Here is a 55,260-nt window from a genome sequence, read left to right as displayed (position 1 = left end):
CTTACGGAGCATCTGAAAAGTTGTTTCATCACCGGGGGACCCGCGTTTTCCGGGCGCTGATCCGTAACCCCATCCGGAGGTGTGTGCGTTGCGAATGCCTCGAATGAGGGGACAGGCCCGGTGCGGCCTCGGAGAGGGGGACCGAGTGGAGGCGGACGAACTGCTGCTGCTCGTGGCGAGCGGGGACCAGAGGGCGTTCGAGGATTTGTACGGACTGGTGTCCGGCCCGGTGTTCGGGCTCGTACGGCGTGTGGTGCGCGACCCCGCCCAGTCGGAGGAGGTGGCTCAGGAGGTGCTGCTCGAACTGTGGCGGTCCGCCGCGAAGTTCGACCCGGGGCGCGGCAGCGCCATGTCCTGGATCCTCACCCTCGCCCACCGCCGGGCCGTCGACCGGGTGCGCAGCGCCCGGGCGGCCGGGGAGCGCGAGCAGCGCGAGGCACTGCGCGCCAACCAGCCGGCCTTCGACCACGTCACCGAGGAGGTCGAGGCCGGTCTGGAACGCGAGCTGGTGCGCCGCTGCCTGGACCGGCTCACGGTCCTGCAGCGCCAGTCCGTCACGCTCGCCTACTACGAGGGCTACACGTACCGTGAGGTGGCCGAGCGGCTCTCCCTGCCGCTGGGCACCGTCAAGACGCGGATGCGCGACGGGCTGACCCGGATGCGCGAGTGCCTGGGAGGCGTGGCATGAGCCTCTTCCGCCGCGAGGACCTGCACTCGCTCGCCGCGCCCTACGCGCTGGACGCCCTCGACCCCCTGGAACGGGTCCGCTTCGAGAAGCACCTGAAGGGCTGCGACCGCTGCGCCGCCGAGGTGCGCGCCCTGTCCGAGGACGCCGTCCGGCTCGCCTGGTCGGCCGCCGCCCCGGCCCCGGCCGCCCTGCGCGACCGGGTCATGACCGCCGTACGGACGACCCCGCAGGACCCCGCGCCCCGGGACGCCGCCCGGGCACCGGCACGCGCGCGTGCGACGCAGTTGCCGCCGCACGTGTGGGGCACCCAGCCGCCGCCGCGACAGCGGGAGCGGCGCCGGATCCCGCTGTTCGTGCCCTTCGCCACGGCCACCGCCGCCGCGGCCCTCGTGGTCGCCTCGCTCTTCGCCGTGCAGGCGAACCGCACCCAGGACGAACTGGCCGCCGAACGCGACCGGTCACGTGAGATCGCCCACGTTCTGGCAGCTCCGGACGCCCGCGCGAGCAGCGGACGGGACGGCCGGGGCCGCACGATCGGAGTGATCGCTTCCGCCACGGAGGGGAGCGCGGTCGTCACCCTCGGCGGATACGGCGCCCCGCCGGGCGGTCGCGTGCACCAGCTGTGGCTCATGCGCCCGGGCGCGCAACCACGCTCCCTGGGCCTCTTCGAGGGCGACACGCCGCTGGTCGCGACCGGTCTCGGCACCTCCGCGTCGTCACTGGCCGTGACCGTCGAGCCGGCCGGTGGATCGCCCCAGCCCACTACGCAGCCGATCGTCCAACTCGCCCTGAAATCTGTTGGATTCGGAGAGTGATCGGAGATACATCGTCAACCCCCTTATGGGGAAGGTGAATCCTGTGACCGCGATACACGTGTGCTCGGACGGGGCGATAGGGTTAACCTGCCCGGGCCGGGTGGACTCGTACGGGTGGGGAGTGACATGGAACAGATAACAGTGCGCAGCAGGGCCAGGGTCCCTGCGATCACCTGCGGGAGCAGCGCGACCAGTTCGCGCCTCGACCGCCACCTCTCGGTGCTGGCGGGCCCTGCCGTCCCGCAGCGGGAGACGGTCGAGGCGACCTCGCTGATGCGCGAACTGACCGCGCGCCAGCCGCACGACCGCAGCGGCAGGGGCGCGCGCGTACGCCGCGTCTCGCTCTTCGCACCGCTGCGCCGCCTGCGCCGTTCGCTGTTCGGCGGCAAGTAGGGGCCCGCGCTCGGGCGGTCGCACCGCCCCCGGCGCACGCTGCGCACTCGTCGTCCGTCATCCCCGCGGCACGCAGCGGCGCCAGGTGTGTTCCCGAGCGCGGTACGCCCCCTGTCGGTGTCTCATCCCCGCCCGGCAGTGACCGGGGGCCCCGCGCGGCCTCGACGCCCGAACCGCCCGCTCACCGCTCCCCCTGCGCGTACTGGCGCACGGCCAGCGGCACGAACACCCCGAGCAGCACGGCGCACCACAGCAGCGACCCCGCGACGGGGTGGGCCACCGGCCAGGCCGCCCCGTCCGGCACCGGCGCGTTGCCGAACAGGTCCCGCAGGGCCGTCGTCACCGCGCTGATCGGATTCCACTCGGCGACCGTCCGCAGCCACCCCGGCAGCCCGCTCGTCGGGATGTACGCGCTGGACAGCAGCGGCAGCAGGAACGTCGCCCCGCCGAGCTGACCGGACGCCTCCTCGCTGCGGGTGAGCAGCCCGAGGTAGATCCCGGCCCAGGTGCACGCGAAGCGGAACAGCAGCAACAGCCCGAAGGCCGCGACCGCTTCGAGCGGGCCGCCCTCGACCCGCCAGCCCACCGCGAGCCCCACCAGCAGGAACGGCACCGTCCCGGCCGCCGTGACGACGACGTCCGCGGCGGCCTGCCCGAGCGGTACGGCCGCCCGGCTCATCGGCAGCGTACGGAAGCGGTTCGCCACGCCCCGGTGCGTGTCGTGGGCGGCCTGGAACATGCCGGTCATGATCCCGCCCGCGGCGGTCGCCACCAGCAGGCCCGGCACGAGGAACGACCGGTAGGCCTCACCCGGCATGGCCAGCGCGCTGCCGAAGACGTAGCCGAAGAACAGCAGCATGCTGATCGGCATCGTCTGGGTGAGGATCAGCAGGCCCGGGTTGTTCCGCACCCGCCGCAACTGCCGTCCCAGCATCGCTGTTCCGTCGTACGCCAGCATGCTCATGCGGCACGCTCCTTCACTTCGTAGGTGGTTCCGGTCAGGCGCAGGAAGACGTCGTCGAGCGTCGGAGGCCGCAGGCTGGCGTCGAGCAGCGGCACGCCCGCCGTGTCCAGGGCGCGCACCAGCAGCGGCAGGGTGAGCGTCGGGTCCTTGCTGACCACGCCGACGGCGTTGCGCGCGTGGTCGAACGACGGCTGACCGCCCGTGAGCCGGTCGAGCACGGCCGCCGCCTTCGTGAGTACGTCGGCGTCCGGCACCACGACCTCGGCGTGGGCGCCGACCAGCGCCTTGAGCTGGGCCGGCGACCCGGTGTGCGCGACCCGGCCCCGGTCCACCAGGGCGATGTCGTCGGCGAGCCGGTCGGCCTCCTCCAGGTACTGCGTGGTGAGCAGCACGGTCGTGCCCTCGGCGGTCAGGCCGCGCACCACGTCCCAGACGAGATTGCGGCTGACCGGGTCGAGTCCGGTCGTCGGCTCGTCCAGGAACAGCACGTCGGGGCGGCGGATCAGGCTCGCCGCGAGGTCCAGGCGGCGGCGCATGCCGCCGGAGTAGGTGGAGGCGGGCCGGTCGGCGGCCTCCGTCAGCCCGAAGCGGTCGAGGAGCTCGGCGGTCCGGCCGGCCGGTCCGCGCACTCGGTGCAGCCGGCCGAACAACTGGAGGTTCTGACGGCCGGTGAGGTCGCCGTCGATCGAGGTGTCCTGCCCCGTGACGCCGATCCGGCTGCGCACGGCGGCGGCCTCGCGGACGAGGTCGTGCCCGGCGACCCGGGCCGAGCCCGCGTCCGGCCGCAGCAGCGTGGTCAGCAGCCGCACGGCCGTGGTCTTGCCCGCCCCGTTCGGCCCGAGGACCCCGCACACCGTCCCCTCGGCGACCGCCAGGTCCAGCCCGCGCAGGGCGTGGACCTCCCCGAACCGCTTCTCCAGACCCTCACTAAGTACAGCGTACGTAGAAGTCATGGCATGACCATAGCGCACTACGTACGCTGTACGTAACTAGGATGGTGGCCGAGGTGATGACCGATGGCGGGCCGAGCGGCCGTACCCGAAGTGATCTGGGCGCGCCCCGAGCGCACCGGCCGTGGGCCGAAGCCGGCGTTCACGCGCGCCGACATCGCGGCGGCGGCGGTGCGGATCGCGGACGAGCGGGGCCTGGACGCGGTGTCCATGCGGCACATCGCCGCCGAACTGGGCTGCGGCACGATGTCGCTCTACAACCACGTCCCCCGCAAGGAGGACCTGTACGAGCTGATGATCGACGCCGTCGGCGCCGAGCACGAGCTGTTCGAGCCCACCGGTGACTGGCGCGCCGACATGCTCCGCAACGCGGAGGAGACGCGAGCCGTCATGCGCCGCCACACCTGGGTGCCGCGGCTGATGGCCGGCGTCCACGGCTTCGGCCCCAACACCCTGCGCTACCTGGAGCACTGTCTGGCCTGCCTCGAACCGCTGGACGTCCCGGGCGGGACGAAGACGGAACTGGTCGCGCTGCTCAACGGCGTGGTGACGACGTACACCGCGAACGACATCGCGACCGTGGAGCGCACCCGTTCCGTGCCGTGGTCGGTGGAGGAGGAGAACGCGGTCCGCATGGCGTACCTGGGCAGCCAGGTGGCCACCGGCGCGTATCCGCGGCTGGCCGCTGCCTTCACGGAGCAGAGCGGCCCGGTCGATCTGGAGGCGGTGTTCCGCCGGGCGCTCGAACGGGTCCTGGACGCCTTCGACCCGGACCTGCGCTAGAGCAGCGCGAGCTGCCCCTCCGGCCCCTCCTCGGGGCCGTCCAGGACCGAGGCCGGGCGGCGGGCCGTCGCCGGTACGGGGAGGACGCCCGCCTCGGTCAGCTCGGCGGTGGTGACCGGGTCGGGGAGCGTCAGGTCCTCCAGGGGGCGCAGCTCGGCCAGGAGTGCCAGGACTGTGATCAGCTCCAGCAGCTCCGACGTCCAGGTCTGCGGCCAGCCGGTCGGGCGGATCGCCGCCAGGGTGCCCGGCTCGGCATCGGTGACGCGTGCCGCGAACCACTGCTCCAGGACGCGGACGCCGCCCACCTCGAAGTCCCAGGCCTCGGGCGGCACCGGGGAGATGCGGCCCTCGTCCAGCAGCAGGGCCTCCTCGTCCCGGTCGTAGCGCAGGGCCGGCGGCCGGGAGGGCAGCGGGGCGCGGACGTAGGGGCGGCGGCCGCCGGGGAGCTTCGGGCGTTCGCCGTCGCGGCGCATCAGCCACAGCATCCGGTGCCCCAGCTCCACACCCCGCTCCCACTCGTCGGCGTCGCCGGTGAGCGGGACGGTGAGGTCCGGCCGGGCCGTCGCCGTGATCCAGGCCAGGACGTCCAGCGGGGCGGGCGTGCCGCCCAGACGGCGGCCCAAGTGCTCCAGCAGGCCGGGCGCCAGGTTCGGTTCACGGCCGCCCGGGCGCCGGAAGAGGGGGCGGACCCGGCCGGGGCGGACCAGGGGCAGCAGCGAGGTGACGAGGAGGGTCTCGGGTGCTTCCACCAGGAAGGCCTGCCGCTCGTCCGCCACGCGCCACAGCTCCGGGCGGGCCGCGTCGATGAGCCGCTGGTCGGGAATGAGCCACTGCTCGTCGAAGGGCGCGAGCAGCACGCGCACCGGCTCCGGACACGGGCCCGAGGCCCGCACCAGCTTCTCCGTACCGCTGTCGGCCCGGCCGGGCAACTGGCCGACCGCCGTGTGCAGCGTGCGGGAGCGGCTCGGCTCGAACAGCGCCTCGCGGTCGGGCCCCTCGGCCTTCACCAAGGCGTCCCAGCGGGCTTTCAGGGACGCCGCGTCGGGGGCCGCCGGCCAGCCCCGGCCGAGCCGCGGCGGTGCGACGGACCACGGCATGAGGTCCGCCAGCAGCGGAGCGTCGTCGTGCGTCACGCCCCGCATCGTACGACGCCCCGACGGGGTGCGGGGCCGTGCCCTGCGCGGCTCCGCGCGGGCGCGGGCGGCCCCCACCGGCCGGCGGGCCGATCCCTACGCATCCAGTGTCACCGTGAAGGAGAAGCGATCCCCCCGGTACTGGATGACGGCCACGTCCAGCGGCCGCCCCTCACTGTCGTACGTCACGCCCGTGTAGTGCAGGATCGGGCTGAGCAGCGGGACTTGGAGCAGCTTCGCGGTCTCCGGGTCGGCCAGCCGGGCCTGCACGGTGTCCGTGATGCGACTGATGTCCGCCCCGACGACGTCCCGCAGCACCTTGGTCATGGGCCACCGGACGAGGTCGTCCAGGTCGATCCGCGGGGCCAGTTCGGGACGGACGTAGTTCCGGGCGTGGTTGGTCGGCTCGCCGGTCTTCTCGTCGCTGCGCAGCCGGTGGTACGTCGCGACCTCCGCCACGTCCGGGAAGAACTCGGCGAGTTCACCCGGCACGGGCGTGCTGCCGTGGGCCAGCAGCTCCGTCGTCATCCCCGACTGCTGGGCCACGATCGCGTCCACCGAGCCCAGCAGCCGCACCGGCGAACCCCGGCGCGCGTCCGGCTCGATGAACGTGCCCCGCCGGCGGTGCCGCGAGATGAGCCCCTCGTCCTCCAGTTCCTTCAGCGCCTGCCGCATGGTCAGCACGCTCACCCCGTAGTGCCCGGCCAGCTGCTCCTCGGTGGGCAGGCGCAGCGGGTCCCGCGGCGAGCGGCCGAGGATGGAGGCGCGCAGCGACTGCGACACCTGGTACCAGAGCGGCAGCTTGCGGTTCAGGACGATCGAGTCCGGGGCGAAGGAGGTCACGGGCCATCCGTACCGGTAGGGAAATGATCAGTGCAAGGGGTTGAAGTGCCGCTCCAGGCCCTGCCAGACGTCGTCGTAGCGCTGCTGGAGGTGTTCCGCCCGGGCCGCGTGCGGGGTGAGGGTGACCGGCCAGCGCGTCTCGAACATGAACGCCAGGCCGTCGTCGATCTTCTGCGGCCTCAGCTCGGCGGCGCTCGCCCGGTCGAACGTCTCCCGGTCCGGGCCGTGCGCCGACATCATGTTGTGCAGCGAGCCGCCGCCCGGCACGAATCCCCCCTTCCCGGCGGTCTTGGCGTCGTACGCGCCCTCGATGAGGCCCATGTACTCGGTCATCACGTTCCGGTGGAAGTACGGCGGCCGGAAGGTGTCCTCGCCCACCAGCCAGCGCGGCGCGAACACCACGAAGTCGACTCCGGCCAGGCCCGGGGTGTCCGACGGGGACGTCAGCACCGTGAAGATCGACGGGTCGGGGTGGTCGTAGGTGATGGTGCCTAGCACATTGAAGCGGCGCAGGTCGTAGGCGTACGGCACATGGTTGCCGTGCCAGGCGACGACGTCGAGCGGGGAGTGGTCGTAGGTGGCGGTCCACAGGTTGCCGCAGAACTTGTTCACCACCTCCACCGGGCCCTCGACGTCCTCGTACGCGGCGACCGGGGCGCGGAAGTCGCGGGGGTTGGCGAGGCCGTTGGCGCCGATCGGGCCCAGGTCGGGGAGGCGGAACGGCGCCCCATAGTTCTCGCACACGTAGCCGCGGGCGGAATCGTCGAGCAGTTCCACACGGAAGCGGACACCACGCGGAATCAGCGCGATATGGCCCGGCTCCACATGGAGCAGACCGAACTCCGTACGCAGCAGCAGGCCGCCGCGCTCCGGGACGATCAGCAGCTCGCCGTCCGCGTCGCTGAACACCCGCTCCATGGAGGCGTTGGCGGTGTAGAGGTGCACGGCGATGCCCGTGCGCTGCGTGGCGTCGCCGTTCCCGCCGAGGGTCCACAGGCCGGCCAGGAAGTCGGTCTCCGGTGCCGGGTCGGGCAGGGGGTCCCAGCGCAGCCGGTTGGGGTCGGGCACGGTCTGGGTGAAGGGGGCGGTGCGGATCGAGCCGTTGTGGGTCCGGGTGAACGCCGGGTGCGCGGCCGAGGGGCGGATCCGGTACAGCCACGAGCGGCGGTTGTGGGCCCGCGGCTCGGTGAAGGCCGTGCCGCTCAGCTGTTCCGCGTACAGCCCGAGCGGGGCCCGCTGGGGCGAGTTGCGGCCCTCGGGCAGGGCGCCCGGGACGGCCTCGGAGCTGTGCTCGTTGCCGAAGCCGGAGAGGTAGGTCAGCCCTTCGGCGGTCTTCCGCGCGTCCGCGCCCATGATCGCTGCTCCCTTGCGGTCCGATTCCTATGGGACACCGTAGGATTGCGATTTCCGTCGCGCAAGAGGGGCGCGGGCCCTCCTCTTCACGGATGACCCGAACCCGACCTGAGGACGATCCGGCCGTCCGGACAGGTGTTCTACGCTCCCGGATATGTCGTGGACACGCAGACCTCTCACCGTGCTCGCGGTCTGTGTCCTCCTGGCCGGAGCCGTGGGCTGCGGCTCCGGTGACGCCCCGGAGGGCGGGGCGTCGCCCACCCCGGTGGGCAGGCTCCTGGAGGACCGGGACAAGGAGGGGCGGCCCTACCGCGAGGTGGAGGGGGAGGGCGCCCCCGACGTCGGCGTCCAGGTGCAGCCCGACCGGGCCGGCGGCTGGGACGTACGGCTGACCCTGCGGAACTTCCGCTTCTCGCCGGCCGGCGCGGCGGCCCGGGCGGTGCCCGGACGGGGCCTCGCGCACCTCTACGTGGACGGCCGCCTCGTCGCCCGGCTGCGCACGCCCGGGCACCGGCTGGCCGCCGGCCTCGTCCCGCGCGGCACGCACCACGTCACGGCCCGCCTCTACGCCGACGACGGCACGGTGTGGGCGGTGGACGGCAGGCCGGTGGAGAGCACCGCCGACATCACCGCGTCGAAGCCCGGCCCGAACGCGACACCGAGCACGACTGTCCGGCCCGGGGCGGGGGCGTCCGCTTCGCCGAGCGCGGCTGTCCGGCCCGGGGCGGGGACGTCCGCTTCGCCGAGCGTGACTGTCCGGCCCGGGGCGGGGACGTCTGTTTCGCCGAGCACGGCTGGCCGGGCGGGGGTGGGGACGCCCGCAGCGCCGAGCGCGACCGGTCCGGCGGGGGTGAAGGCGCGGGGGTTGTTGAGTGGGATCGCCTGGCCGGGGGTGGAGGCGCTGGGGTTGTCGAGCGGGACTGTCCGGTCCGGGGCAAGGGCGTTTGCGGCGCCGAGCGCGGCCGGTCCGGCGGGGGTGGAGGCGCGGGGGTTGTTGAGTGGGATCGCCTGGCCGGGGGTGGAGGCGCTGGGGTTGTCGAGTGGGATCGCCCGGCCGGGGGTGGAGGCGCTGGGGTTGTCGAGCGGGACTGTCCGGTCCGGGGCAAGGGCGTTTGCGGCGCCGTGCGCGGCCGGTCCGGCGGGGGTGGGGGTGCGGGGGTTGTCGAGTGGGATCGCCCGGCCGGGGGTGGAGGCGCTGGGGCTGTCGAGCGGGACTGTCCGGTCCGGGGCAAGGGCGTTTGCGGCGCCGTGCGCGACCGGTCCGGCGGGGGTGAGGGCGCGGGGGTTGCCGAGTGGGATCGCCCGGCCGGGGGTGGAGGCGCTGGGGCTGTCGAGTGGGTCTGCCCGGTCCGGGGCAAGGGCGTTTGCGGCGCCGTGCGCGGCCGGTCCGGCGGGGGTGGGGGCGCTGGGGTTGTCGAGCGGGACTGTCCGGTCCGGGGCAAGGGCGTTTGCGGCGCCGTGCGCGACCGGTCCGGCGGGGGTGGGGGCGCTGGGGTTGTCGAGCGGGGCTGCCCGGTCGGGGGCAAGGGCGCATGCGGCGCCGTGCGCGACCGCCCAGCCGGGGGCGGGGGCTTCCGGCCCGGACGCCGGGGCGCAGTCCGGGGGGCGAGGTTCACCGGGCCGTGCCGGACAGGCATCATGAAGTCCGTGCCCCACGCGACATCGCTCCGTCGTGCGCCCGTGCAGCGGCGCAGTGCCGAACGCCTGGCCAGGATCCTCGACGCCTGTGCCGACCTTCTCGACGAGGTCGGCTACGACGCCCTGAGCACCCGTGCCGTCGCCCAGCGCGCCGGCGTCCCCATCGGCTCGGTCTACCGCTTCTTCGGCAACAAGCGCCAGATGGTCGACGCGCTGGCCCAGCGCAACCTGGAGCGGTACACGGCCCGCGTCACCGAACGCCTGCGGGAGGCGGGCGACGGCGGCTGGCGCGACGCCATGGACGCCGTGCTCGACGAGTACCTGGACATGAAGCGCACCGCGCCCGGCTTCTCCCTGGTCGACTTCGGCAACCAGATCCCCGTCGGCGCCCGGGACTCCGAACCCAACCACCGCGTCGCCGACCGCCTCACGGAACTCCTCGCCGGCCACCTCGACCGCGAGCCCGACGAGGACCTGCGCCGGGTGTTCCTGATCGCCGTGGAGACCGCCGACACCCTCGTACACCTGGCGTTCCGGCTCGCGCCGGAGGGCGACGAGAAGATCATCAGCGAGGCCAGGGAGATGCTGCGGGGGTACCTGGCCCGGGTGCTCGACTGACGCCGACGCTGCCGGGGTGGCCGGCCCGGACTGCCACCCCGGGGCGCTCGTCCGATCTCGGGGCCGGCGAGGGCTCCCCTCCGTGCATACCGGTCGGTATGCTCGGCCGCGTCCGTGCGTCACCGTAGCCGCCGCCCCGGGAGGACCCGTGTCCCGCACCGCCCTGCGAATCTGTCCCCTCTGTGAGGCCACCTGCGGTCTGACCCTCACCATCGAGGGGACGCGCGTCACGCACGCCCGCGGGGACCGCGACGACGTGTTCAGCAGGGGCTTCATCTGCCCCAAGGGCGCCTCCTTCGGGGCCCTCGACTCCGATCCCGACCGGCTGCGCACGCCCCTGGTGCGCAAGGACGGCGAACTGCGCGAGGCCACCTGGGAGGAGGCCTTCGACGCGGTCGCCGCCGGCATCCGGCCGGTCGTCGAGCGGTACGGCCCGCACGCGGTCGGTGTCGTCCTCGGCAACCCCAACGTGCACACCCTGGCCGGCGCCCTCTACCCGCCCGTGCTGCTCGCCGGGCTCGGCACGCGCAGCGTCTTCACCGCCTCCACCGTCGACCAGATGCCCAAACACGTCTCCAGCGGCCTGCTCTACGGCGACGCCCTCGCGATCCCCGTGCCCGACCTGGACCGCACGGACCACCTGCTCCTCATCGGCGCCAACCCGCTGGAGTCCAACGGCAGCCTCTGCACCGCCCCGGACTTCCCCGGCAAACTCAAGGCCCTCAAGGCCCGCGGCGGCACCCTCGTCGTGATCGACCCGCGGCGCACCCGCACCGCCAGGCTCGCCGACCGGCACATCGCGGTGCGGCCCGGCACCGACGCGCTGCTGCTGGCGGCGATGGCCCGGGTGCTCCTCGACGAGGGCCTCGTCGACCCGACCCCGCACGTCCAGGGCGTCGAGGAACTGTCCGACGCCCTGCGGGAGTTCACCCCCGAAGCCGTCGCCGAGGCCTGTGACGTGGAGGCCGGCCTCATACGCGCCCTGGCCCGCGACCTCGCCGCCGCCCCCGCGGCCGCCGTGTACGGCCGCATCGGCAGCTGCACCGTCCCGCACGGCACCCTCGCCAGCTGGCTCGTCGACGTGCTGAACATCCTCACCGGCAACCTCGACCGGCCCGGCGGCGCGCTCTTCCCGCAGGCCGCCACCGACAAGACCCCACGCCCCGCCGGGCCCGGCCGGGGCTTCGCCCTCGGGCGCTGGCACTCCCGGGTGAGCCGGCACCCCGAGGCGAAGGGCGAGCTGCCCCTGTCGGCCCTCGCCGAGGAGATCGACACCGCCACCGAGGAGGGCGAGCCAATCCGCGCGCTCATCGCCGTCGCCGCCAACCCCGTGCTGTCCGCACCCGACGGCGACCGGCTCGACAAGGCGCTCGACTCGCTCGACTTCATGGTCAGCGTCGACCCGTACCTCAACGAGACCTCGCGCCACGCCCACGTGCTGCTGCCCCCGCCCCCGCCCTCCCGCAGCCCGCACCACGACTTCGCCCTCAACACCCTCGCCGTACGCAACCAGGTCCGCTACACCCGCCCCGCGATCCCGCTGGAGCCGGACCGCATGGCGGAGACGGAGATCCTGGCGCGTCTGATCCTCGCCGTGACGGGCATGCACGGGGCCGATCCTGCCGCCGTCGACCGGATGGTCGTCGACCAGACCCTCGGCAAGGCCGTCGCGGAACCGCACTCGCCCGTGCACGGCCGCGACCCCGGCGAGCTCGCCGCCCGGCTCACCGGCGACGACGGCCCCGAGCGACGGCTCGACATGATGCTCCGCCTCGGCCCCTACGGCGACGGCTTCGGCGCCCGGCCGGACGGACTGACCCTGGAGAAACTGCTCGCGCACCCGCACGGCATCGACCTCGGCCCACTGCGGCCCCGCCTGCCGCAGCCGCTGAAGACCCGCAGCGGCGAGGTGGAGCTGCTGCCCGGCCCGATCGCCGACGATCTGCCCCGGCTGCGCGCGGCCCTGGCGGAACGCCCCGCGGGGCTCGTCCTGGTCGGACGCCGTCACCTCCGCTCGAACAACAGCTGGATGCACAACGTGCCCGCCCTGACCGGCGGCTCCAACCGCTGCACCCTGCACATCCACCCCGAGGACGCCGCACGGCTGGGCGTCGAGGACGGGGCGCCCGTGCGCGTGAAGGGCGCCGGGGGAGAGGTGACCGCCCCGGCCGAGGTCACCGACACGGTCCGCCGCGGTGTGGTGAGCCTGCCGCACGGCTGGGGCCACGACCGCCCCGGCACCCGCCTCGCCCACGCCGCCACCGACCCGGGCGTCAACGTCAACCAGCTCCTCGACGGCAGTCTCCTCGACCCGCTGTCGGGCAACGCGGTCCTCAACGGCGTACCCGTCGACGTCGCCCCCGCGACCCCATCCCTGACCGAAAAGCTCACGCCTCTGACCTGAGCAAAGCTGTGACCAGCAGTTTTGCGCTTATTGCTCGCACGTCAACGTCTTGTTAACGCTGCTTGACGGGACCTAACGTCGCGGACACCGCCGGCCCTGGTGGGATGTTCAAGGGCGAACGTTAGGTATCCACTCATGCTGACCATCCTCGGCTTCGCCATGATCGCGACCTTCCTGGTCCTGATCATGATGAAGAAGATGTCGCCGATCGCGGCGCTCGTGCTGATTCCCGCGCTGTTCTGCGTGTTCGTCGGCAAGGGCGCCAACCTCGGCGACTACGTCCTCGACGGCGTGACCGACCTCGCCCCCACCGCGGCGATGCTCATGTTCGCGATCGTCTACTTCGGAGTGATGATCGACGTCGGTCTCTTCGACCCGATCGTGCGAGGCATCCTCAAATTCTGTAAAGCCGACCCCATGCGGATCGTCGTGGGCACCGCCCTGCTCGCGGCGATCGTGTCGCTGGACGGCGACGGCTCCACCACCTTCATGATCACCGTCTCGGCGATGTACCCGCTGTACAAGCGCCTGAAGATGAGCCTGGTCGTGATGACCGGTGTCGCCGCCATGGCCAACGGCGTGATGAACACCCTGCCGTGGGGCGGCCCGACCGCCCGCGCCGCCACCGCGCTCAAGCTCGACGCCAGCGACATCTTCGTCCCGATGATCCCGGCGCTCCTGGTCGGCCTGCTCTTCGTCTTCGTCCTCTCCTACGTCCTCGGTGTGCGCGAGCGCAGGCGGCTGGGCGTGCTGACGCTGGACGAGGTGCTGGACGAGGAGAAGGAGACCGAGACGGTCCTCGTGGGCGCCGGCGGCTCCGGCCGCGGCAAGGTCTCCATGCGCAAGGGCGCCACGGGCGGCGCCGGCTCCGGCACGGACGCCGAGAACAGCGAGAACACCGACGACGCCGGGGACTCCGCGGACGACGACGGCTTCCAGGGCCTCGACCCGAACCGGCCCACCCTGCGCCCCAAGCTCTACTGGTTCAACGCGCTGCTCACGGTCACCCTGCTCACCGCCATGATCATGGAGTGGCTGCCGATCCCGGTGCTGTTCCTGCTCGGCGCCGCGCTCGCCCTGTCCGTGAACTTCCCGCACATCCCCGACCAGAAGGCCCGCCTGGCCGCCCACGCCGACAACGTCCTGAACGTCTCCGGCATGGTGTTCGCCGCCGCCGTCTTCACCGGCGTCCTCCAGGGCACCGGCATGGTCGACAACATGGCCAAGTGGATGGTCGACGTCATCCCCGGCAGCATGGGCCCGCACATGGCCCTCGTCACCGGCATCCTGAGCCTGCCGCTCACCTACTTCATGTCGAACGACGGCTTCTACTTCGGCGTCCTGCCCGTCCTCGCCGAGGCCGGTGCCGCGCACGGCGTCTCCCCGCTGGAGATGGCCCGCGCCTCCCTGGTCGGCCAGCCGCTGCACATGTCCAGCCCGCTCGTCCCGGCCGTCTACGTCCTGGTCGGCATGGCGAAGGTGGAGTTCGGCGACCACACGAAGTTCGTCGTGAAGTGGGCCGCCCTCACCTGCCTGGTCATCCTCGGAGCGGGCATGCTCTTCGGCATCATCTGACCGCTCGACCGACGCTCCCGTGGAGGACATCGTGAGGCCCGGTGGATACCGCGGCTGGCTGCTCCGCCTCGTCATCGCCTTCAGCTTCGCGCAGGGGGCGGTGTCGATGGCCCGGCCCGCCGTCTCCTACCGGGCCCTCGCGCTGGGCGCGGACGAGCGGGCCGTCGGTGTGATCGCCGGTGTGTACGCGCTGCTGCCGCTGTTCGCCGCCGTCCCCCTGGGCCGCCGCACCGACCACGGCCGCTGCGCGCCGCTGCTGCCGGTCGGCGTGGTGCTCATCTCCGGCGGCTGCGCGCTCAGCGGCGTGGCGGGCTCCCTGTGGGCGATGGCCCTGTGGAGCGGGGTGATGGGCCTCGGCCACCTCTGCTTCGTCATCGGCTCCCAGTCCCTCGTCGCCCGGCAGTCCGAGCCGCACGAACAGGACCGCAACTTCGGCCACTTCACCATCGGCGCCGCGCTCGGCCAACTGGTCGGCCCGATCGCCGCGGGCGCGCTGATCGGCGGTGACGACCGGGTGGGCACCAGCGCGCTCGCCCTGATCGTGGCGGGCGGGGTGGCGGCGGTGGCGTTCACCTCGCTGTGGCGCATCGAGCACCGCCGGACGACGGCCGCGTCGCGTCCGGACAAGGGCGACCGCATCCCGGTCCGGGGCATCCTGCGCACCCGGGGCGTGCCCGCGGGCATCTTCATCAGCCTCGCCGTGCTGTCCGCGACCGACATCCTCACCGCCTACCTGCCGGTGGTCGGTGAGCACCGGGGCATCGCGCCGTCCGTCATCGGCGTCCTGCTCAGCCTGCGCGCGGCGGCCACGATCGCCTGCCGCCTCGTGCTGACGCCCCTGCTGCGGCTGCTCGGCCGGACCGTGCTGCTGACCGTGACCTGCCTGCTGGCGGCCGTGCTGTGCGCGGGCATCGCCCTGCCGGTGCCGGTGTGGGCGCTCGCCGCGGTGCTGGTCGCGCTCGGCTTCTGCCTCGGGGTCGGGCAGCCGCTGTCCATGACGACGGTCGTCCAGGCCGCCCCCGACGACGCCCGTTCCACGGCCCTCGCGCTGCGGCTGACCGGCAACCGGCTGGGCCAGGTCGCCGCGCCCGCCGCGGCCGGGCTGATCGCCGGGGTCGCGGGTGTGGCGGCGCCGTTCGTGATGCTGGGGGTGCTGCTGCTGGTGTCCTCCGGGGTCGCGGTGCGGTCGCCGCGGGAGCCGGAAGGGGCGGGGAGCGAGAAGGCCCGGGAGGTGCCGAGGGCGCGTCGGCGCGGGGTGGCGCTGCGCCGGAAGGGCGATATCTGAGGCGTCGTAGGGCGGTGTTGCCGCCGTTCGGCGGTGGCGTGACAGAGAGTCAGATGACGAGGAGTTTGTATGAAAATCATCTGACTTGGAGGCATCTTCATGCCCGTCGTACCCCTCGCGCGCCGTGCCGGCACCCGCACCGCCGTCCTCGCCGCCCTCACCCTCGCAGGGACCACCCTGAGCGGTGTGCCCGCCGTCGCCCAACCCATCCCGGGGGACAACGGAGACGTCAAGATCCACGCCAGCACGACCCGGGCCGACGACCAGCGCAACGACCCGAAGGTCTGCGACTTCTACCTCGCCGCGTTCAACTTCGACCCGGGCGAGAAGGTCAACTGGACCATCCAGACCCAGCCGGAGGTCCCGGGCGGGGCCACCCGCACCGGCACGTTCACCGCCGACCGGGGCGGCAAGGGCCGCACCGAGGCCGTCGACCTGCCCAACGGGCAGTACAAACTCACGTGGCTCACCGACCAGGCCCACGGCGCGGGCAAGTTCAAGGTGTTCAAGGTCGACTGCCCGACCTCCAAGCCGACGACGCCGGTCGGCGGACCGCCGGCGGGCGGCGGCGGCATCGCCCGCGGCGAGGCGTTCACACCGGTCGCCGGCGCGGCCGCCGTCGGCCTGGCCGCCGTCGCCGGGACGGTCTGGTTCCGTCTCCGTCGCCGCCCCGATGGCGCCGCGTAGGCCACGTTCCGCGTATCGCGCCGCTCCGGTGGGGCGGCGCGAGTCCGGTGCGGGCGGTGGTACCGGGGGTGTGGGGCGGGGTGAGTTCCGTGCGGGCGGGGGTGTGGGGCGGCGCGAGTTCCGCGCGGGCGGACGTTCGGAGGGCGTGGGGCGGCGGGCGTCCGGGGTGGGTGGTGCGGAGGTCGTGGGGCGGGGTGCGTCCGGTTCCGGGGCGTCGTCCGGGGCGTTGTCCGGGGGGCGGGGGCAGTCCGGCTGGGCTTCGTCGGTGGGGCGGCGCGGGGTCGGGGCTGGATCTGCTGAGGTGCCGGTGGGGCGGCGGGGGGCTCGGCCCGGGGCCGTTGCCGCTTCGTCCGGTCGGCGGCGGGGGGAGCGTGCCCCGGTGGTTCGGCATGGGGCCGGACCTCGGCACGGGGCGAAGCCGGGTTCCGCCGCGTGGCCCCGGCGGGCCCGCAGGCCCTGGTACCGGACGCGTGCCTACCGTCTGACGCGGACGGTGCTGCTGGCCGTGTCGTTGCTGCTGGTCGGCGTCTGGTGGGACCGGGGCGAGGAGCCCAGCACCACGGTCACGGCCCTCCCGCACGACCCCGCCGAGATCGCCTCGGCCGACGTGCCGGGCGGCTCCGGCACGGGAACGGCTGCTCCGCCGGCCTCCGGCACCGGTGCCGCCGATGCGCTGCGCGGCTCCGGAAGCGGCGCCGTGCGGGGCGGCTCCGGCACCGGCATGGCCGCCCTGCCGCATGGCTCCACCGCCCCGGTCGCCGCGCCCGGCGGTTCCGGTCGGGGTACGGCCACCACCGCCGTGCCGGGCGGCTCCGGTCGAAGTACGGCCTCCGCCGCCGTGCCCGGTGGTTCCGGTCGTGTCCCGGGCGCTCATTCCCGCCCTCCGGCGTCGCCCCGGCCCGGCAAGCGCACCTCCCCAGCCCCCGCACGCTCCACACCCGTGACCCACACCCCCGGGTCCCGGCCCCGCGCCCTCGCGTCCCCCACCCGCAGGCCCGGCGCCCACGGGATCGACGACCGCGCGCCCCGCCGCCCGCACCCGCCGGCCGCCGCTTCCCACCGCCCCCGCGCCGCCACCGCACCCCGCGCCCGCCCCCCGGCCCCCGCCACCCGGAAACCCCGCGCCCTGCCCCCCTCCCGCGCCACCCGCGTGCTCATCCCCTACCTGCGCGTGGACGCCCCGGTCATGGACCTGGGCCTCGACCGCGAGCACCGTCTCACCGCACCGCCGGAGGACGACCCGAAACTGGTCGGCTGGTACAAGCAGGGCGCCTCACCGGGGGAGCAGGGCACCGCCGTGGCCGTCGGGCACCTCGACACCGACAGCGGTCCCGCCGTCTTCGCGGGGCTGACCGAGCTGAAGCGGGGCCGGATCGTCAAGGTCCGCCGCGCGGACGGGCGGATCGCCGTCTACACCGTGGACAGGATCAAGTCGTACGAGAAGGCGCACTTCCCGAGCCAGGAGGTGTACGGCGCCCGGGGCCGCCCCGAGCTGCGCCTGATCACCTGCGGCGGCAGCTACGACCGCAGGAAGGGCTACTCCGGCAACGTCGTGGTCTTCGCCCACCTCACCGGCGTCCGCTGACCGCACCGGCGACCCGCACCGGCGACCCGCACCGGCGACCCGCGCCGACGTCCCGCGCCCGGCCGAATCAGGCCGTCCGCCTTCTCACCAGATGGACCGGAGCACCCGATCCCGCCCGGTCTCTTCCCCCGCACGCGCACATTCCGTTAACTTCCGTGACCCACAGCCCCGTGCGACCCGCAGGGGGTTTCCGACCGCGGAGCACCAGCGCCCTGATGACCCTTCGGGGGCCCCTCATGACACGCGCCATCTCCCTGCACGACGTGAGCAAGTCCTACACGCGAGGCGCCCGCGTGGTGGACCGGCTGTCGCTGGACATCGCACCCGGCGAGTTCCTGGTGCTGCTCGGCCCGTCCGGCTGCGGCAAGTCGACCGTGCTCAGGATGATCGCCGGCCTGGAGGAGATCGACGAGGGCGAGCTGCTGCTCGACGGCGAGTACGCCAACGACCTGCCGCCGTCCGGCCGGGACATGGCGATGGTGTTCCAGAACTTCGCCCTCTACCCGAACATGACCAGCCGGGCCAACATCGGCTTCCCGCTGCGCATCGAAGCCCCGGGCACGGACCCCGCCCCGCGCGTGGACGCCACCGCCCGCATGCTGGGCATCGAGGACCTCCTCGACCGCCTGCCCGGCCAGCTCTCCGGCGGTGAACGCCAGCGGGTCGCCATGGGCCGGGCCATCGCCCGCCACCCCTCCGCCTTCCTCATGGACGAGCCGCTGTCCAACCTGGACGCCAAGCTCCGCACGCACCTGCGCGCTGAGATATCCCAGCTCACCAAGGAACTGGGCGTCACCACCCTCTACGTCACCCACGACCAGGCCGAGGCCATGTCGCTCGGCGACCGGGTCGCCGTACTGCGCGGCGGTGTGCTCCAGCAGGTCGACAGCCCGCGGGTCGTCTACGCGCTGCCCAGCAACGTCTTCGTCGCCGCGTTCATCGGCACCCCGCGGATCAACCTGCTGCGCGGCCTGGTGCGGGCACCCCTGGACGGGGCGATGACCATCAGCCTGGGCAAGCAGTTCCTGCGCCTGCCCGAGCCGCTCTCGCTCGACCACCAGCTGCTGCGCGTCCAGCAGGGCCGCGAGGTCATCGTCGGCCTGCGGTCGGAGGCCGTGCGCATCGCCAAGCACAGCGCGGCCCGCCCCGGGGAGGTGCCGATCACCGGGCTGGTCGAGCACGTGGAGTTCCAGGGGCACGAGATCCTCGTCCACTTCAACACCGGCTCCAGCCCGGCCGTCGTCCCGGAACTGGAGGCCCCGCGCCCCCGCCCCGGCCGTCCCGCCCGGCGCCGCCGCCGGGAGGGCTCGGTCCTCACCCGCCTGCGGGAGCGGACCGGAGCCGGGCGGGCCGGGCCCGTGGTGGCGCTGGAGCACCCCGGGGACGCCGATCCCCGCCCCGCGGCCGCCGAACCCCGCCTGCCCGGTGACCTGATCGTCCGCACCACCCCGGACCTGGCCCTCCGCCACGGTATGCAGGTGCCGCTCCTGGTCGACCTCGCCCACCTCTTCGTCTTCGACCAGCACGGCGACCGCATCTGCCCGCACCCGGCGCGCCTGCCCGACCTGGGGGAGTGAGGAGCCGCACACCCGGCGGGCCCCGGCTCCGTGCTGTGATGATCCGGACCCGGAACGTCTGGCGTGAGAAAACTATCGTCGCTAGTTTATGTGCCGGACGACGACGCCCCGCCCCGGAGGAAGCGCGATGAAGGCACACGACGGCATGTACATCGGGGGTGCCTGGCGCCCCGCCGCCGGCCAGGACGTGATCGAGGTCGTGAACCCCGTCGACGAGCAGGTCATCGGCACGGTACCGGCGGGCACCGCCGAGGACGTCGACGCCGCCGTGCGGGCCGCGCGTGCGGCCCTGCCCGGCTGGGCCGCGACCCCGCCCGCCGAGCGCGCGGCGCGCCTGGCCGCCCTGCGGGACGTGCTGGTGGCCCGCGCGGACGAGATCGCCGAGACCGTCACGGCCGAACTCGGCTCGCCCCTGAAGTTCTCGCAGGCCGTGCACGCCGCCGTGCCGATCGCGGTCGCGGGCTCCTACGCCGAGCTGGCGGCGACGTACTCCTTCGAGGAGAAGACCGGCAACTCGGTGGTGCACCACGAGCCGATCGGTGTCGTGGCCGCGATCACGCCCTGGAACTACCCCCTGCACCAGATCGTCGCCAAGGCCGCCCCGGCCCTCGCGGCCGGCTGCACGATCGTGGTGAAGCCCGCCGAGGACACCCCGCTGGTGGCCCGGCTCTTCGCCGAGGCCGTGCACGCGGCCGGCATCCCCGCGGGCGTCTTCAACCTGGTCACCGGCCTCGGCCCGGTCGCCGGGCAGGCCCTCGCCGAGCACCCCGGTGTCGACCTGGTCTCCTTCACCGGCTCCACCGCCGTCGGCCGCGGGATCGCCGCGATCGCCGCCGGGCAGGTCAAGAAGGTCGCCCTCGAACTCGGCGGCAAGTCCGCCAACGTGATCCTCCCGACCGCCGACCTGGCCAAGGCCGTCAACGTCGGCGTCGCCAACGTGATGTCCAACTCCGGGCAGACGTGCAGCGCCTGGACCCGGATGCTCGTCCACCGCGACCGGTACGACGAGGCGGTGGAGCTCGCCGCCACGGCCGCCGCCAAGTACGGCGAGCGCATCGGCCCGGTCGTCAACGCCAAGCAGCGGGACCGGGTGCGCGGCTACATCGAGAAGGGTGTCGCCGAGGGCGCCCGCCTGGTCGCCGGCGGCCCCGAGGCCCCGCGCGAGACGGGCTTCTTCGTCAGCCCGACCGTCTTCGCCGACGTCACCGAGGACATGACCATCGCGCAGGAGGAGATCTTCGGCCCGGTCCTGTCGATCCTGGAGTACGAGGACGAGGAGGACGCCCTGTGGATCGCCAACGGCACGGTCTACGGCCTGGCCGGCGCCGTCTGGGCCGGGGACGAGGCCGAGGCCGTGGCGTTCGCCCGCCGGATGGAGACCGGCCAGGTCGACATCAACGGCGGCCGCTTCAACCCGCTCGCCCCCTTCGGCGGCTACAAGCAGTCCGGCGTGGGCCGTGAACTCGGCGTGCACGGCCTGGCCGAGTACCTCCAGACCAAGTCCCTCCAGTTCTAGTCAGGGGAGTCCCTTCCGTCATGGCTGTCCGCGCCGCCGTCCTGCCCGCCGTCGGCTCCCCGCTGGAGATCACCGGCATCGAGCTGCCCGACCCCGGACCCGGACAGGTCCACGTCCGGCTCGCCGCCGCCGGGGTCTGCCACTCCGACCTGTCCCTGTCCAACGGCACCATGCGCCTGCCCGTCCCCGCCGTCCTCGGGCACGAGGGCGCCGGCACGGTCGTCGCCGTCGGCGAGGGCGTCACCCACGTCGCGCCCGGCGACGGGGTCGTCCTCAACTGGGCGCCGTCCTGCGGCACCTGCCACGCCTGTTCGCTCGGCGAGGTCTGGCTGTGCGCCAACGCCCTGAACGGCGCCGCCGACGTCCACGCCCGCACCGCCGAGGGCACCGACCTCCACCCTGGGCTGAACGTCGCCGCGTTCGCCGAGGAGACGGTCGTCCCCGCCGGCTGCGTCCTGCCCGTCCCCGACGGCGTCCCGCTCACCGACGCGGCCCTCCTCGGCTGCGCCGTCCTCACCGGGTACGGCGCCGTCCACCACTCGGCCCGGGTCCGGCAGGGCGAGACGGTCGCCGTCTTCGGCGTCGGGGGAGTGGGCCTCGCCGCCCTCCAGGCGGCCCGGATCGCGGGCGCCTCGAAGATCGTCGCGGTGGACGTCTCCCCCGCGAAGGAGGAACTGGCCCGGGCGGCCGGCGCCACCGACTACCTCGTCGCCTCCGACACCACCGCCCGCGAGATCCGCGGCCTGACCGGCAAGCAGGGCGTCGACGTCGCCGTCGAGTGCGCCGGGCGGGCCGTCACCATCCGCACGGCCTGGGACTCCACCCGGCGCGGCGGCCGCACCACGGTCGTCGGCATCGGCGGCAAGGACCAGCAGGTCACCTTCAACGCCCTGGAGATCTTCCACTGGGGCCGCACCCTGACCGGCTGCGTCTACGGCAACTCCGACCCGGCCCGGGACCTCCCGGTCCTGGCCGAACACGTCCGGGCGGGCCGCCTCGACCTCAGCGCCCTGGTGACGGAACGCATCTCCCTGGACGGCATCCCGGCGGCCTTCGAGAACATGCTGGCGGGCAAGGGCGGCCGCGCCCTGGTCGTCTTCTAAGCCGTCTCCGCCCGCACCCCGGCCTCCCCGCGAGACCGGGGCCGCAGGCATGTCCGGACGCTCACCGAATGCCAGGTACAGGCAAAAAGTCCTGGTGCACGACCCGTTGACGAGCATACCGTCCGGTCAGTACGTTCCCGGGACCCGAGCCACCCCCCGTTCCGTCCCCGCACCCACCGGAGCGTGCACCGCATGGACACGGCACCATCCGCTCAGCCCGCCACCACCACGCCCGCCGTGGGCAACCGCCGCCGAGTGGCCACCGCGGCGGCGCTCGCCTCGGCCGTCGAGTGGTACGACTACTTCGTCTTCGGCATCGCCGCCGCCCTCGTCCTCGGCGACCTCTACTTCCCCGCCGGCAGCCCGACCGCCGGCGTCCTTGCATCGTTCGCCACCTTCGCCGTCGGCTTCCTCGCCCGCCCCCTCGGCGGCATCGTCGCCGGCCACCTCGGGGACAAGCGCGGCCGCAAGCCGATGCTGGTCCTCGCCCTCACCCTGATGGGCGTGGCCACCACCGGCATCGGCCTGCTCCCGACCTACGACACCATCGGCGTCGCCGCCCCGATCCTGCTCGTGCTGCTCCGCGTCGCCCAGGGCGTCGCCGTCGGCGCCCAGTGGGGCGGCGCGATGCTCCTGGCCACCGAGTACGCCCCGGAGGGCAAGCGCGGCGTCTACGGCAGCGTCGTCCAGCTCGGCGTCCCCATCGGCGTGGTCACCGCCAACACCGTCTTCCTGCTGGCCGGCGCCCTCACCACCGACTCGGCGTTCGCCGCCTGGGGCTGGCGCGTGCCGTTCCTGGTCGGCCTGCTGGTCCTCGGCCTCGCCTGGTACATCCACACCCGCGTCGAGGAGACCCCGGCGTTCCGCGAGGCCGAGCGGGCGCTCGCCGAGAGGGAGAAGTCCGAGCAGAGCTCCCCGCTGCGCACGATCCTGCGCGGCCACCTCGGCACGGTGCTCCTGGCCGGCGGCTCCTTCGCCGTGAACACCGCGACCTTCTACATCCTCATCACGGGCGTCCTCGACTACACGACCCGTGAGCTGGACATGAAGAAGGGCCCGGTCCTGATGGTCTCGCTCTGCGTCAGCCTGACCCAGCTCGTGCTGATCCCGGCCGCCGCCGCGCTCTCCGACCGCATCGGCCGCATCCGGATCTACGCCCTCGGCGCGGCCGGCATCGCCCTGTGGGCCGTACCGCTCTTCCTGCTGATCGACACCGGCTCGCTGCTGTGGCTCGCGGTCGGCACGTTCGTCGCCAGCTGCTTCCTGAGCATCATGTACGGACCCCAGGCCGCGCTGTTCGCCGAGCTGTTCACACCCGAGATGCGCTACACCGGCGCCTCCCTGGGCTACCAGATCGCCGCCGTCGCGGGCGGCGGGCTGGCGCCCTTCGTCATGGTGCTGCTGCTGGAGGCGACCGGCACCTCGATGGCGGTGTCCGGCTACATCATCGCGCTCTCGGTGATCGCGCTGATCTCCATCAAGGTCCTCGCGGACCGGGCGCGGGCGGCGGAGCCGCAGGCCGCGCCCGAGGCCAAGGCGGAGGCCGAGTCAGCGAGCTGAGTCCGGCGCCCGCTCGGGCCGGGGCTCCGGAACCGCTCCCGGAGTCCGGGCCCGGGCCGCCGCCCGCGACCGCGACACGGCCACACCCGCCAGGCACAGCGCACCGCCGACCAGCGTGAGCAGCCCCGGCACCTCACCCAGGAACAGCCAGGACATCAGGACGACCAGCGCCGGCACCGCGTACGTCGTCGCGCCCATCCGGCTCGCGGTCGTCCGGGACAGCGCGTACGCCCAGGTCGTGAAGGCGAGGGCCGTCGGGAAGACGCCCAGGTACACCATGTTCAGCGTCGCGGAGGCCGGGGCCTGCGCGGCCTCCCGCACGAGCTGCCCCGCGAACGGCAGGCACAGCACCGCGCCGACCAGGCAGCCGAACGTCGTCACCTGCAACGGGCTCGCCGAGCCCAGCGCCGGCTTCTGCGCCACCACGCCACCGGCGTAGGCGACCGCCGCCAGCAGGCACAGCACCACACCGAGCACCGAGGAACCGCCCTCACCCGACATCGACAGACCCACGGTCACCGCACCGGCGAACGACACCGCCATCCCCGCCAGCAGCCGCGGCGGCATCGGGTCGCCGAGCAGCCGGGCCCCCAGCAGCGCGATCAGGATCGGCCCGATGTTCACGACCAGGGCGGCCGTACCCGCGTCGACCTGCTGCTCGCCCCAGTTCAGGGCGACCATGTAGAAGCCGAACCAGAGCAGCCCGGAGATCGCGATGCCGCGCCAGGCCGGGCGCGGCGGCCACGTCTCCCGCCGCAGCAGGCAGATCACGCCCAGGGTCAGCGCCCCGGCGAGCAGCCGCCCGAGCGCCAGCGCACCCGGCGAGTACGCCTCGCCCGCGCTGCGGATCGAGACGAAGGCGGACGCCCACAGCACCACGGTGACCGTGGCCGCGGCGGCGGCCCCCCACTCGGCTCGACGGGTGGGCGCGGGCGGGGAGTCGTTCATCATGCTCCTGAGGTTAGGGGGGTGACAGGGTCGTGAGCTCGCGGTTTTCGGACGGGGCGCCGGACACCTCCAGGCGCAGCGCGGCGGCGTCGACGCCCAGCAGGTCGAAGAGGGCGCGTTCGCCGGCCGCCGTCACCTTCACCGCCCGCGCGGAGCCGACGCGCACGCACCACCCCGCGTCCAGGGCGTGCCGGCACAGGGCCGCGCCCGCGACACCCGCGAGATGCGGACGGCGTTCGGTCCAGTCCAGGCAGGCGCGGGCCAGGGGGCGCCGGCCGCGCCGTTCGAGGCTGATGCCGACCGCCTCGAACCACGCCAGCCCCGCGTCGGTGAGCGCGAACCCGGTCTCCTGCTGCAGCAGCCCGCGCGCCGTCAGCGCGTCCGTGACCGCGATGCCGAGGCGCCCGGCGAGGTGGTCGTAGCAGGTGCGGCCCCGGGCCATCGCCGAGTCGGCGCTCGACTGCCGCAGGTTCCGGGGGCGTGCGGCCCGGTCCGCGGGGGCGACCTGCGCGGCCAGGTCCTCGACCAGGTGCGCGACCCGGGCGTCGGCCAGCCGGACGTACCGGTGCCGGCCCTGCCGCTCCTCGGTGAGCAGCCCGCCCGCGACGAGCCGGCCCAGGTGCTCGCTCAGCGTGGACGCGGCGACACCCGCGTGCCGCGCCAGCTCGCTCGCCGTCCAGGCCCGCCCGTCGAGCAGCGCGAGCAGGCACATCGCCCGCGTCTCGTCCGCGATCAGCCCGGCGAGCCGCGCCAGCGCCATGGCCTGCGGATCCCTCGTCGTCATGACCCCAGCATGGAACACGAACCCTTCGGCCGCCGCCGAAGTGTCCCGCGGTGTCCCTAGGCCGTCCGCCGCACCTGCTCGTACTGCCGCGCCAGCCCGTCCAGCAGGGCCGTCAGCCCCGTCTCGAAGGCCCGCTCGTCGATCTTCTCCTGCTGCTCGGCGAGCAGGTGCGCCTGCTGGAGGTGGGGATAGTCGGCGGGATCGTAGGCGCTCGCGTCGTCCACGAAGCCCCCGGCGAAGGAGCCGAGCGCGGATCCCATGACGAAGTAGCGCATCAGCGCGCCGATCGACGTGGCGTGCGCGGGCGGCCAGCCCGCGGCGACCATCGCGCCGTAGACGGCGTCCGCGAGGCGCAGTCCGGCCGGTCGGCGGCCGGGGCCGCGGGCCAGCACCGGGACGATGTTCGGGTGGTCGCGCAGCGCGGCCCGGTAGGAGACGGCCCAGTCGTGCAGCGCGGTCCGCCAGTCCCGGCCGTCCTGGAACATCGACAGGTCCACCTGGCCGCTCACCGAGTCGGCGACCGCCTCCAGGATCTCGTCCTTGGTGCGGAAGTGGTTGTAGAGCGAGGGCCCGCTGACGCCGAGTTCGGCGGCGAGCCGGCGTGTGGAGACGGCCGCGAGGCCCTCAGCGTCCACGAGCGCGCGGGCCGTCTCGACGATCCGGTCGGTACTGAGCAGGGGCTTGCGCGGTCGGGCCATGGCGCACATAGTAGGGCTGCGGCCAGAAACTAGCAGTGCTAATTTAAATGTACGGTTTTCAAGTGCGGTACGGCGTCCGGATGGGGTGACTCGTGGTGAACCTGGAGCTCAGCGAGGAGCAGAGCGCGGTCAGGCGGCTCGCGCGGGGCTTCGTGGAGCGGGAGATCACCCCGAACGTCATCGCCTGGGACCGCGCCGAGGAGGTCGACCGCGCGATCGTGAAGAAACTCGGCGACGTCGGCTTCCTGGGGCTGACGATCGACGAGGAGTACGGCGGCTCCGGCGGCGACCACCTCGCGTACTGCCTGGTCACGGAGGAACTCGGCCGGGGCGACTCGTCCGTGCGCGGCATCGTCTCCGTCTCCCTCGGCCTCGTCGCCAAGACCGTCGCCGCCTGGGGGAGCGAGGAACAGAAGCGGCGCTGGCTCCCGGGGCTGACCTCCGGCGCGTCGGTCGGCTGCTTCGGCCTGACCGAGCCGGGCACCGGCTCGGACGCGGGCAACCTCACGACGCGGGCAGTGCGGGACGGCGACGACTACGTCATCGACGGCACCAAGATGTTCATCACCAACGGCACCTGGGCCGACGTCGTCCTGCTCTTCGCCCGCTCCACGGACGCCCCCGGCCACAAGGGCGTCACCGCCTTCCTAGTCCCCACCGACACGCCCGGCCTGACCCGCCGCACGATCCACGGCAAACTCGGGCTGCGCGGCCAGGCCACCGCGGAACTCGTCCTTCAGGGCGTGCGCGTGCCGGCCTCCGCGATGCTGGGGGAGGAGGGCAAGGGCTTCTCCGTCGCGATGTCCGCCCTCGCCAAGGGGCGGATGTCCGTCGCGGCCGGGTGCGTCGGCATCGCCCAGGCGGCCCTGGACGCGGCCGTGCGCCACGCCGGCGAGCGCGAGCAGTTCGGGAAGACCATCGCCCATCACCAGCTGGTCCAGGAGCTGATCAGCGACATCGCCGTGGACGTCGACGCCGCCCGGCTGCTGACCTGGCGGGTCGCCGACCTGATCGACCGGGGGCAGCCGTTCGCCGTCGAGTCCTCCAAGGCCAAGCTGTTCGCCTCGGAGGCGGCCGTCCGCGCCGCGAACAACGCGCTTCAGGTCTTCGGCGGATACGGCTACGTCGACGAGTACCCGGCGGGCAAGCTGCTGCGGGACGCCCGGGTGATGACCCTCTACGAGGGCACGAGCCAGATCCAGAAGCTGGTCATCGGGCGGGCCCTGACCGGGGTTTCGGCGTTCTGAGGAAGCGGTCGGGTACCTGGGGAATCCGCTGCGGCATCTGAGTAGCCGAGCGGATGTGGCGCGGGCCACGTTCGCCGATGCTGGCCCCATGAGTGACACACCGGGCAAGCCGCAGAACACGGCCGCCTTCTACGGCCAGGCCGTCGCCTCCTTCGCCGTCGCCATGGCGGCCACCGCGATCGGCATCTACCAGCTGAGCGCCGACGCCTGGGTGCGGGGCTTCCTCGCCATCGCCGTGCTGTACCTCGTCACCTCCTCCTTCACGCTGGCCAAGGTGATCCGGGACCGGCAGGAGGGGGCGGCGCCGGCGTCCCCGTACACCCCCTTCGAGAAGCACTGAGCGGCAGGCCGGGCGGCCTCGCTAAGCGCTCGCTCACCTTCGGCGGTATGGTGGTGCCCCTGTCAGTGGAGAGGGGCGAGTGATGAGTACGGCGGAGGAGACGGCCGGCGGCGAGGCGCAGGCGTGGGGCGAGGTCACGCCCGACGCGGCGCGACGGCTGCTGATCGCCGCGGTGGAGGCCTTCGCCGAGCGCGGCTACCACGCCACGACGACCCGTGACATCGCGGGCCGTGCCGGGATGAGCCCGGCCGCGCTCTACATCCACTACAAGACCAAGGAAGAACTGCTGCACCGCATCAGCAGGATCGGGCACGAGAAGGCCCTGGAGATCCTGCGGACGGCGTCCCGCCGCGAGGGCAGCCCCACCGAGCGGCTCGCCGACGCGGTGAGTTCCTTCGTGCGCTGGCACGCGGGCGGGCGGACCACCGCGCGGGTCGTGCAGTACGAACTCGACTCGCTCGGTCCCGACGCCCGCGCCGAGATCCTCGCGCTGCGCCGCCAGGTCGACGCGGAGGTGCGCGGGATCATCGAGGAGGGCGTGCGGTCGGGCGAGTTCGAGGTCATCGACGTGCACGGGACGACGCTGGCCGTGCTGTCGCTGTGCATCGACGTCGCGCGGTGGTTCAGCCTGGACGGGCCGCGCACGCCGGAGGAGGTCGGCGAGCTGTACGCCGACCTCGTGCTGCGGATGGTGGGGGCGGGGGCCTCGGAGGCCGCGGCTCAGAAGTAGTAGCGCGAGACGGACTCGGCGACGCAGACCGGCTTCTCGCCACCCTCGCGCTCCACGGTGAAGGCGACGGTGACCTGGGCGCCGCCCGGGACGTCGTCGACGCCGGTGATCGTCGCGGTGGCGCGCAGGCGGGAGCCGACGGGGACGGGGGCGGGGAAACGCACCTTGTTCGTGCCGTAGTTGACGCCCATCTTCACGCCCTCGACGGAGATCAGCTGCGGGCCGAAGAGGGGGAGCAGCGACAGGGTCAGATAGCCGTGCGCGATGGTGGTGCCGAAGGGGCCCGCGGCGGCCTTCTCCGGGTCGACGTGGATCCACTGGTGGTCGCCGGTGGCCTCCGCGAACAGGTCGATCCGCTTCTGGTCGATGTCGAGCCAGTCGGTGTGTCCCAGTTGCTCGCCAATCGCCGCCTTCAGGTCGTCGACGGACGTGAAGATCCTCGGCTCTGCCATGTCTTCCAGGCCTCTCGTGCGGGGAGCTTTTCTAAGCGACTGCTTAGCATGGTCGGCCGCCGGGGGTTGTGTCAACGGACTGGGTAGGGTTCGAGGGGTGCCTCAGATTCCAGAGAAGATCCACGAGCTCACGGTCGGGCAGCTGTCGGCGCGCAGTGGGGCGGCGGTGTCCGCCTTGCACTTCTACGAGTCCAAGGGCTTGATCAGCAGTCGGCGTACGTCGGGCAACCAGCGGCGCTACTCCCGGGACACGCTGCGGCGGGTCGCGTTCATCAGGGCCGCGCAGCGGGTCGGGATTCCGCTGGCGACGATTCGCGAGGCGCTGGCGGAGCTGCCGGAGGAGCGGACGCCGACCAGGGAGGACTGGGCGCATCTGTCGGAGGCGTGGCGCTCGGAGCTCGAGGAGCGCATCAACCAGCTGAACCGCCTGCGGGACCACCTCACCGACTGCATCGGCTGCGGCTGCCTGTCCCTCGACACGTGCGTGCTGTCCAACCCGGGGGACGTGTTCGGTGAACGCCGGGCCGGGTCGCGTCTGATGGTGGAACGCAACGGTGGTGGGGGTGCGCGTAGCGCGTGACGCCGGGTGGTGGGTCGGGGCCGCGCCGGGGGGTGTCCGTCCTCGGAACGGCGCGATGGGGTTGCATACCGACTCGCTGTCCGTTGACGCGCCAACCGCTGCGGGCGGACACCCCCCGACACGTCCCCTTCCGTGGTCCGGCGGCTGCGGGCCCGCTCTGGCTGAGCTGCGGGCAATCGTGCCGCTAAGGGCGGCACCCGTCCCAAAGAAGCGGCACCCCGTCGCGCCGAGTTGCGCACCCACCCGGCCTCAGCCACAACCCCGCGTGCCGTACTCCACCAACCCCGCCGTCACCAACTCCGCGTTGGACCCAGCCGGCCGCCCCTCGGGCAGGACCAGCACATCCTCCAGCCCAATGCGCGTCGCCAACCCCAACCGCCCCGCAAGCCGCAGCACCGGCCACGCACCCCCGTCCTCCCCGTGCAGCAGCACGGGACGCCCGTGGGCCGCGCCCAGGTCGGACAGCAGTGCCTGTGCGGAAGCCGCCGCGCTCGAAGGGTCCGGGTCCGTCACCTCCGCAAGCACCCGCAGGACCTTCGGCCCGAGCGGCGACACCGCGAACCGCTCCGCCGCGTCCGTCCCGGACCAGATGCCGGCCTCCACTCCCACCCCGAGACCGAGCAGCTCGGCGGCCACCTGTTCGGCCCCCGGCTCATGCCAGTTGACCGAGGCGTGGTCGGGCAGGACGGTCCAGCTGCGGATCCGGTCGAGCCGGGCGGCGGGGTCCGGCTCGGCCCACGCCCCCGTCGTCACACCCACCGGTACGGACACCCGTGCCCGGATCTCCGCCAGCGTCTCGGCGAGCACCCTCGGCGACAGCGTGTCCCGCCCGCAGGGCGTCTTGGGATGGACATGGACGTCCGTGGCCCCGGCCGCGACGGCGGCCGCCGCGGAGTCGGCCATCGACTCGGGCGTCAGCGGCACCGCCGTACCGTCGGCGGCGGTCCGCGGACCGTTCAGACATACCTGCACCATGCCGGCCATGGTGTCAGCCGGCACCGACAGTGGGGGTGCGGCATCCCCGGCGCACCCCCCGCGCACCCGCATCCGTCAAGCCGACACCAGCAACCTCGCCCGCCTGGCGTCCGCCAGCGCTTCGGGCGTGAGCACGGGACGCGGCACCAGGATTCCGCAGTCCGTGCAGACCGGACCCGCCGAGGGCTCGTGGTCCAGACCGTACTTCCAGGCGAGTTGCTCCCCGCCGCACGCCGGGCACGTCGAGCCCGGCTCGCGCTCCAGCGCGGCGATCAGCCGGCGCAGCACCTCGGCCAGCGGTTCACGGGGATGGACCGCCGGATCGTCGCACCACGCCACGCCGAAACCGCCCCAGGTCAGCCGGTGCCAGTCGTCCACACTGCCCGGCCTGCGCAGTCCGTCGTGCTTCTCCTTCTTGCGGCGCTCGGCGAACTCGACCTCATAGGCCAGCCAGACCGCCCGCGCCTCCTCCAGTTCGTCCAGTGCGGCCACGAGCCGCGCTGGATCGGGGGACCGGTCCTCCGGACCGAACCCGGCCCGGGAGCACAAATGGTCCCAGGTCGCCCTGTGTCCGTAAGGGGCGAACCTCTCAAGGCACTTGCGCAGCGAATAGCGCCGCAAGGCCAGATCGCACCGCGGATCGCGGACCTGTCTCGCCAGACTCCGGAAACCGGCCATCGTCCTGCACCTCCGTCACACCTGCACCTGTAATCCGGTCACTTCGGCGTCGTCGTACGGACGTCGCCGAATAGACGTATCGACAAGCGAATCGGCTCCATCCGATTTCAAATGGCCTCCATAAGCGGTCCGAAGAGGCTCGCCAGTCGACTGCCGTGGTCCGTGTGCCTGTTGTGCTGACTCCCAAAAGTGACGCTTGTTCATCTTCAAACGCGGGGATACCGGCGGTAACATCCCGCCCACCCCCACGGGAGGAGCTCCCATGCCACGGCGTCACCCACGCACCGTTCTCGACAGAATGAGAACTCCCCACGGAATCCCCGGGTTCCTGAAGACCGCATCGGTATGCGCCCTGATCGCAGGTCTTTTGTCGCCGCTGGCCCCGGCGGCGGCCTCGGAGACGGCGACCGTCCAGGCCGCGGCCGCGGCGAACGACCACTGCGGAAACCAGTGTTCGGACATCCTCCCGCCCGGTCAGAACGGCAACGCCACCCTCGCCCAGATCCTCCTCAACCAGGCCTTCGGCACCCAGCCGGAGCACGCCGAGGACCAGCTCGGGCCCTACGCCGACCTGGCCAAGGGGTACACCGGACTCACCAACGACAAGATCAACACGTTCTTCAACGACGCCTCGTTCGGGGTGCCCGCCGATCAAGTCGCCTCCACCGTCAAACCCGCCGGCCGCGGTGACGTGACGATCGTCCGGGACAAGAAGACCGGTGTGCCGCACATCACCGGTACCACTCGATACGGCACGGAGTTCGGAGCCGGCTATGCGGCCGCCCAGGACCGGCTGTGGCTGATGGACGTCTTCCGGCACGTCGGGCGCGGACAGCTGACCTCCTTCGCGGGCGGCGCGCCCTCCAATCAGGGCCTGGAGCAGCAGTTCTGGCGGCACGCGCCCTACACCGAGGCCGATCTGCAGGCGCAGATCGACAACGCCGTCGCCACCAACGGCGAGCGCGGCAAACAGGCCCTCGCCGACGCCCGGGCCTACCTCGACGGCATCAACGCCTACATCGACGCCTCCGACAGCGGCCGGAACTTCCCCGGCGAGTACGTCCTGACGGGCCACAAGGACTCCGTCACCAACGCCGGGAAGATAGAACACTTCAAGATCACCGACCTGGTCGCGCTGGCCTCGGTCATCGGCGCGCTCTTCGGCTCCGGCGGAGGCGGCGAGGTCAACAACGCGATCTCGCTGCTGGCCGCCCAGGAGAAGTACGGCGTCGCCGAGGGCACCAAGGTGTGGGAGTCCTTCCGGATGCGCAACGATCCGGAGGCCGTCCTCACGCAGCACAGCGGCAGCTTCCCGTACGCGACGAAGCCGGACTCCCCGCAGGGCACGGCACTGCCCGACGCCGGCTCGGTGCGGCAGGAGCCGCTCATCTACGACCGCACCGGCAGCGCCGCCGCGCCGAGCGCCACCGGCGCGTCCCGCGACGCGGCGAAGACGGCCCTGTCCTCCGCGAAGCGCGGCATGTCCAACGCCCTGGTGGTCAGCGGAAAGCACACCGCCAGCGGCCACCCCGTCGCCGTGTTCGGCCCGCAGACCGGCTACTTCGCCCCGCAGCTGCTGCTGCTCCAGGAGCTCCAGGGCCCGGGCATCAGCGCCCGCGGCGCCTCCTTCGCCGGCCTGAGCTTCTACGTCGAGCTCGGCCGCGGCCAGGACTACGCGTGGAGCGCCACCACCTCGGGCCAGGACATCATCGACACGTACGCCGTCGAACTGTGCCAGGACGACTACCACTACCTGTACCGCGGCACCTGCACGCCGATGGAGAAGGTCGAGCAGAAGAACGCCTGGAAGCCGACCGTCGCCGACGGCACCGCGGCCGGTTCGTACACGATGCGCGTGTGGCGCACCAAGTACGGGCCGGTGGAGTACCGCGCCACGGTCGGTGGCAAGAAGGTCGCCTACACCACGCTGCGCTCGTCCTTCCTGCACGAGGCCGACTCCATCATCGGCTTCCAGATGCTGAACGACCCCGAGTACGTCAAGGGCCCGGAGGACTTCCAGAAGGCGGTGCAGCACATCAACTACACCTTCAACTGGTTCTACGCCGACTCCGAGCACACCGCGTACTACAACAGCGGCGACAACCCGGTGCGCGCGAGCGGCGTCGACGCCGAGTTCCCGGTGTGGGCGCGGCCGGCGTACGAGTGGCGGGGCTGGGACCCGGCGACGAACACGGCCGACTACACCCCGGCCTCCGCCCACCCCCACTCCGTCGACCAGGACTACTACATCTCCTGGAACAACAAGCAGGCCAAGGACTACACGACCGCGCCCTGGGGCAACGGGTCCGTGCACCGCGGCAACCTCCTGGAGGACCGGGTGAGGAAACTGGTCCAGCAGGGCGGGGTGACCCGGGCCTCGCTGGTGAAGGCCATGGCGGACGCGGGACTCGCCGACCTGCGGGCCGAGGACGTGCTGCCCGACCTGTTGAAGGTCGTCAACAGCTCGCCCGTCACCGACCCGGCGGCGGCCGCCGCCGTCGGCAAGCTCCAGGCGTGGCTCGCCGCGGGCGGGAAGCGCACCGAGACCTCGGCCGGCTCGAAGAAGTACGCCGACGCCGACGCGATCCGCATCCTGGACGCCTGGTGGCCGCTGCTGGTCAAGGCCGAGTTCGAACCGGGCCTGGGCAGTGAGCTCTTCGAGGCCATGACCGCCAACCTGCCCGTGGACGAGTCCCCGTCGGCCGCGCACGGCCCGACCGGCTCGCACGCCGGGAGCTCCTTCCAGTACGGCTGGTGGAGCTACGTCGACAAGGACATCCGGGCCGTCCTCGGCGAGCAGGTCCAAGGGCCGCTGGCCCGCGAGTACTGCGGCGACGGCAGTCTCGCCGCCTGCCGGGACACCCTCGTCAGCACCCTGAAGGAGGCGGCCGGCAAGACCGCCGCCCAGGTCTACCCGGGCGACGACGTGTGCGCGGCGGGCGACCAGTGGTGTGCCGACTCGATCAACCACCGCACCCTCGGCGGCATCAAGCACGGCAAGATCAGCTGGCAGAACCGGCCGACCTACCAACAGGTCGTGGAGTTCACCTCACACCGGTGACGCGAGGGCCGGCGGCGGGTCAGCGGACGCGGCCCGCCGCCAGCACCAGCCGGGCCAGCTCCTCGTGCAGGATGTCGCTGTGCGCCCCGGCCGGCGGCCCGCCCCGTCTCACCACCGCCGCCGCGTCCACGTTCACGCACCCCGAGGCGGGCAGCTTCGCCTTCAGGGCCTGGGCGAGGGTGTACGCGCGCGTGCCCGGCACCGCCTGGACGCCGTCGTAGCCCAGAGCGCCCCACTTGGCGCCCAGGGCCCGGCCCATGTCGAGGCCGGCGACCGACCGGCTGTCGCCCGCCATGCGGGACGCCAGCGGGTACATCGTGCCGAGTGCCGTGTCGTGCCGCGAGTGGCAGCACACCAGGGGACCGTCGACGCGGTTCTGCTGTCCCTGGAGCACTCCTCCGGCCCGGGCGTCGTGCGGCAGCCGGGCCGCGAAGGCGTAGTGCGAGAACGCCCCTTGGAGCAGCGTCACCGACTTCACCGTGCGGACGCCCTCGGGGAGACCGCGCAGCGCGAACGACACCAGCCGCGCGCCGAAGCTGTGCCCGACGAGGTGCACGCGCACATGCGGCGCAGCCGCGGCGAGCTGCCCGACGACCCGGCCGAGTCCGCGCTCGCCGACGGTGCCCGCGCGCCGCTTCATCGCGTAGTACGTCGCCTGCCGCAGCAGCTCGTGGGCACCGTCCCAGGGGTTCGGGATCCTGAAACCCCGTGGGGCACCGGTGACGTCCGGTTCCGCGAGCGCCCGCGCGAACTCCGCGCAGGCCGCCGCCGAGGACCCGGCGAACATCCCCGGCTCGCTCTGCGGCACTCCCTCCGCCTCCGTGTCCGCAGCGAACAGCGCCTGCGGCCCGGGCGCCACCACCTCCACCAGCAGCCGCACCAGCCGTCCGAACTCCTCCAGCTCGGCCTCCTCCGGTGGTTGCTGCTCCAGCAGCCGGGCGATCTGGTCGACCAGGATCGCCCGGCCCGGGAAGGTCTCCAGCAGCGCGTGCCGGGTGTCCTTGTCGAGGGCCGGGCGCCGGGGCGAGTCGGCGGCCACGGCCCGGGGGAAGTCGGGGATCGGCTCGTCCGAGAACCGCATCGCCGGCCACAGCACCCCGGCGTACCCGATCCGGGCGGCCGGGGCCAGCCGGGGGAGCGGCGCGAAGAAACGGTCGTAGAGCCGCGTCGCGCCCGAGCGGTCGTTGTTCCAGCCGTGGGCGAAGACGATCAGGTCGCGCACCTTCCGTTCGCTCACCCCGGCGAGCAGCCGGTCGCGCTGACGGCCCGCCGGGTCCCCGTCCGCGTCGAAGGTCAGCTCCCAGTAGGGAGTCACGCTCATCGCCGGATCCGCCATGACAAGGCCCCCTCGCCCCCGGGTGACGCCACGTGTGGCGCATCGTCCTGCCAACGGGGGAGCTTGGCCATACGTCACGGGCGCATTCGGGCGTGCGGCCGCGCTCAGCGGTAGAGGAGGTACTTCCGCCGCATCCCGCGGAAGGCCGCCAGGTCCTCCTGCCACCCGGCCACCACCTCGTCGGTGTCCGCGCCCGCGTCGATCATCGTGCGCACGCGCGTGGAGCCGGTGAGTTTGTCGATCCAGTGGTCCGGGCGCCAGGCGAAGCCGCTCCAGACCCGCTTGGCCGTCACGAGCAGGGCGATGCCGGTGCGGACGGGGTCGAACGCGGCCCGGTCGTGCACATGGACCTGCACCCCGCCGATCGTCTTCCCCTGGAACTTCGAGAAGGTGGGCGCGAAGTACGCCTCCCTGAACCGCACGCCGGGCAGGGCGAGTTCGTTCGCCGCGGCCGCCCAGCGCCGGTCGATGCCCTCCGCCCCCAGCAGCTCGAACGGCCGGGTCGTGCCGCGCCCCTCCGACAGGTTGGTCCCCTCGAACAGGCATGTCCCCGAGTACACCAGGGCCGTCTCTGGCGTCGGCATGTTCGGGCTCGGCGGCACCCAGGGCAGCCCGGAGGCGTCGTAGAAGTCCGACCGTTTCCAGCCCGACATCGGCACGGTCTCCAGCGGCACGGGCTCGGTCAGGAACTCCTCGTTGAACAGCCGCGCCAGCTCGGCGACGGTCATGCCGTGGGCCTGTGCGATCGGTTGGCGTCCCACGAACGTGGCGAACTCCTTGTGCAGGACGGGCCCGAGGGCCGCCCGGCCGGTCACCGGGTTGGGCCGGTCCAGGACCACGAACCGCTTGCCGGCGAGCTGTGCCGCCTCCATGCAGTCGTACAGGGTCCAGATGTACGTGTAGAAGCGGGCGCCGACGTCCTGGATGTCGAAGACGACCGTGTCCACGCCGGACGCGGTGAAGACGTCGGCGAGCGGCCGGCCGCTCTTGAGGTACGTGTCGTAGACGGGCAGGCCGGTCGCCGGGTCGTCGTAGCGGCCCTCGGAGCCGCCGGCCTGGGCGGTGCCGCGGAAGCCGTGTTCCGGGCCGAAGACGGCCCTCAGCTCCACTCGGGTGTCCGCGTGCATGACGTCGACGATGTGGCGGGCGTCGCGGGTGACGCCGGTCGGGTTGGTGACGACGCCCACCTTCTGGCCCTTGAGCAGGGTGTAGCCGTCGTGGGCGAGTCGTTCGAAGCCGGTGCGGAGTCGGCGGTGGGGCGGGGCTGCGGCGGCGGTGGGCGCTGTCGAGACGGCGGCCGTGGCGGCTGCCGTGAGGACGGCTCGTCTGGAAGGGCGCATGAAGTGGCCTCCGTGATCCGTTTTCTGCCGGTTCGTCGTGGCTGGTCGCGCAGTTCCTCGCGCCCCTAGGGTGCTGCGCCGCCCCCTTCCTTCAAACATACCGACCGGTTAGTCTGGGCCTGCTTGCTGAGCCGCGTCTTAAGGAGACCGATGGTGGGAGCCTTTCAGGGGTCGGGCGTCGTCGTCACGGGGGCCGGGGGCGGGATCGGGGCCGCGCTCGCCCGGCGGTTCGCCGCCGAGGGGGCCCGGGTCGTCGTCAACGACCTGGACGCCGAGCGGGCCAAGCTCGTCGCGGAGGAGATCGGCGGGATCGCCGTGGCCGGCGACGCCTCGGCGATCATCGGGCAGGCCCGCGACGCGCTCGACGGGACCGTCGACGTCTACTGCGCCAACGCCGGAGTCGCCTTCGAGGGCGGCAGCGCCGACGGGCCGCTGGACGAGACGGCCTGGGCCGCCTCCTGGGACGTCAACGTCATGGCCCATGTCCGGGCGGCCCACGCCCTGCTGCCGGACTGGCTGGAGCGGGGCGGCGGCAGGTTCGTGTCCACGGTCTCCGCCGCCGGACTGCTCACCATGATCGGCGCGGCGCCCTACGCCGTCACCAAGCACGGCGCCCTCGCCTTCGCCGAGTGGCTGTCGCTGACGTACCGGCACCGGGGCGTGAAGGTGCACGCCATCTGCCCGCAGGGCGTGCGCACCGACATGCTGGCCGCGACCGGCAGCGCGGGCGACCTGGTGCTCAAGCCGACCGCGATCGAGCCGGAGGCCGTGGCGGACGCCCTGCTCAAGGGCGTCGAGGAGGACCGCTTCCTGATCCTGCCCCACCCCGAGGTCGCCGCCTACTACCAGGCCCGGGCCGGTGACCCCGACCGGTGGCTGACCGGCATGAACCGCATCCAGCAGCAGTGGGAGGAGAACCGGTGACCGAGTCCCGTTACGCGGCCCAGCCCTGGCTCGCACTGCTCAGCGACGACCAGAAGGGCCCGATCAGCCCCGCCGGCTCCCTGGTGCACGCCCTGCGCCGGGCCGCGGCCGAGACGCCGGACGGCGACTTCCTGGCCTACTTCGACGGCCGGCTGACCTACCGCGAGGCCGACGAGTTCAGCGACTCCGTAGCCGGGCACCTGGCGGCCCGTGGTCTGGAGCGCGGCGACCGGGTCGCGGTCCTGCTGCAGAACTCCCCGCACTTCGTGCTCGCCGTGCTGGGCGCGTGGAAGGCGGGCGCGGTGGTCGTGCCCGTCAACCCGATGTACAAGTCCGGCGAGGTGGCCCACGTCCTGCGGGACGGCGAGGTGGCCGCGCTGATCTGCTCGGACCGGGCCTGGGAGTCGTACCTGCGCGAGACGGCGGCGGACTCGCCCGTGCGGATCGTGCTCACCGGCTGCGAGCTGGACTTTCAGACGCGCGACGACGCGCGTGTGCTCACCTTCGAGCGGCTGCCCCAGGCGGCGGACGCCGACGACCTGGCCGCGGTCGCACGGGCCGGGCACAAGGCGCCCGTGGACCGGGACCCCGACCCCGCCGACATCGCGCTGATCAGCTACACCTCGGGCACGAGCGGCACGCCCAAGGGCGCCACCAACACGCACGGCAACATCATGTACAACGCCGAACGGCAGCGGACCGGCCTCGGGCTGCCCGAACGCCCCGTCTACTTCGCGCTGGCGCCGCTGTTCCACATCACCGGCATGGTCTGCCAGCTCGGCGCCTGCCTGAACAGCGCCGGCACGCTCGTGCTGGCCTACCGCTTCGAGGCGGGCGTGGTGCTCGACGCGTTCGCCGAGCACCGGCCGCACTACACCGTCGGCCCGTCCACGGCCTTCATGGCCCTGGCCGCCCACCCCTCCGTCACGCGCGACCACTTCTCCTCCTTCCGGGTGATCTCCTCCGGAGGCGCCCCGCTGCCGCCCGCGCTGGTGGAGAAGTTCCGGGCGGGCTTCGGCCCGTACATTCGCAACGGCTACGGGCTCACCGAGTGCACCGCCCCGTGCGCCTCCGTGCCGCCCGGCCTGGAGGCGCCCGTCGACCCGGTCTCCGGGACCCTCGCCGTGGGCCTGCCCGGCCCCGACACGGTCGTCCGGATCGTCGACGACCACGGCGACGAGGTGCCCTTCGGTGAACAGGGCGAGATCGTCGTCCGCGGCCCGCAGGTGGTGCCCGGCTACTGGCGGCGCCCCGACGCCACCGCCGAGACGTTCCCCGGCGCCGAGCTGCGCACCGGCGACATCGGCTTCATGGACGAGCAGGGCTGGCTGTACGTCGTCGACCGCAAGAAGGACATGATCAACGCGTCCGGCTTCAAGGTGTGGCCGCGAGAGGTGGAGGACGTGCTCTACACCCACCCGGCGGTGCGGGAAGCCGCCGTGGTGGGCGTGCCCGACGGGTACCGCGGGGAGACCGTCAAGGCCTACATCAGCCTGCGTCCGGGCGCCGAGGCGGACCCGGATGCGCTCGCCGCGCACTGCAAGGAGAGACTGGCCGCCTACAAATACCCGCGCCAGGTGGAGATCCTGCCGGACTTGCCGAAGACGGCCAGTGGGAAGATCCTCCGTCGGGAGCTCCGTTCCCGGACGCAAGGCAACTGACAGCAGTACGGAAAGGCAGGTGGCGGCAGTGCCCAGGACCACGGACCCGGACGGCACTCCCGTCCCTCAGCGGCTCCTGGCCGCCGCCACCCGGCTCTTCGCCGAGCAGGGCTACGACCGCACCTCCGTGCAGGAGATCGTCGAGGCGGCCGGTGTCACCAAAGGGGCGCTGTACCACTACTTCGGCTCGAAGGACGACCTGCTGCACGAGGTGTACGCGCGCGTGCTGCGCATCCAGCAGGAGAGACTGGACGCCGTCGCGGGCGCCGACGAGCCGGTCGAGAAGCGGTTGCGGGCCGCGGCGGCGGACGTCGTCGTGACGACCATCGACAACCTCGACGACGCGATGATCTTCTGGCGGTCGATGCACCACCTGAGTCCCGAGAAGAACAAGCAGGTGCGCGCGGAACGCCGCCGCTACCACGAACGCTTCCGCGCGCTGATCGAGGAGGGCCAGCAGTCGGGCGTCTTCTCCAAGGCGACGCCGGCGGACCTGGTCGTCGACTACCACTTCGGCTCGGTCCACCACCTGTCGACGTGGTACCGCCCGGACGGCCCGCTCAGCCCCCAGGAGGTCGCGGACCACCTGGCCGACCTGCTGCTCAGGGCCCTGCGCCCGTAACCACCCGTACGCCGAGGGGGTTCAGGGGGCTCCGCCCCTGAACCCCCTCGCCCTCACAGGTACCGCTTCAACTCCCGCCGGGCCAGCGACCGCTGATGCACCTCGTCCGGCCCGTCCGCGATCATCAGCGTCCGCGCCCCCGCGTAGAGCTCCGCCAGCGGGAGGTCCTGGCTCACCCCGCCCGCCCCGTGCAGCTGGATCGCCCGGTCGAGGATGTCCACCACCGCCCGGGGCGTCGCGATCTTGATCGACTGGATCTCGGTGTGCGCCCCGCGATTGCCCACCGTGTCCATCAGCCACGCCGTCTTCAGCACCAGCAGCCGCAACTGCTCCACCGTCACCCGCGCGTCGGCGATCCAGTTCTGCACCACGCCCTGCTGCGCCAGCGCCTTCCCGAAGGCAGTCCGGGACACCGCCCGCCGGCACATCAGCTCGATCGCCCGCTCCGCCATGCCGATCAGCCGCATGCAGTGGTGGATGCGCCCGGGCCCGAGGCGCGCCTGCGCGATGGCGAAGCCGCCGCCCTCCTCACCGATCAGGTTCGACACCGGCACGCGCGCGTGGTCGAAGACCACCTCGGCGTGCCCGCCGTGGTAGTGGTCCTCGTACCCGAACACCTGCATCGCCCGCTTGATCGTGACGCCCGGGGTGTCACGCGGCACCAGCACCATGGACTGCTGGCGCCGGATGTCCTCCCCGTCCGGGTCGGTCTTGCCCATCACGATGAAGATCCTGCAGTCGGGGTGCATGGCCCCGGAGATGTACCACTTGCGGCCGGTGATGACGTACTCGTCGCCGTCCCGCTCGATGTGGGTCGTGATGTTCGTGGCGTCGGAGGAGGCCACGTCCGGCTCGGTCATCGCGAACGCCGAGCGGATCTCACCGGCCAGCAGCGGCTCCAGCCACTGCTTGCGCTGCTGCTCGTCGCCGAACTGGGTGAGCACCTCCATGTTGCCGGTGTCGGGCGCGGCGCAGTTCGTCACCGTCGGCGCCAGCTGCGGCGAGCGGCCCATGATCTCCGCGAGGGGCGCGTACTGCAGGTTGGTCAGCCCGGCGCCGTACTCGGAGTCCGGCAGGAAGAGGTTCCACAGGCCCTGCCTGCGCGCCTCGGCCTTCAGCTCCTCCACCACCGGCACGGTCTCCCAGGGGGAGTCGAGCCGTGCGCGCTGCTCGTGCGCGACTGCCTCGGCCGGGTAGACGTGCTCGTCCATGAAGGCGAGGAGCCTGGCGCGCAGCTCTTCGGTGCGCGCGTCGAAAGCGAAGTCCATCTGGATCAGCCCTCCTGGAGGCCTTCGTGGAGCGTGGTGAGTCCGTGCCGGACGAAGACGGGCACGAGGTCGCCGATGCGGTCGAAGCCGCGCCCGACCGTCTGGCCGAGCGTGTAGCGGTAGTGGATGCCCTCCAGGATCACGGCGAGCTTGAACCAGGCGAAGGCCGTGTACCAGGAGACGGCGGAGACGTCGCGCCCCGAGCGCGCGGCGTACCGCTCGATGAGTTCGGACGGCGAGGGGTTGCCGGGCGCCTCGGCGGTGGTCGAGACGGGCGACTCGGGCATGCCGAGCGGCATGCTGTACATCACCAGCAGGCCGAGGTCGGTGAGCGGGTCGCCCAGCGTCGACATCTCCCAGTCGAGGACCGCCTTGATCTCGTCGTCCTCGCCGATCAGCACGTTGTCGAGCCGGTAGTCACCGTGCACCACGGCCGGGGCGGGGGAGCGGGGCAGCTCGCGCCCGAGCGCGGCGTGCAGCTCGTCGATGCCGTCCAGGTCGCGGTTGCGGGAGGCGTCCAGCTGCTTGCCCCAGCGCCGCAGCTGCCGGTCCAGGAACCCCTCGGGCCGCCCGAAGTCGGCGAGACCCACCTCGCCCGGGTCGACCGCGTGCAGCTCCACGAGGGTGTCGACCAGGTTCAGCACCGCGCCCCGGGTCCGCTCCGGACCGAGCGGGAGGAGCTGGTCGGCGGTGCGGTAGGGCGTGCCCTCGACGAACTCCATGACGTAGAACGGCGCCCCGAGCACCTCCTCGTCCTCGCACAGCAGCACCGGCCGCGGCACCGGCACGGCGGTCGGGTGCAGCGCGCTGATCACCCGGTGCTCGCGCCGCATGTCGTGCGCGGTGGCCAGGACGTGGCCGAGCGGGGGCCGGCGCACGACCCACCGGGACGTGCCGTCGGAGACCGCGTAGGTGAGGTTCGACCGTCCGCCCTCGATCAGCCGGCCGGACAGCGGGCCGCCCACCAGGCCGGGCCGCTCGCGTCCGAGCAGGCCGCGCAGCCGGTCGAGATCGAGTCCGGGTGGATGATCGGGGCTCATGAATCGCTCCTACGGGCAGGTGAACAGTTCCCGACTCATGATGCCGACCGGTCGGTATGTCGTCCAGAGCGGGGCCGAAACGTGATCGGAGCCACGATAGGCCGACGGCCGCCGCGACGGGACGCCGGGGAGGTTCCGGCCGGTACGTTCAGGCCATCCGGCTTGCGGGCCGCCCTGCGAGCCCGGAAGGTCAGAGCCATGAAGGCCATCAGCTACTCACGGTACGGCGGACCCGAGGTGCTGGCGTTCGGGGAGGTGCGCGACCCCGTGGTCGGCCCGGACGCGGTGCTGGTGAAGGTGCGGGCGGCGGCCGTGAACCCCGTCGACTGGAAGGCGCGCGAGGGCCACCTGGACGGGATCCTCGCCCCCTTCTTCCCCGTGGTGCCCGGCTGGGACGTCTCGGGCGTCGTGGTGCGGCCGGGTGTGGCCGTCTCGGAGTTCGACGTCGGGGACGAGGTCATCGGGTACGTGCGCGAGGACTTCCTCTCCCGCGGCACCTTCGCCGAGTACGTGGCCGCGCCCCTGCGCACCCTCGCGCGCAAGCCGCGCAACCTCTCCTGGGAGGAGGCGGCCGGACTGCCCCTGGTGGGGCTCACCGCCTACCAGGTGCTGGTGAAGGTGCTCCAGGTCAAACGGGGGGAGACCGTCCTGGTGCACGCCGCGGCCGGCGGTGTCGGCTCCGTCGCCGTGCAGCTCGCCGTCCACCTGGGTGCCCGGGTGATCGGTACGGCGAGCGAGCCGAACCACGACTTCGTGCGGGGCCTGGGAGCCGAGCCGGTGACCTACGGGGAGGGCCTGGGCGAGCGGGTGCGGGGGGTGGCGCCGGAGGGCGTGGACGCGGCGTTCGACACGGTCGGCGGGGACGCGCTGAAGGTCTCGGCGAACCTGCTGGCCCCCGAGGGCCGGCTCGCGTCCATCGCCGACAACGAGGTGGTGAACTTCGGCGGCCGCTACTACTTCGTCCGCCCCGACGCCGACGACCTGCGACGGCTGTCCGAACTGGCGGAACAGGGCGTGGTGAGCGTCCACGTCGACGAGACGTTCCCGCTGGAGCGGGCGGCTGACGCGCACCGGCTGAACGAGCAGGGCCGCACGCGCGGCAAGATCGTCGTGACGGTGCCCTGGGAGGGCGACGGCGCCGAGTGACGACCGGGGCGCGCGGAGGGCCGGGGGCCTGGAGGCCGCAGCCGGGGTCCTGGAGGCCGAAGCCGAGGGTCCTGTGCGACGAAGCCGGGAGGCCTGGAGGCCGGGGGTCCTAGAGGCCGGGGTCCTGGAGGCCGGGGTCCTGGAGGCCGGGGTCCTGGAGGCCGGTGCCCTAGAGGACGAGTGCCGCCCCGCACACCGCCATCGCCACCGTGCACAGCGCCGCCGCCGCGGCGTGCCGGGGCGCGAACGACGCGGGGGCGGCGGTGGCCGCGAGCGTGCGGATGCGGCGGTGGGCGACGCCGAGGAAGCCCAGCCACAGGGCGCAGATCAGTGCGCAGGCGAGGATCCCGGGCGTCGACGCCCCGCCGTGCAGCGCGGTCTTCACGGCGAGGACGGCCGTGACCGTGCCCGACAGCGTCGTACGCCGCCACGCCAGGCGGGTCCGCTCGGGCTGCAGCCCGGGATCGCGGTCGGGGTCCTGCCGGGCCGCCGCCGTGCTCACCCTTCCCACCCCACGAGCACCACGACGACCATGGCGACGGCGACGACGGCGACGACCAGGCTCAGCAGCGCCGGGAACCGGGACACCGGCAGGTCCTCGCCCCGGCGCATGGCCCGCTCGCAGCGCACCCAGTGGTTGACCGCCCGCAGCGAGCACAGCACGCCCGCGGCGAGCAGCGCGAGCGCCAGCCCGACCCGCCAGCCCCAGCGCAGGTCGGGCAGGAACTGGTCGACGGCGAAGCCGCCGCCGATCAGCGCGAGCGCGGTGCGCAGCCAGGCCAGGAAGGTGCGTTCGTTCGCCAGCGAGAACCGGTAGTCGGGCGTCTCACCGTCCCGCCGGACCTCCGCGGGCACGAACCACAAGCGGACGTTCCGCACGAACTCGATCATCTGCGCGACCCTACCCAAGCCGATCGCCGGGCGTGGCGCGGAACGCCTTGAGCCGCTCGTACGCCGCCAGCCCGTCGGGCACCCACTCCCAGTCGCCGAGGCGTCGCTCCACCTCGTCCTCGGGCAGGAAGTCGTGCCAGGCCACCTCCTCGGCCTGCGGCCGGACGGGCAGCTCGCAGCGCACCTCGTACACCGCCGACCACCAGGTCCGGCCGGTGCCGTCGTCGTAGAGGAACTTGAAGAGGTACCGCGGGTCCGGCAGGCCGGTCACGCCCAGTTCCTCCTCGGCCTCGCGCAGGGCGGCCGTGTCGTAGGCCTCGCCGGCGCCGACGACTCCGCCGACGAACATGTCGTACAGGGAGGGGAAGACCAGCTTGGTCGGTGTCCGCCGGTGCACGAAGATCCGGCCCTCGGCGTCCCGGGCCTGGATGAACACGCAGCGGTGCCGCAGCCCCCGGGTGTAGGCCTCGCCCCGCGGGGACTGCCCGATGACCTGGTCGTTCTCGTCGACGATGTCGAGGATCTCGTCAGCAGCGCTCATGGCCTCATCCAAGCAGGGGAGGCAACCGGAGCGGGACGGGGGCGGCCGGGGCCGGGCGGCCGGGGGAGGACGCCGTGGCCCGGGTCAGGGCGAAGCGGGGCTCACCGCGGGGGTCGCCACGCGCGTCCGCTCCGGGACCGTCCCCGTCGGCATCGCCGGATGCAGCCCCAGCAGGACGATCCCGGCCACCACGGCCAGGAGCCCGCCGGCCTCCCAGGTCAGCGCCACCGCGTCGGTCCGCAGCCGGTCGCCCAGGAAGCCGACGCCGCAGATGATCCCGGCGAGCGGCTGGGCCGCGGTGAGGGCGGGCAGCGACTTGCGCAGGGACGCGGTCTCGAAGGCGCTCTGCACGAGGACCAGCCCGGTGACGCCGAGCGCGAGAACGGCGTACGGCTGCCAGCCGGTCATCAGCTCGACGAAGCCGCCCTCGGAGAACGTCTGCCCGCTCACCCGCGTCAGCGCGTCCTGCACGCCGTAGAGCAGCCCGGCGGCCAGCGCCAGCAGTACGGGACCGGAACTCAGCCGGGACCGCTTGCCGCGTGCGGTGAGCAGCAGCGCGAGCCCGATCATGACCCCGATGATCAGCCACTGCCGCACCGGATCGGCCGTCGCGGCGCCGCTCTGCGGCTGACCCGCCACGATGAACGCCGTCACACCGCCCGCCAGCAGCAGCAGACCCGCCCAGCCCTGGCGGCCCAGCGGCTGCCGGGTCTGCCTGCGGGACAGCGCGAGCGCGAAGAGCAGGTTCGTCGCCAGCAGCGGTTCCACCAGCGACAGCTCGCCCTGCCCGAGCGCGGCCGCGCCCAGGGCCATGCCGACCACCATCAGCGCGATGCCGCCGAGCCAGCGCGGCACCTTCACCAGGTCGATGAGCAGCCGGAAGGAGAGGAAGTCGCTCAGCGGGGCCCGCTGGGCCGCGTTCTGCTGCAGGACGAATCCGAAGCCCAGACAGCAGGCGGCGCTCAGGGCGAGCACCAGGACCAGTACCGACACGCGGTGTACCTCGATCGTCAGGTCGGGTTCACGATGGCGTAGGGGCCGACTGTACCGGCCGGCTCCGCCCGGCGCGCCCGTACGTCCTTCCATCGTCGGGGGCGGCTCTCGCCCACGCTATGACGTACGTCACAAAGGGCGAAACGGATAAATCGGATGCTGGTTACAGCATCCTCGGGACCCCCTTCGATCACAAAATCCTCACGAGTAACGCCAGTTGACGCGTGTAACACCCGGGCGGCCCTTGACGTTAACCGTTGGCTGGGGGTTGGCTGTGCGTGATCAGTTCATGGCAATGCGCACACCCGCGCCCCCGACCGCCGTGAGCCGAAACACCAGAAGAGCGCGTGAGGAAGTCCCGCGGTGTCCCCACCCCCGCCTCCCCTCGGCCGTGGCCGCAGACGTGCGGTGCAGGCCTTCGACGAGGCCCTCGACGACGCCGACCTCGTGGCCGCCCGCGCCGCGCTGGCGCAGGGCCGCTGGCAGAACGCCCGGTCCCTGCTGGTCCACACCGGGGACGACTGGGACCGCCGCGGCCACCGCGTCACGGTCCTCGCGCGGGAGTCCTACAGCGTCGCCTGGGCCCGCGAGTGGCTGCTCGCCGAACCCGAGTCGGCCGACGCCGCCGTACTGCTCGCCCTCGCCCAGGTCCGGCGCACCCTGCACGGCAAGGGCAAGCCCGCGCAGGCCCGCGAGTCCTGCCGGCGCGCCGCCGAGCGGGTCCCCGCCGACCCCACCCCCTGGCTCGGCCTGCTGCTGCTGGAGTGCGCCGCCGGCTCCGACCAGGACGTGGTCCGGGCCTTCGAGCAGGTCCGCGGCCGGCACCCCGACCACCACCACGCCCACCACCTGATGGTCGCCCGGCTCGCCGGACGCCGCACCGAGGCCGGCCCGGACCCGCTGCACGAGGTCTACGACTTCGCCAACTGGGCCGCCGAACAGGCACCCGCCGACTCCCCGCTCGCGATCCTCCCGGTCATCGCGCACGCCGAGCGCTACCGGGTGCTGGCCGCCGCCGGACACGAACCCGCCGACCCGGCCGCCTCCGGCCACTGGACCGGCCGCCGCGCCCGGCAGGTCATGAAGGCGGCCTTCGACTGGTGGCTGGAGTGGGAGCTGGAGGGCCATCCACGGCGGCTGATCGACCTGAACTTCCTCGCCCACGCCAAGTTCTGCGAGGGGCGGGGGGCCGAGGCCGCCGCCCTCTTCCACCGGATCGGCCGGCACGCCACCCCGGCGCCCTGGTCGTACCCCGACCGCGACCCGCACACCGCCTTCGCCGCCGCCCGCGCCGGCGCGCTCGGCACGGCCTGACACCCCCGGAATCCCACCAGTGAGGACGCACTCCCGATGACCACGGACAGTTCGACACCGAGCACATCCGCCGCAGGCGGCATCAGCACCTTCAAGGGGCAGGAGCGCGCCCTGCGCGCCGACCGGCTCGGCACCGGCGGACTGCTGCTGTCGGTCCTCGCCGCGACCGCCCCGCTCATGGTGGTCGCGGGTGTCATGCCCACAACATTCGCGGTGATGGGCATCGTCGGCCAGCCGCTGCTCTTCGTCGTGCTGGGCGTCGTCCTGGTCCTGTTCAGCATCGGCTACGCCGAGATGAGCCGCCACGTCCACAACGCGGGCGCCTTCTACGCCTACATCTCCCGCGGCCTCGGCGGCACCGCCGGAGCGGGCGCCGCCCTGGTCGCCCTCGTCGCCTACAACGCGCTCCAGATCGGCATCTACGGCATCTTCGGCTTCGAGGTCTCCGGGCTCCTCGCCACCTACGCCGAGGTGGAGGTCGCCTGGTGGATCCCCGCCCTCGTGGCCGCGCTCGCCGTCGGCCTGCTCGGCTGGCTGAAGATCGACGTCAACGCGCGCGTGCTCGGCGTGCTGCTGGTCATCGAGGTGCTCCTCGTCGTCGTCTTCGACGTCGCCGCCCTCGCCGACCCCGGCAAGGAGGGCCTGTCACTGCACGCCTTCAACCCCGACACCCTCACCGGCGCCGGCGTCGGCACCGCGCTCTGCTTCTGCATCGCCGCGTTCCTCGGCTTCGAGCAGGCACCCGTGTACGCCGAGGAGACCAGCCGCCCGCACGTCCTGGTGCCGCGCGTGATGTTCCTCGCCGTCGGCGGGGTCGCCGTGTTCTTCGCGCTGAGCAGCTGGGCCCTCACCGTCGCCACCGGCCCCTCCGCCATCGTCGGCACGTCCCAGAAGCAGAGCGCCGGACTGCTGTTCTTCCTCACCGAGTCCCGCCTCGGCGGCACCTTCACGGACGTCCTGCACGTCCTGTTCGTCACCGGCATGTTCGCGGCCCTGCTCAGCTTCCACAACGTCGTCGCCCGGTACGCCTTCGCCATGGGCCGCGAGGGCCTGCTGCCCGCCGCCTTCGGCCGCACCAGCGGCACCAGCGGCGCGCCCGGCACCGGCTCGCTGCTCCAGAGCGTCGTCGCCGTGGTGGTCGTGGCCGCCTTCGCGATCGCCGACGACAAGCCGGTCGGCGACCCGACCGCCCCGGTCCTGCACCTGTTCACCTGGCTGGGCAACATCGGCGCCCTCGGCGTGATCGTGCTGATGGCGGCGGCCTCCCTGTCGGTGGTCGTCTTCTTCGTCCGCCGCGGCGCCGCCGGCGCCCAGGCCTGGCGTCTCGTCACCTCCGCGCTGGCCGGGATCGCCCTGCTCGTCATCGCCTGCTACACGGTCAAGGACTTCGAGGTGCTGGTCGGCGCCGGCCCGGACTCCTCGCTCAGCTGGGTGCTGCCCGGCATCATCGGCCTCGCCCTGGTCGCGGGCCTGGTCCTCGGCCTGGTGCTGCGGGCCCGCGCCCCCGAGAAGCACGCCCGGATCGGCCTCGGCAACGAGGCGTTCCAGCTGGAGAAGGCGGCCTCGTCCTGACCCCGCCCGCGTAAGAAGTGGTTACGGAACTCTGACGGGCACCCGCGATCCCTGTCCTGACGGGGCCGCGGGTGCTCGAATGAGTACGTGAACGAGGACGTACCTGAGGGTGTGGAAGAAGGACCCCCCGCGGAACGGGGCACTCCGGTCGGCCGCCGTGTCTTCCTCGGCACCCTCGCCCTGGGCGCTCTCGGCGTGGTCGCCGCGCCGCCGCTGCAACGCGGCCTGGAGGGCTTCCTCGGCAGCGCCGCCGACAAGGACCCCACCGGCCTGACCGGCCTGCTCCCGAACGGCGGCGGCTTCCGCTACTACTCGGTCGCCTCCTCCGTCCCGCGCAAGAACGCCGACACCTACCGCCTCACGATCGACGGCCTGGTCGACCGCCCCGCCACCTACACCCTGGCCGACCTCAAGGCCCTCCCGCAGACCCGCCTGGTCCGCGACGTCCAGTGCGTCACCGGCTGGCGCGTCCCCGACACCCCCTTCGAGGGCGTACGCCTGTCCCGGCTGCTGGACGCGGCCGGGGTCCGCCCCACGGCCAGGGCCATCCGCTTCACCTGCTTCGACGGCACGTACACCGAGAGCCTCACCCTCGCCCAGGCCCGCCGCGCCGACGTCATGGTCGCCCTGCGCATGCAGGACAAGGACCTCGGCCACGCCCACGGCGGCCCCGTCCGCCTCTACGTCGCGCCCATGTACTTCTACAAGTCCGCCAAGTGGCTCTCCGGCATCACCCTCACCGACGAGGTCGATCCGGGCTACTGGGAGGAGCGCGGCTACGACGTCGACGCCTGGGTGGGCCGCTCGAACGGACGCGACGATGCGCCTACGAGCTGACACCCCGGTCACCGTCCGGCGCTTCAGCCGGGCCGAGCGCTGGGTGCACCGCACGACGGCCGCGCTCATGGGCGTCTGCGTCCTGACGGCGGCCTGTCTCTACGTCCCCCAGCTCGCCGAACTCGTCGGCCGCCGCGCCCTGGTCGTCACGCTGCACATCTGGGCCGGCCTCGCCCTGCCCGTCCCCGTCCTGGCAGGACTCGCCTCCCGGGCCCTGCGCACCGACCTCGGCCACCTCAACCGCTTCGGCCCGCACGACCGCACCTGGCTGCGCGCCGCCCTGCACCGCGACAAGCGCCCCGCGTCCCGCCCCGCCGGCAAGTTCAACGCGGGCCAGAAGATCTACGCGGCCTGGATCGCCGGCGCCACCCTCGTCATGCTCGGCACCGGCCTGATGATGTGGCTCACCCACCTCACCCCCCTGCTCTGGCGCACCAGCGCGACCTTCGTCCACGACTGGCTGGCCCTCACGATCGGCATCGTCCTGGCCGGCCACATCGGCATGGCCCTCGCGGACCCGGAGTCCCGCAGGGGGATGCGCACCGGCGGGGTGACCAGAGAGTGGGCGGACAGGGAGCACCCCCTGTGGCGCCCGTAGGTGACGCCCCTCAGGGGCGCGGGGAACTGCGCGAAGAACCCCCACACACCCGCAGACGCTCGACGGCCGCTCGGATCACGGCGCCGGGGCGAAATCCAACAACACCTTGCACGCCCGACTCCGATCAGCGGCCAGCACGAACGCCGACTCGGCCTCCCCCACGGGAACCACCGCACTGATCAGCCCTTCGAACACCGGCTCAGCCGCCAACAACTCAAGCGCCTGATCAAACTCCCCGTCGAACCGGAACGCCCCCCGCAGCTCGATCTCCCGGCTCACCACCAGGTTCCCCGCGAACGGACTGTCCCCCGCCGGCAACATCCCCAACTGCACGACGACCCCACCCCGCCGCACCCGCCGCAGACACGCGTCCAGCCCCCCGGCCACCCCGGACGCCTCGATCGCGACATCCACCTCGGACGGCCACCCGGGGTCGTCGGGATCATCGGCCCGTACAAGGGCGTCCGCCCCCGCCGCCGAGGCGTACGCCAGTGCGGCCGGGAGCAGGTCCGTCACGGTGACCCGGGCGGCCCCCGCCGCCTTCGCCGCCGCGACCACCAGGCACCCGATGGGCCCGGCCCCGGTCACCAGCACGTGCCGGCCGGCCACGTCCCCGGCCCGCCGCACCGCGTGCAGCGCGACGGCCAGGGGTTCGGCGAGCGCGGCCCGCCGCAGCCCGAGCCCGTCCGGCAGGGCCCGTACCTGTTCGGCGGGCACGACCACCCGCGCCGCGAACCCGCCCTGCACGTGCGGAAAGCGCGCCGCACTGCCCAGGTACCGCGTGTCCCGGCAGATGTTCCGCCGTCCGCCCGCGCACTCCGGGCACACCCCGCACGGGGTCGCCGGATGCACGGCGACGGCCGTGCCGGGCGCCGGACCCGACGCGCCGGCCCCGTACTCCACGACGGTGCCCACGACCTCGTGCCCGAGCACCATCGGCTCGCGCAGCCGGAAGTCACCGACCCCGCCGTGCCGCCAGTAGTGCAGATCGGATCCGCACACCCCGCCGTACCGGACGGCCACCAGCGCCTGCCCGGGCCCGGGCACCGGCACCGGCAGCTTCGCCACGCGCAGGTCGCCCCGGCCGTGGATCACACAACCCAGCATCACAGTCTCCCGGCAGCCGGTCACAGCACGCTCGTCATACCGCCGTCGACGTACAGCACCTGCCCGCCGACGAAGTCCGCGGCGGGGGAGGCGAGGAACAGCACCCCGCCCACCAGGTCCTGCGTACGCCCCCAGCGCCCGGCCGGCGTGCGCCGCCGCACCCAGGAGCTGAACTCCTCGTCCTCCACCAGCGGCCGGGTCAGCTCGGTCTCGATGTAGCCGGGGCCGAGCCCGTTGACCTGCACCCCGTGCGGTCCCCAGTCGGCGCACATGCCCTTGGTCAGCATCTTCAGCGCGCCCTTGGTGGCGGCGTACGGCGCGATCCCGGGCCGCACCACCTCGCTCTGCAGCGAGCAGATGTTGATGATCTTGCCGTGGCCGCGTTCCGTCATCCGGCGCGCGGCCTCCCGGCCCACCAGGAAGGCACTGGTCAGGTTGGTGTCCAGGATCCGGTGCCAGTCGGCGTCGGCGAACTCCAGCAGCGGCGCGCGCAGTTGCATGCCCGCGTTGTTCACGAGGATGTCGAGCGGGCCCACCCGCTCCTCGACCTCGGCGATCCCCGAGGCCACCGAGGGTCCGTCGGTCACGTCGAACGCGGCCGTGTGCACCCGGTCGCCGGGCAGCTCGCCGGCGGCCTCGGCCAGCCGGTCCTTGTCGCGTCCGTTCAGCACGACCGTGCAGCCGGCCTCCGCCAGACCGCGGGCCAGAGCCAGTCCGATGCCCCGGCTGGAGCCGGTCACCAGCGCCGTCCGGCCGCTGATGTCGAAGAGGGGGTGAGCCGTCATCGCCGCAGCGCTCCTAGATCACGAGGGACAACAGCAGGACCAGACCGCCGGCGACCACCGAGATGATCGTCTCCATGACGGACCAGGTCTTGATGTTCTGGCCGACGCTCAGCCCGAAGTACTCCTTCACCATCCAGAAGCCGGCGTCGTTGACGTGGCTGAAGAACAGCGAGCCGGCGCCGATGGCCAGGACGAGCAGGGCGGCGTGCGTGGTGGACATGTCCGCCGCGAGCGGGGCGACCAGACCGGCGGCCGAGACCGTGGCCACCGTCGCCGAACCGGTCGCGAGCCGGATCACCACGGCGATCAGCCAGGCCAGCAGCAGCGCGGGAATGGCCCAGTCCTCGGAGATGTCCAGGACCATCTGTCCCACACCCGTGTCGATGAGCGTCTGCTTGAAGCCGCCGCCCGCGCCGACGATCAGCAGGATGCCCGCGATCGGCATGAGGCTCTTCTCGACGAGCGGCGAGATCCGCTCCTTGGAGAACCCGGCGGGCCGCAGCAGCGTGAAGATCCCGACCAGCACCGAGGCGAGCAGGGCGATCATCGGGGCGCCGATGACGTCGAAGACGCGCTGCACGGCGTTCTCGGGGTCGTCCACCACGATGCCGACCAGTGCCTTGGCGAGCATGAGGATCACCGGGAGCAGCACGGTGAAGAGCGTGGCGCCGAAGCCGGGACGCTTCTCGAGGTCCTCGGAGGCGCGCTGCGGGATCATCTTCTCGGGGGCCGGGACGTCGACCCAGCGGGCCGCGTACTTCGAGAACAGCGGCCCGGCGATGATCACCGTCGGGATGGCGACGAGGACGCCCAGCGCCAGCGTCACGCCGAGGTCGGCCCCGACGGCGTCGATCGCGACCAGCGGGCCGGGGTGCGGCGGCACCAGGCCGTGCATCACGGACAGGCCCGCGAGCGCCGGGATGCCGATGCGCATCAGCGAGTAGTTGCCGCGCTTGGCGACCATCAGCACCACCGGGATCAGCAGCACGATGCCGACCTCGAAGAACAGCGGCAGTCCGATCACGGAGGCGATGAGCACCATCGCCCACGGCATCGAACGCCCGCCGGCCCTGGCCAGGATGGTGTCGACGATCTGGTCGGCGCCGCCGGAGTCGGCGAGCATCTTGCCGAGGATCGCCCCGAGGGCGATCAGCACGCCGACACCGGCGACCGTGGAGCCGAGGCCGGTGCTGAAGCTGGTGAGGACCTTGTCCAGCGGCGCCCCGGCGATCGCGCCGAGCGTCAGTGACCCGATGGTCAGCGCCAGGAAGGCGTGCAGCTTGAACTTGGTGATGAGCAGGACGATGACGGCGATGCCCGCCAGGACGGCGATGCCCAGCTGAGCGTGGCCGGCCGAGGTGATCGGCTCGGGTGCGTCCGCTGCCAGCATCTCGACGCTGAGTCTGGTCACGGGGGTTGTCCCTTGCGTTGGGGAGTCGGGGAGAGGGGAGGGAGACCGGGAGGGGTTACCGGATCGGCTCGGGGAGCGAGCTGAGGGCGTGCACCGCCCGCTCGGTGATCTCCGCCGGGCTGCCCGTGACGTCCACCGCGACCCCCGCCTCGTCCGCCTGGAGCGGCTGGAGCGTGGCGAACTGGGAGTCGAGCAGCGTCGTGGGCATGAAGTGCCCCTGCCGGTGCGACATCCGGTCCTCGATCAGCGCGCGGTCACCCGTGAGGTGCACGAAGACCACGCCGGGCGCGGCGGACCGCAGCCGGTCGCGGTACGACCGCTTCAGCGCCGAGCAGCTGACCACCCCGCCGAGCCCGGCCCGCCCGTGCGCCCAGTCGCCGATGGCGTCCAGCCAGGGCCACCGGTCCTCGTCGGTGAGCGGCGTCCCGGCCGACATCTTGGCGATGTTGGCCGGCGGGTGGAAGTCGTCGGCCTCGGCGTACGGAACGCCGAGCCGGGCCGCGAGCAGGGGACCGATGGTGGTCTTGCCGGTGCCCGCGACGCCCATGACCACGACGACGTGGGGGGTGTTCATCGCTGCCTCACTGTCTGCTGTCTTCGTCGACACGTGATGTCGACGCAACTGAAACCCATTAGGTACGACGAATTCAAGAGGTCGTGATGAATAAGTCTGACTTTTTGTCTCCGTGATCTACCCCGTACGCTGAGTGCATGACCACACCGGGCCGGGGGCTGCACGGCCACGTACTGGACACCCTCGGCCCCGAGATCACCGCGGGGGAGTACCCGCCGGGCAGCGTGCTGCGCACGGACGAACTCGCCCAGCGTTTCGACGTGTCACGCTCCGTGATGCGCGAGGCGGTCCGCGTCCTGGAGTCCATGCACCTGGTCGAGTCCCGCCGCCGCGTCGGCGTCACGGTCCGCCCCATGGCCGAGTGGAACGTCTACGACCCGCAGGTCATCCGCTGGCGCCTGGCCGGCGCCGACCGCCCCCGGCAACTGCGCTCCCTCACGGTGCTGCGCTCGGCGATCGAACCGGTCGCGGCCGGCCTCGCCGCCCGGCACGCCACGGCCGGGCAGTGCGCCGAACTCACCGAGTGCGCCCTCGGCATGGTCGCCAACTCACGCGGCCACAAACTGGAGGAGTACCTCGTCCACGACGTCGCCTTCCACCGCGTCATCCTGGACGCCTCCGGCAATGAGATGTTCGCCCGCCTCGGCGACGTCGTGGCCGAGGTCCTGGCCGGCCGCACCCACCACGACGTGATGTTCGAGGACCCCGACCCGGCGGCCGTCACCCTGCACGTCCAGGTCGCCGAGGCGGTCCGCGCGGGCGACGCCGTCCGCGCGGAGGAACTGACCCGCGAGATCACGGTCGGCGCCCTCCAGGAACTGGACATCCTGGCGCCGTAGGACCGCTACGGCAGGAACTCCCCGTCGACGTACACCCACGCCCCGTCGACCCGCTCGAACCGGCTGAGCTCGTGCAGCGACCCACCCCGGTACGAGGCCCGGAACTCCACGGTCCCGGTGGCGTGGAACGCGGACCCGTCCCGCGTGCCCAGGATCTCCAGCCCGGTCCACCGCATCCCCGGGTCGAGCTCCAGCGTCCCGGGCCGCGTCCGCGGATGCCACGTCCGCAGCAGATACCCGGCGTCGCCCTGCACGAAGGCGCAGTACCGCGACCGCATCAACGCCTCCGCGGTGGGCGCGGCGCCGGCCCCGGAGTGGAAGCGGCCGCAGCATGCCTCGTAGGGCTCGGGAAGCCCGCAGGGGCAGGAACGCCTGGTCATGGTCACCCTCTCCGCGGAAACGCCTGAGGGCCGTGACCTCGCGGTCACGGCCCTCAGCCTCATGTGTCCGAGGGGGGACTTGAACCCCCACGCCCGATAAAGGGCACTAGCACCTCAA

At 72.8% G+C, this 55,260-nt stretch carries 53 protein-coding genes; 28 read left to right on the top strand and 25 right to left on the bottom strand.

Annotation, left to right across the window (positions count from 1 at the left end):
* Positions 1–145: 145 nt before the first annotated feature.
* From ABZ948_RS24140 to ABZ948_RS24130, 3 genes are all read left to right on the top strand, one after another.
* Entirely contained in the window at positions 146–688 is a 543-nt protein-coding gene (locus tag ABZ948_RS24140) for a sigma-70 family RNA polymerase sigma factor (RefSeq protein WP_359762737.1), read from the top strand.
* On the top strand, positions 685–1,503 hold the full coding sequence (locus ABZ948_RS24135; protein WP_359762735.1) for an anti-sigma factor: 819 nt from the start codon (positions 685–687) through the stop codon (positions 1,501–1,503). The genes ABZ948_RS24140 and ABZ948_RS24135 overlap by 4 nt, the downstream gene beginning before the upstream one ends.
* 126 nt (positions 1,504–1,629) lie before the next feature.
* Positions 1,630–1,896 (top strand): hypothetical protein, encoded by a 267-nt coding sequence (locus tag ABZ948_RS24130; RefSeq protein ID WP_031116539.1) that lies wholly within the window; start codon positions 1,630–1,632, stop codon positions 1,894–1,896.
* Between the two features lie 181 nt (positions 1,897–2,077).
* Here ABZ948_RS24130 and ABZ948_RS24125 read toward each other — a convergent pair whose 3' ends face one another.
* Together ABZ948_RS24125 and ABZ948_RS24120 are read right to left on the bottom strand one after the other, a co-directional pair.
* Entirely contained in the window at positions 2,078–2,860 is a 783-nt protein-coding gene (locus ABZ948_RS24125) for an ABC transporter permease (RefSeq protein WP_359762732.1), read from the bottom strand.
* On the bottom strand, positions 2,857–3,813 hold the full coding sequence (locus tag ABZ948_RS24120) for an ATP-binding cassette domain-containing protein (RefSeq protein ID WP_359762730.1): 957 nt from the start codon (positions 3,811–3,813) through the stop codon (positions 2,857–2,859). The genes ABZ948_RS24125 and ABZ948_RS24120 overlap by 4 nt, the downstream gene beginning before the upstream one ends.
* A gap of 63 nt (positions 3,814–3,876) precedes the next feature.
* Here ABZ948_RS24120 and ABZ948_RS24115 point away from each other — a divergent pair, with 63 nt between their 5' ends.
* Positions 3,877–4,593, top strand: a complete 717-nt coding sequence (locus ABZ948_RS24115) for a TetR/AcrR family transcriptional regulator (protein WP_359762728.1) — start codon at positions 3,877–3,879, stop codon at positions 4,591–4,593.
* On the opposite strand, the gene ABZ948_RS24110 is transcribed toward ABZ948_RS24115, so the two are convergent.
* The 4 genes from ABZ948_RS24110 to ABZ948_RS24090 all read right to left on the bottom strand — a co-directional run bounded on the left by ABZ948_RS24110 (position 4,590) and on the right by ABZ948_RS24090 (position 9,578).
* The gene (locus ABZ948_RS24110; RefSeq protein WP_359762726.1) at positions 4,590–5,735 is read right to left on the bottom strand and encodes a type ISP restriction/modification enzyme; all 1,146 of its coding nucleotides are present in this window, start codon (positions 5,733–5,735) and stop codon (positions 4,590–4,592) included. The two genes, ABZ948_RS24115 and ABZ948_RS24110, sit on opposite strands and share 4 nt — an antisense overlap.
* A gap of 87 nt (positions 5,736–5,822) precedes the next feature.
* Positions 5,823–6,569 carry a GntR family transcriptional regulator gene (locus ABZ948_RS24105; RefSeq protein WP_359762723.1) on the bottom strand — a complete coding sequence of 249 codons (747 nt, stop codon included), beginning with the start codon at positions 6,567–6,569 and terminating at the stop codon, positions 5,823–5,825.
* Positions 6,570–6,596: 27 nt separating this feature from the next.
* The gene (hmgA, locus tag ABZ948_RS24100; protein WP_359762721.1) at positions 6,597–7,922 is read right to left on the bottom strand and encodes a homogentisate 1,2-dioxygenase; all 1,326 of its coding nucleotides are present in this window, start codon (positions 7,920–7,922) and stop codon (positions 6,597–6,599) included.
* 564 nt (positions 7,923–8,486) lie between these two features.
* On the bottom strand, positions 8,487–9,578 hold the full coding sequence (locus tag ABZ948_RS24090; protein WP_359762797.1) for a hypothetical protein: 1,092 nt from the start codon (positions 9,576–9,578) through the stop codon (positions 8,487–8,489).
* Between ABZ948_RS24090 and ABZ948_RS24085 the strand changes: the two genes are divergently transcribed.
* From ABZ948_RS24085 to ABZ948_RS24040, 10 genes are all read left to right on the top strand, one after another.
* Positions 9,561–10,178, top strand: coding sequence for a TetR/AcrR family transcriptional regulator (locus tag ABZ948_RS24085; protein WP_359762719.1), 618 nt, complete (start codon positions 9,561–9,563; stop codon positions 10,176–10,178). The two genes, ABZ948_RS24090 and ABZ948_RS24085, sit on opposite strands and share 18 nt — an antisense overlap.
* A 148-nt stretch (positions 10,179–10,326) precedes the next feature.
* The gene (locus ABZ948_RS24080) at positions 10,327–12,582 is read left to right on the top strand and encodes a molybdopterin oxidoreductase family protein (protein WP_359762717.1); all 2,256 of its coding nucleotides are present in this window, start codon (positions 10,327–10,329) and stop codon (positions 12,580–12,582) included.
* A 135-nt stretch (positions 12,583–12,717) separates the two neighbouring features.
* Positions 12,718–14,157 carry a CitMHS family transporter gene (locus tag ABZ948_RS24075; RefSeq protein WP_359762715.1) on the top strand — a complete coding sequence of 480 codons (1,440 nt, stop codon included), beginning with the start codon at positions 12,718–12,720 and terminating at the stop codon, positions 14,155–14,157.
* A 31-nt stretch (positions 14,158–14,188) separates the two neighbouring features.
* Entirely contained in the window at positions 14,189–15,442 is a 1,254-nt protein-coding gene (locus ABZ948_RS24070; RefSeq protein WP_359762713.1) for an MFS transporter, read from the top strand.
* Positions 15,443–15,541: 99 nt separating this feature from the next.
* Positions 15,542–16,129: a hypothetical protein gene (locus ABZ948_RS24065; protein ID WP_359762711.1), complete on the top strand. Its 588-nt coding sequence runs from the start codon at positions 15,542–15,544 to the stop codon at positions 16,127–16,129.
* A 493-nt stretch (positions 16,130–16,622) separates the two neighbouring features.
* Positions 16,623–17,714 (top strand): class F sortase, encoded by a 1,092-nt coding sequence (locus ABZ948_RS24060; protein WP_359762709.1) that lies wholly within the window; start codon positions 16,623–16,625, stop codon positions 17,712–17,714.
* A gap of 236 nt (positions 17,715–17,950) precedes the next feature.
* Positions 17,951–19,291 carry an ABC transporter ATP-binding protein gene (locus tag ABZ948_RS24055; protein WP_359762707.1) on the top strand — a complete coding sequence of 447 codons (1,341 nt, stop codon included), beginning with the start codon at positions 17,951–17,953 and terminating at the stop codon, positions 19,289–19,291.
* Between the two features lie 127 nt (positions 19,292–19,418).
* Positions 19,419–20,807, top strand: a complete 1,389-nt coding sequence (locus ABZ948_RS24050; protein WP_359762706.1) for an aldehyde dehydrogenase family protein — start codon at positions 19,419–19,421, stop codon at positions 20,805–20,807.
* Positions 20,808–20,827: 20 nt separating this feature from the next.
* Positions 20,828–21,910, top strand: a complete 1,083-nt coding sequence (locus ABZ948_RS24045; protein ID WP_359762704.1) for a Zn-dependent alcohol dehydrogenase — start codon at positions 20,828–20,830, stop codon at positions 21,908–21,910.
* A 192-nt stretch (positions 21,911–22,102) separates the two neighbouring features.
* Positions 22,103–23,470 (top strand): MFS transporter, encoded by a 1,368-nt coding sequence (locus tag ABZ948_RS24040; RefSeq protein WP_359762702.1) that lies wholly within the window; start codon positions 22,103–22,105, stop codon positions 23,468–23,470.
* On the opposite strand, the gene ABZ948_RS24035 is transcribed toward ABZ948_RS24040, so the two are convergent.
* The 3 genes from ABZ948_RS24035 to ABZ948_RS24025 are packed head-to-tail and all read right to left on the bottom strand — an operon-like array spanning position 23,459 to position 25,909.
* A complete protein-coding gene (locus ABZ948_RS24035; protein ID WP_359762701.1) occupies positions 23,459–24,421 on the bottom strand; it encodes a DMT family transporter in 963 nt (320 codons plus the stop codon). The genes ABZ948_RS24040 and ABZ948_RS24035 overlap by 12 nt on opposite strands.
* A 10-nt stretch (positions 24,422–24,431) precedes the next feature.
* Positions 24,432–25,202 carry an ArsR/SmtB family transcription factor gene (locus ABZ948_RS24030; RefSeq protein ID WP_359762699.1) on the bottom strand — a complete coding sequence of 257 codons (771 nt, stop codon included), beginning with the start codon at positions 25,200–25,202 and terminating at the stop codon, positions 24,432–24,434.
* Positions 25,203–25,258: 56 nt separating this feature from the next.
* A complete protein-coding gene (locus ABZ948_RS24025; RefSeq protein WP_359762697.1) occupies positions 25,259–25,909 on the bottom strand; it encodes a TetR/AcrR family transcriptional regulator in 651 nt (216 codons plus the stop codon).
* A gap of 86 nt (positions 25,910–25,995) precedes the next feature.
* Between ABZ948_RS24025 and ABZ948_RS24020 the strand changes: the two genes are divergently transcribed.
* The 3 genes from ABZ948_RS24020 to ABZ948_RS24010 all read left to right on the top strand — a co-directional run bounded on the left by ABZ948_RS24020 (position 25,996) and on the right by ABZ948_RS24010 (position 28,217).
* On the top strand, positions 25,996–27,147 hold the full coding sequence (locus ABZ948_RS24020; protein WP_359762795.1) for an acyl-CoA dehydrogenase family protein: 1,152 nt from the start codon (positions 25,996–25,998) through the stop codon (positions 27,145–27,147).
* Between the two features lie 88 nt (positions 27,148–27,235).
* Positions 27,236–27,487 (top strand): YiaA/YiaB family inner membrane protein, encoded by a 252-nt coding sequence (locus tag ABZ948_RS24015; protein ID WP_359762695.1) that lies wholly within the window; start codon positions 27,236–27,238, stop codon positions 27,485–27,487.
* An 82-nt stretch (positions 27,488–27,569) separates the two neighbouring features.
* A complete protein-coding gene (locus ABZ948_RS24010) occupies positions 27,570–28,217 on the top strand; it encodes a TetR-type transcription factor C-terminal domain-containing protein (protein ID WP_359762693.1) in 648 nt (215 codons plus the stop codon).
* Here the strand turns inward: ABZ948_RS24010 and ABZ948_RS24005 are convergent.
* Positions 28,208–28,669: a MaoC family dehydratase gene (locus tag ABZ948_RS24005; RefSeq protein ID WP_359762691.1), complete on the bottom strand. Its 462-nt coding sequence runs from the start codon at positions 28,667–28,669 to the stop codon at positions 28,208–28,210. The genes ABZ948_RS24010 and ABZ948_RS24005 overlap by 10 nt on opposite strands.
* 97 nt (positions 28,670–28,766) lie before the next feature.
* On the opposite strand from ABZ948_RS24005, the gene soxR reads away from it, so the two are divergent.
* Positions 28,767–29,249, top strand: a complete 483-nt coding sequence (gene soxR / locus ABZ948_RS24000) for a redox-sensitive transcriptional activator SoxR (RefSeq protein ID WP_359762689.1) — start codon at positions 28,767–28,769, stop codon at positions 29,247–29,249.
* A gap of 249 nt (positions 29,250–29,498) precedes the next feature.
* Here soxR and ABZ948_RS23995 read toward each other — a convergent pair whose 3' ends face one another.
* Together ABZ948_RS23995 and ABZ948_RS23990 are read right to left on the bottom strand one after the other, a co-directional pair.
* Entirely contained in the window at positions 29,499–30,224 is a 726-nt protein-coding gene (locus tag ABZ948_RS23995) for a 3-keto-5-aminohexanoate cleavage protein (protein ID WP_359762688.1), read from the bottom strand.
* Between the two features lie 75 nt (positions 30,225–30,299).
* Positions 30,300–30,902, bottom strand: a complete 603-nt coding sequence (locus ABZ948_RS23990) for a hypothetical protein (protein ID WP_359762686.1) — start codon at positions 30,900–30,902, stop codon at positions 30,300–30,302.
* 262 nt (positions 30,903–31,164) lie between these two features.
* Between ABZ948_RS23990 and ABZ948_RS23985 the strand changes: the two genes are divergently transcribed.
* Positions 31,165–33,963 (top strand): penicillin acylase family protein, encoded by a 2,799-nt coding sequence (locus tag ABZ948_RS23985; RefSeq protein ID WP_359762684.1) that lies wholly within the window; start codon positions 31,165–31,167, stop codon positions 33,961–33,963.
* 19 nt (positions 33,964–33,982) lie between these two features.
* Here ABZ948_RS23985 and ABZ948_RS23980 read toward each other — a convergent pair whose 3' ends face one another.
* Both ABZ948_RS23980 and ABZ948_RS23975 read right to left on the bottom strand, forming a co-directional pair.
* A complete protein-coding gene (locus tag ABZ948_RS23980) occupies positions 33,983–35,299 on the bottom strand; it encodes a serine-threonine protein kinase (RefSeq protein ID WP_359762683.1) in 1,317 nt (438 codons plus the stop codon).
* A gap of 104 nt (positions 35,300–35,403) precedes the next feature.
* Positions 35,404–36,639 carry an exo-beta-N-acetylmuramidase NamZ family protein gene (locus ABZ948_RS23975; protein WP_359762681.1) on the bottom strand — a complete coding sequence of 412 codons (1,236 nt, stop codon included), beginning with the start codon at positions 36,637–36,639 and terminating at the stop codon, positions 35,404–35,406.
* 150 nt (positions 36,640–36,789) lie between these two features.
* On the opposite strand from ABZ948_RS23975, the gene ABZ948_RS23970 reads away from it, so the two are divergent.
* The 3 genes from ABZ948_RS23970 to ABZ948_RS23960 are packed head-to-tail and all read left to right on the top strand — an operon-like array spanning position 36,790 to position 39,846.
* Positions 36,790–37,563, top strand: a complete 774-nt coding sequence (locus tag ABZ948_RS23970) for an SDR family oxidoreductase (RefSeq protein WP_359762679.1) — start codon at positions 36,790–36,792, stop codon at positions 37,561–37,563.
* Positions 37,560–39,224, top strand: coding sequence for a class I adenylate-forming enzyme family protein (locus ABZ948_RS23965; RefSeq protein WP_359762677.1), 1,665 nt, complete (start codon positions 37,560–37,562; stop codon positions 39,222–39,224). Before ABZ948_RS23970 ends, ABZ948_RS23965 begins: the two co-directional genes overlap by 4 nt.
* 28 nt (positions 39,225–39,252) lie before the next feature.
* Complete coding sequence (locus ABZ948_RS23960; protein WP_359762675.1) at positions 39,253–39,846, top strand: TetR/AcrR family transcriptional regulator; 594 nt, start codon at positions 39,253–39,255, stop codon at positions 39,844–39,846.
* Between the two features lie 53 nt (positions 39,847–39,899).
* On the opposite strand, the gene ABZ948_RS23955 is transcribed toward ABZ948_RS23960, so the two are convergent.
* The gene (locus ABZ948_RS23955; RefSeq protein ID WP_359762673.1) at positions 39,900–41,114 is read right to left on the bottom strand and encodes an acyl-CoA dehydrogenase; all 1,215 of its coding nucleotides are present in this window, start codon (positions 41,112–41,114) and stop codon (positions 39,900–39,902) included.
* A 5-nt stretch (positions 41,115–41,119) separates the two neighbouring features.
* Positions 41,120–42,154: a phosphotransferase family protein gene (locus tag ABZ948_RS23950; RefSeq protein WP_359762671.1), complete on the bottom strand. Its 1,035-nt coding sequence runs from the start codon at positions 42,152–42,154 to the stop codon at positions 41,120–41,122.
* A 198-nt stretch (positions 42,155–42,352) separates the two neighbouring features.
* On the opposite strand from ABZ948_RS23950, the gene ABZ948_RS23945 reads away from it, so the two are divergent.
* Positions 42,353–43,300: an NADP-dependent oxidoreductase gene (locus ABZ948_RS23945; protein ID WP_359762669.1), complete on the top strand. Its 948-nt coding sequence runs from the start codon at positions 42,353–42,355 to the stop codon at positions 43,298–43,300.
* A gap of 169 nt (positions 43,301–43,469) precedes the next feature.
* Here ABZ948_RS23945 and ABZ948_RS23940 read toward each other — a convergent pair whose 3' ends face one another.
* The 4 genes from ABZ948_RS23940 to ABZ948_RS23925 form a co-directional block, all read right to left on the bottom strand.
* The gene (locus tag ABZ948_RS23940; protein ID WP_359762667.1) at positions 43,470–43,802 is read right to left on the bottom strand and encodes a DUF202 domain-containing protein; all 333 of its coding nucleotides are present in this window, start codon (positions 43,800–43,802) and stop codon (positions 43,470–43,472) included.
* The gene (locus tag ABZ948_RS23935; RefSeq protein ID WP_031114549.1) at positions 43,799–44,191 is read right to left on the bottom strand and encodes a YidH family protein; all 393 of its coding nucleotides are present in this window, start codon (positions 44,189–44,191) and stop codon (positions 43,799–43,801) included. Before ABZ948_RS23935 ends, ABZ948_RS23940 begins: the two co-directional genes overlap by 4 nt.
* A 10-nt stretch (positions 44,192–44,201) precedes the next feature.
* Entirely contained in the window at positions 44,202–44,732 is a 531-nt protein-coding gene (locus tag ABZ948_RS23930) for an NUDIX hydrolase (protein WP_359762664.1), read from the bottom strand.
* Between the two features lie 84 nt (positions 44,733–44,816).
* Positions 44,817–45,725, bottom strand: coding sequence for a DMT family transporter (locus ABZ948_RS23925; protein ID WP_359762662.1), 909 nt, complete (start codon positions 45,723–45,725; stop codon positions 44,817–44,819).
* Between the two features lie 363 nt (positions 45,726–46,088).
* Here ABZ948_RS23925 and ABZ948_RS23920 point away from each other — a divergent pair, with 363 nt between their 5' ends.
* The 4 genes from ABZ948_RS23920 to ABZ948_RS23905 all read left to right on the top strand — a co-directional run bounded on the left by ABZ948_RS23920 (position 46,089) and on the right by ABZ948_RS23905 (position 50,046).
* Positions 46,089–47,039 (top strand): hypothetical protein, encoded by a 951-nt coding sequence (locus tag ABZ948_RS23920; RefSeq protein ID WP_359762660.1) that lies wholly within the window; start codon positions 46,089–46,091, stop codon positions 47,037–47,039.
* 36 nt (positions 47,040–47,075) lie between these two features.
* Positions 47,076–48,611, top strand: coding sequence for an APC family permease (locus ABZ948_RS23915; RefSeq protein ID WP_359762658.1), 1,536 nt, complete (start codon positions 47,076–47,078; stop codon positions 48,609–48,611).
* A gap of 111 nt (positions 48,612–48,722) precedes the next feature.
* Positions 48,723–49,448: a molybdopterin-dependent oxidoreductase gene (locus ABZ948_RS23910; RefSeq protein ID WP_359762656.1), complete on the top strand. Its 726-nt coding sequence runs from the start codon at positions 48,723–48,725 to the stop codon at positions 49,446–49,448.
* The gene (locus ABZ948_RS23905; protein WP_359762655.1) at positions 49,432–50,046 is read left to right on the top strand and encodes a cytochrome b/b6 domain-containing protein; all 615 of its coding nucleotides are present in this window, start codon (positions 49,432–49,434) and stop codon (positions 50,044–50,046) included. Before ABZ948_RS23910 ends, ABZ948_RS23905 begins: the two co-directional genes overlap by 17 nt.
* A 75-nt stretch (positions 50,047–50,121) precedes the next feature.
* On the opposite strand, the gene ABZ948_RS23900 is transcribed toward ABZ948_RS23905, so the two are convergent.
* The 4 genes from ABZ948_RS23900 to ABZ948_RS23885 are packed head-to-tail and all read right to left on the bottom strand — an operon-like array spanning position 50,122 to position 53,923.
* Complete coding sequence (locus tag ABZ948_RS23900) at positions 50,122–51,153, bottom strand: L-idonate 5-dehydrogenase (RefSeq protein ID WP_359762653.1); 1,032 nt, start codon at positions 51,151–51,153, stop codon at positions 50,122–50,124.
* Between the two features lie 20 nt (positions 51,154–51,173).
* Positions 51,174–51,938: an SDR family oxidoreductase gene (locus tag ABZ948_RS23895; RefSeq protein WP_359762651.1), complete on the bottom strand. Its 765-nt coding sequence runs from the start codon at positions 51,936–51,938 to the stop codon at positions 51,174–51,176.
* A gap of 13 nt (positions 51,939–51,951) precedes the next feature.
* Complete coding sequence (locus ABZ948_RS23890; RefSeq protein WP_359762649.1) at positions 51,952–53,349, bottom strand: GntP family permease; 1,398 nt, start codon at positions 53,347–53,349, stop codon at positions 51,952–51,954.
* A gap of 55 nt (positions 53,350–53,404) precedes the next feature.
* Complete coding sequence (locus ABZ948_RS23885) at positions 53,405–53,923, bottom strand: gluconokinase (protein WP_114251095.1); 519 nt, start codon at positions 53,921–53,923, stop codon at positions 53,405–53,407.
* A 137-nt stretch (positions 53,924–54,060) separates the two neighbouring features.
* Here ABZ948_RS23885 and ABZ948_RS23880 point away from each other — a divergent pair, with 137 nt between their 5' ends.
* Positions 54,061–54,762, top strand: a complete 702-nt coding sequence (locus ABZ948_RS23880; RefSeq protein WP_359762647.1) for a FadR/GntR family transcriptional regulator — start codon at positions 54,061–54,063, stop codon at positions 54,760–54,762.
* A gap of 5 nt (positions 54,763–54,767) precedes the next feature.
* Here ABZ948_RS23880 and ABZ948_RS23875 read toward each other — a convergent pair whose 3' ends face one another.
* Positions 54,768–55,142 carry a YchJ family protein gene (locus ABZ948_RS23875; protein ID WP_359762645.1) on the bottom strand — a complete coding sequence of 125 codons (375 nt, stop codon included), beginning with the start codon at positions 55,140–55,142 and terminating at the stop codon, positions 54,768–54,770.
* Positions 55,143–55,260: the final 118 nt, after the last annotated feature.

This window comes from Streptomyces olindensis, assembly GCF_040645895.1.
Lineage (GTDB): Bacteria > Actinomycetota > Actinomycetes > Streptomycetales > Streptomycetaceae > Streptomyces > Streptomyces olindensis.
Note: the sequence above shows the minus strand (reverse complement) of the source record. Positions and strands in the feature narration are given on the sequence as shown.

What these genes read in the sequence shown, in the direction of transcription:
- ABZ948_RS24135 (WP_359762735.1), top strand. Translation starts at nt 685, where the DNA reads ATGAGCCTCTTCCGCCGCGAGGACCTGCACTCGCTCGCCGCGCCCTAC.
- ABZ948_RS24130 (WP_031116539.1), top strand. Translation starts at nt 1,630, where the DNA reads ATGGAACAGATAACAGTGCGCAGCAGGGCCAGGGTCCCTGCGATCACC.
- ABZ948_RS24125 (WP_359762732.1), bottom strand. Translation starts at nt 2,860, where the DNA reads ATGAGCATGCTGGCGTACGACGGAACAGCGATGCTGGGACGGCAGTTG.
- ABZ948_RS24120 (WP_359762730.1), bottom strand. Translation starts at nt 3,813, where the DNA reads ATGACTTCTACGTACGCTGTACTTAGTGAGGGTCTGGAGAAGCGGTTC.
- ABZ948_RS24115 (WP_359762728.1), top strand. Translation starts at nt 3,877, where the DNA reads ATGGCGGGCCGAGCGGCCGTACCCGAAGTGATCTGGGCGCGCCCCGAG.
- ABZ948_RS24110 (WP_359762726.1), bottom strand. Translation starts at nt 5,735, where the DNA reads ATGCGGGGCGTGACGCACGACGACGCTCCGCTGCTGGCGGACCTCATG.
- hmgA (WP_359762721.1), bottom strand. Translation starts at nt 7,922, where the DNA reads ATGGGCGCGGACGCGCGGAAGACCGCCGAAGGGCTGACCTACCTCTCC.
- ABZ948_RS24085 (WP_359762719.1), top strand. Translation starts at nt 9,561, where the DNA reads ATGAAGTCCGTGCCCCACGCGACATCGCTCCGTCGTGCGCCCGTGCAG.
- ABZ948_RS24075 (WP_359762715.1), top strand. Translation starts at nt 12,718, where the DNA reads ATGCTGACCATCCTCGGCTTCGCCATGATCGCGACCTTCCTGGTCCTG.
- ABZ948_RS24065 (WP_359762711.1), top strand. Translation starts at nt 15,542, where the DNA reads ATGCCCGTCGTACCCCTCGCGCGCCGTGCCGGCACCCGCACCGCCGTC.
- ABZ948_RS24055 (WP_359762707.1), top strand. Translation starts at nt 17,951, where the DNA reads ATGACACGCGCCATCTCCCTGCACGACGTGAGCAAGTCCTACACGCGA.
- ABZ948_RS24050 (WP_359762706.1), top strand. Translation starts at nt 19,419, where the DNA reads ATGAAGGCACACGACGGCATGTACATCGGGGGTGCCTGGCGCCCCGCC.
- ABZ948_RS24045 (WP_359762704.1), top strand. Translation starts at nt 20,828, where the DNA reads ATGGCTGTCCGCGCCGCCGTCCTGCCCGCCGTCGGCTCCCCGCTGGAG.
- ABZ948_RS24040 (WP_359762702.1), top strand. Translation starts at nt 22,103, where the DNA reads ATGGACACGGCACCATCCGCTCAGCCCGCCACCACCACGCCCGCCGTG.
- ABZ948_RS24035 (WP_359762701.1), bottom strand. Translation starts at nt 24,421, where the DNA reads ATGATGAACGACTCCCCGCCCGCGCCCACCCGTCGAGCCGAGTGGGGG.
- ABZ948_RS24030 (WP_359762699.1), bottom strand. Translation starts at nt 25,202, where the DNA reads ATGACGACGAGGGATCCGCAGGCCATGGCGCTGGCGCGGCTCGCCGGG.
- ABZ948_RS24025 (WP_359762697.1), bottom strand. Translation starts at nt 25,909, where the DNA reads ATGTGCGCCATGGCCCGACCGCGCAAGCCCCTGCTCAGTACCGACCGG.
- ABZ948_RS24015 (WP_359762695.1), top strand. Translation starts at nt 27,236, where the DNA reads ATGAGTGACACACCGGGCAAGCCGCAGAACACGGCCGCCTTCTACGGC.
- ABZ948_RS24010 (WP_359762693.1), top strand. Translation starts at nt 27,570, where the DNA reads ATGAGTACGGCGGAGGAGACGGCCGGCGGCGAGGCGCAGGCGTGGGGC.
- ABZ948_RS24005 (WP_359762691.1), bottom strand. Translation starts at nt 28,669, where the DNA reads ATGGCAGAGCCGAGGATCTTCACGTCCGTCGACGACCTGAAGGCGGCG.
- ABZ948_RS23995 (WP_359762688.1), bottom strand. Translation starts at nt 30,224, where the DNA reads ATGGTGCAGGTATGTCTGAACGGTCCGCGGACCGCCGCCGACGGTACG.
- ABZ948_RS23990 (WP_359762686.1), bottom strand. Translation starts at nt 30,902, where the DNA reads ATGGCCGGTTTCCGGAGTCTGGCGAGACAGGTCCGCGATCCGCGGTGC.
- ABZ948_RS23985 (WP_359762684.1), top strand. Translation starts at nt 31,165, where the DNA reads ATGCCACGGCGTCACCCACGCACCGTTCTCGACAGAATGAGAACTCCC.
- ABZ948_RS23980 (WP_359762683.1), bottom strand. Translation starts at nt 35,299, where the DNA reads ATGGCGGATCCGGCGATGAGCGTGACTCCCTACTGGGAGCTGACCTTC.
- ABZ948_RS23975 (WP_359762681.1), bottom strand. Translation starts at nt 36,639, where the DNA reads ATGCGCCCTTCCAGACGAGCCGTCCTCACGGCAGCCGCCACGGCCGCC.
- ABZ948_RS23970 (WP_359762679.1), top strand. Translation starts at nt 36,790, where the DNA reads ATGGTGGGAGCCTTTCAGGGGTCGGGCGTCGTCGTCACGGGGGCCGGG.
- ABZ948_RS23955 (WP_359762673.1), bottom strand. Translation starts at nt 41,114, where the DNA reads ATGGACTTCGCTTTCGACGCGCGCACCGAAGAGCTGCGCGCCAGGCTC.
- ABZ948_RS23950 (WP_359762671.1), bottom strand. Translation starts at nt 42,154, where the DNA reads ATGAGCCCCGATCATCCACCCGGACTCGATCTCGACCGGCTGCGCGGC.
- ABZ948_RS23945 (WP_359762669.1), top strand. Translation starts at nt 42,353, where the DNA reads ATGAAGGCCATCAGCTACTCACGGTACGGCGGACCCGAGGTGCTGGCG.
- ABZ948_RS23935 (WP_031114549.1), bottom strand. Translation starts at nt 44,191, where the DNA reads ATGATCGAGTTCGTGCGGAACGTCCGCTTGTGGTTCGTGCCCGCGGAG.
- ABZ948_RS23930 (WP_359762664.1), bottom strand. Translation starts at nt 44,732, where the DNA reads ATGAGCGCTGCTGACGAGATCCTCGACATCGTCGACGAGAACGACCAG.
- ABZ948_RS23915 (WP_359762658.1), top strand. Translation starts at nt 47,076, where the DNA reads ATGACCACGGACAGTTCGACACCGAGCACATCCGCCGCAGGCGGCATC.
- ABZ948_RS23905 (WP_359762655.1), top strand. Translation starts at nt 49,432, where the DNA reads ATGCGCCTACGAGCTGACACCCCGGTCACCGTCCGGCGCTTCAGCCGG.
- ABZ948_RS23900 (WP_359762653.1), bottom strand. Translation starts at nt 51,153, where the DNA reads ATGCTGGGTTGTGTGATCCACGGCCGGGGCGACCTGCGCGTGGCGAAG.
- ABZ948_RS23895 (WP_359762651.1), bottom strand. Translation starts at nt 51,938, where the DNA reads ATGACGGCTCACCCCCTCTTCGACATCAGCGGCCGGACGGCGCTGGTG.
- ABZ948_RS23885 (WP_114251095.1), bottom strand. Translation starts at nt 53,923, where the DNA reads ATGAACACCCCCCACGTCGTCGTGGTCATGGGCGTCGCGGGCACCGGC.
- ABZ948_RS23880 (WP_359762647.1), top strand. Translation starts at nt 54,061, where the DNA reads ATGACCACACCGGGCCGGGGGCTGCACGGCCACGTACTGGACACCCTC.
- ABZ948_RS23875 (WP_359762645.1), bottom strand. Translation starts at nt 55,142, where the DNA reads ATGACCAGGCGTTCCTGCCCCTGCGGGCTTCCCGAGCCCTACGAGGCA.